Source organism: Neorhizobium phenanthreniclasticum, assembly GCF_040066075.1.
Lineage (GTDB): Bacteria > Pseudomonadota > Alphaproteobacteria > Rhizobiales > Rhizobiaceae > Neorhizobium > Neorhizobium petrolearium.
In genome coordinates, this window is record NZ_JBEAAL010000026.1 from 1 (window position 1) to 56,527 (window position 56,527).

The 56,527-nt window shown below is 62.3% G+C and carries 55 protein-coding genes (1 of these 55 cut by a window edge); 20 read left to right on the forward strand and 35 right to left on the reverse strand.

The genetic code is table 11. The features are described from left to right. On the forward strand, positions 1-1,039 hold a 1,039-nt coding region (locus ABK249_RS25800), incomplete at its 5' end, for an ATP-binding protein (protein ID WP_348864436.1). Positions 1,040-1,118: 79 nt separating this feature from the next. On the opposite strand, the gene ccoS is transcribed toward ABK249_RS25800, so the two are convergent. The 4 genes from ccoS to ccoG are packed head-to-tail and all read right to left on the reverse strand — an operon-like array spanning position 1,119 to position 5,657. Continuing rightward, entirely contained in the window at positions 1,119-1,265 is a 147-nt protein-coding gene (gene ccoS, locus ABK249_RS25805; RefSeq protein WP_037152270.1) for a cbb3-type cytochrome oxidase assembly protein CcoS, read from the reverse strand. Beyond that, on the reverse strand, positions 1,262-3,550 hold the full coding sequence (locus tag ABK249_RS25810) for a cation-translocating P-type ATPase (protein ID WP_348864437.1): 2,289 nt from the start codon (positions 3,548-3,550) through the stop codon (positions 1,262-1,264). The genes ccoS and ABK249_RS25810 overlap by 4 nt, the downstream gene beginning before the upstream one ends. After that, positions 3,550-4,056, reverse strand: a complete 507-nt coding sequence (locus ABK249_RS25815) for a FixH family protein (RefSeq protein WP_052182898.1) — start codon at positions 4,054-4,056, stop codon at positions 3,550-3,552. The genes ABK249_RS25810 and ABK249_RS25815 overlap by 1 nt, the downstream gene beginning before the upstream one ends. After that, entirely contained in the window at positions 4,053-5,657 is a 1,605-nt protein-coding gene (gene ccoG, locus ABK249_RS25820) for a cytochrome c oxidase accessory protein CcoG (RefSeq protein WP_415926486.1), read from the reverse strand. The genes ABK249_RS25815 and ccoG overlap by 4 nt, the downstream gene beginning before the upstream one ends. A gap of 249 nt (positions 5,658-5,906) precedes the next feature. Between ccoG and ABK249_RS25825 the strand changes: the two genes are divergently transcribed. Next, on the forward strand, positions 5,907-7,325 hold the full coding sequence (locus ABK249_RS25825) for an alanine/glycine:cation symporter family protein (RefSeq protein ID WP_037152275.1): 1,419 nt from the start codon (positions 5,907-5,909) through the stop codon (positions 7,323-7,325). 78 nt (positions 7,326-7,403) lie between these two features. On the opposite strand, the gene ccoP is transcribed toward ABK249_RS25825, so the two are convergent. From ccoP to ccoN, 4 genes are read right to left on the reverse strand one after another with little or no spacing between them, the layout of a single operon-like run. After that, a complete protein-coding gene (gene ccoP, locus ABK249_RS25830) occupies positions 7,404-8,267 on the reverse strand; it encodes a cytochrome-c oxidase, cbb3-type subunit III (RefSeq protein WP_348864438.1) in 864 nt (287 codons plus the stop codon). 3 nt (positions 8,268-8,270) lie between these two features. Then, the gene (locus ABK249_RS25835; protein WP_037152280.1) at positions 8,271-8,423 is read right to left on the reverse strand and encodes a CcoQ/FixQ family Cbb3-type cytochrome c oxidase assembly chaperone; all 153 of its coding nucleotides are present in this window, start codon (positions 8,421-8,423) and stop codon (positions 8,271-8,273) included. Positions 8,424-8,433: 10 nt separating this feature from the next. After that, positions 8,434-9,165, reverse strand: coding sequence for a cytochrome-c oxidase, cbb3-type subunit II (gene ccoO / locus ABK249_RS25840; RefSeq protein ID WP_037152283.1), 732 nt, complete (start codon positions 9,163-9,165; stop codon positions 8,434-8,436). 9 nt (positions 9,166-9,174) lie between these two features. Next, a complete protein-coding gene (gene ccoN, locus ABK249_RS25845) occupies positions 9,175-10,794 on the reverse strand; it encodes a cytochrome-c oxidase, cbb3-type subunit I (RefSeq protein ID WP_037152285.1) in 1,620 nt (539 codons plus the stop codon). Positions 10,795-11,138: 344 nt separating this feature from the next. On the opposite strand from ccoN, the gene ABK249_RS25850 reads away from it, so the two are divergent. Next, positions 11,139-12,242: an NADH:flavin oxidoreductase/NADH oxidase gene (locus tag ABK249_RS25850; RefSeq protein ID WP_227704771.1), complete on the forward strand. Its 1,104-nt coding sequence runs from the start codon at positions 11,139-11,141 to the stop codon at positions 12,240-12,242. A 4-nt stretch (positions 12,243-12,246) separates the two neighbouring features. On the opposite strand, the gene ABK249_RS25855 is transcribed toward ABK249_RS25850, so the two are convergent. Genes ABK249_RS25855 through ABK249_RS25880 form a run of 6 tightly spaced genes read right to left on the reverse strand, consistent with a single transcriptional unit; the run spans position 12,247 to position 16,943 of the window. Next, positions 12,247-12,750 carry a hypothetical protein gene (locus ABK249_RS25855; RefSeq protein ID WP_348864439.1) on the reverse strand — a complete coding sequence of 168 codons (504 nt, stop codon included), beginning with the start codon at positions 12,748-12,750 and terminating at the stop codon, positions 12,247-12,249. After that, positions 12,747-13,367: a hypothetical protein gene (locus ABK249_RS25860; protein ID WP_348864440.1), complete on the reverse strand. Its 621-nt coding sequence runs from the start codon at positions 13,365-13,367 to the stop codon at positions 12,747-12,749. Before ABK249_RS25860 ends, ABK249_RS25855 begins: the two co-directional genes overlap by 4 nt. Beyond that, the gene (locus ABK249_RS25865; protein WP_348864441.1) at positions 13,367-13,981 is read right to left on the reverse strand and encodes a hypothetical protein; all 615 of its coding nucleotides are present in this window, start codon (positions 13,979-13,981) and stop codon (positions 13,367-13,369) included. The genes ABK249_RS25860 and ABK249_RS25865 overlap by 1 nt, the downstream gene beginning before the upstream one ends. Next, positions 13,978-14,739: an ABC transporter ATP-binding protein gene (locus tag ABK249_RS25870; RefSeq protein ID WP_037152300.1), complete on the reverse strand. Its 762-nt coding sequence runs from the start codon at positions 14,737-14,739 to the stop codon at positions 13,978-13,980. The genes ABK249_RS25865 and ABK249_RS25870 overlap by 4 nt, the downstream gene beginning before the upstream one ends. Next, on the reverse strand, positions 14,736-15,800 hold the full coding sequence (locus ABK249_RS25875; protein WP_348864442.1) for a FecCD family ABC transporter permease: 1,065 nt from the start codon (positions 15,798-15,800) through the stop codon (positions 14,736-14,738). Before ABK249_RS25875 ends, ABK249_RS25870 begins: the two co-directional genes overlap by 4 nt. A 3-nt stretch (positions 15,801-15,803) precedes the next feature. Beyond that, positions 15,804-16,943 carry an ABC transporter substrate-binding protein gene (locus tag ABK249_RS25880; RefSeq protein ID WP_348864443.1) on the reverse strand — a complete coding sequence of 380 codons (1,140 nt, stop codon included), beginning with the start codon at positions 16,941-16,943 and terminating at the stop codon, positions 15,804-15,806. A gap of 337 nt (positions 16,944-17,280) precedes the next feature. Between ABK249_RS25880 and ABK249_RS25885 the strand changes: the two genes are divergently transcribed. The 6 genes from ABK249_RS25885 (at position 17,281) to cydX (ending at position 24,314) form a co-directional block, all read left to right on the forward strand. Then, the gene (locus ABK249_RS25885) at positions 17,281-17,853 is read left to right on the forward strand and encodes a GbsR/MarR family transcriptional regulator (RefSeq protein ID WP_037152310.1); all 573 of its coding nucleotides are present in this window, start codon (positions 17,281-17,283) and stop codon (positions 17,851-17,853) included. Positions 17,854-17,900: 47 nt separating this feature from the next. Next, entirely contained in the window at positions 17,901-19,643 is a 1,743-nt protein-coding gene (gene cydD, locus ABK249_RS25890) for a thiol reductant ABC exporter subunit CydD (protein WP_415926488.1), read from the forward strand. Then, the gene (gene cydC / locus ABK249_RS25895; protein WP_348864446.1) at positions 19,640-21,331 is read left to right on the forward strand and encodes a thiol reductant ABC exporter subunit CydC; all 1,692 of its coding nucleotides are present in this window, start codon (positions 19,640-19,642) and stop codon (positions 21,329-21,331) included. The genes cydD and cydC overlap by 4 nt, the downstream gene beginning before the upstream one ends. A gap of 81 nt (positions 21,332-21,412) precedes the next feature. Beyond that, entirely contained in the window at positions 21,413-22,990 is a 1,578-nt protein-coding gene (locus ABK249_RS25900; protein WP_348864448.1) for a cytochrome ubiquinol oxidase subunit I, read from the forward strand. Positions 22,991-22,994: 4 nt separating this feature from the next. Next, complete coding sequence (gene cydB, locus ABK249_RS25905; RefSeq protein WP_348864449.1) at positions 22,995-24,152, forward strand: cytochrome d ubiquinol oxidase subunit II; 1,158 nt, start codon at positions 22,995-22,997, stop codon at positions 24,150-24,152. Positions 24,153-24,170: 18 nt separating this feature from the next. Beyond that, positions 24,171-24,314 carry a cytochrome bd-I oxidase subunit CydX gene (gene cydX / locus ABK249_RS25910; protein ID WP_348864450.1) on the forward strand — a complete coding sequence of 48 codons (144 nt, stop codon included), beginning with the start codon at positions 24,171-24,173 and terminating at the stop codon, positions 24,312-24,314. 76 nt (positions 24,315-24,390) lie between these two features. On the opposite strand, the gene ABK249_RS25915 is transcribed toward cydX, so the two are convergent. Beyond that, positions 24,391-24,738 (reverse strand): ArsR/SmtB family transcription factor, encoded by a 348-nt coding sequence (locus tag ABK249_RS25915; protein ID WP_348864452.1) that lies wholly within the window; start codon positions 24,736-24,738, stop codon positions 24,391-24,393. Between the two features lie 139 nt (positions 24,739-24,877). Here ABK249_RS25915 and ABK249_RS25920 point away from each other — a divergent pair, with 139 nt between their 5' ends. From ABK249_RS25920 to ABK249_RS25935, 4 genes are all read left to right on the forward strand, one after another. Beyond that, positions 24,878-26,170 carry an NAD(P)/FAD-dependent oxidoreductase gene (locus ABK249_RS25920; RefSeq protein ID WP_348864453.1) on the forward strand — a complete coding sequence of 431 codons (1,293 nt, stop codon included), beginning with the start codon at positions 24,878-24,880 and terminating at the stop codon, positions 26,168-26,170. 31 nt (positions 26,171-26,201) lie between these two features. Next, positions 26,202-26,405: a YgaP family membrane protein gene (locus ABK249_RS25925; protein WP_037152328.1), complete on the forward strand. Its 204-nt coding sequence runs from the start codon at positions 26,202-26,204 to the stop codon at positions 26,403-26,405. An 81-nt stretch (positions 26,406-26,486) separates the two neighbouring features. Next, complete coding sequence (locus ABK249_RS25930) at positions 26,487-27,500, forward strand: efflux RND transporter periplasmic adaptor subunit (protein ID WP_037152331.1); 1,014 nt, start codon at positions 26,487-26,489, stop codon at positions 27,498-27,500. Beyond that, entirely contained in the window at positions 27,497-30,682 is a 3,186-nt protein-coding gene (locus tag ABK249_RS25935) for an efflux RND transporter permease subunit (protein WP_037152334.1), read from the forward strand. Before ABK249_RS25930 ends, ABK249_RS25935 begins: the two co-directional genes overlap by 4 nt. A 53-nt stretch (positions 30,683-30,735) precedes the next feature. On the opposite strand, the gene ABK249_RS25940 is transcribed toward ABK249_RS25935, so the two are convergent. The 15 genes from ABK249_RS25940 to ABK249_RS26010 form a co-directional block, all read right to left on the reverse strand. Further along, positions 30,736-30,873 carry a short-chain dehydrogenase/reductase gene (locus ABK249_RS25940; RefSeq protein ID WP_227704782.1) on the reverse strand — a complete coding sequence of 46 codons (138 nt, stop codon included), beginning with the start codon at positions 30,871-30,873 and terminating at the stop codon, positions 30,736-30,738. A 34-nt stretch (positions 30,874-30,907) separates the two neighbouring features. Next, positions 30,908-31,759, reverse strand: coding sequence for a phosphonate ABC transporter, permease protein PhnE (gene phnE / locus ABK249_RS25945; RefSeq protein WP_052182900.1), 852 nt, complete (start codon positions 31,757-31,759; stop codon positions 30,908-30,910). Further along, positions 31,756-32,673 carry a phosphonate ABC transporter, permease protein PhnE gene (gene phnE, locus ABK249_RS25950; protein WP_348864454.1) on the reverse strand — a complete coding sequence of 306 codons (918 nt, stop codon included), beginning with the start codon at positions 32,671-32,673 and terminating at the stop codon, positions 31,756-31,758. Before phnE (ABK249_RS25950) ends, phnE (ABK249_RS25945) begins: the two co-directional genes overlap by 4 nt. A gap of 56 nt (positions 32,674-32,729) precedes the next feature. Further along, positions 32,730-33,641, reverse strand: coding sequence for a phosphonate ABC transporter substrate-binding protein (phnD, locus tag ABK249_RS25955; protein WP_052182901.1), 912 nt, complete (start codon positions 33,639-33,641; stop codon positions 32,730-32,732). 51 nt (positions 33,642-33,692) lie between these two features. Next, positions 33,693-34,517 carry a phosphonate ABC transporter ATP-binding protein gene (gene phnC / locus ABK249_RS25960; RefSeq protein WP_227704785.1) on the reverse strand — a complete coding sequence of 275 codons (825 nt, stop codon included), beginning with the start codon at positions 34,515-34,517 and terminating at the stop codon, positions 33,693-33,695. 242 nt (positions 34,518-34,759) lie between these two features. After that, on the reverse strand, positions 34,760-35,929 hold the full coding sequence (locus tag ABK249_RS25965) for an alpha-D-ribose 1-methylphosphonate 5-triphosphate diphosphatase (RefSeq protein WP_348864487.1): 1,170 nt from the start codon (positions 35,927-35,929) through the stop codon (positions 34,760-34,762). Beyond that, positions 35,916-36,665, reverse strand: a complete 750-nt coding sequence (locus ABK249_RS25970; protein ID WP_227704786.1) for a phosphonate C-P lyase system protein PhnL — start codon at positions 36,663-36,665, stop codon at positions 35,916-35,918. The genes ABK249_RS25965 and ABK249_RS25970 overlap by 14 nt, the downstream gene beginning before the upstream one ends. Before the next feature lie 15 nt (positions 36,666-36,680). After that, positions 36,681-37,514 carry an ATP-binding cassette domain-containing protein gene (locus ABK249_RS25975; RefSeq protein ID WP_244446899.1) on the reverse strand — a complete coding sequence of 278 codons (834 nt, stop codon included), beginning with the start codon at positions 37,512-37,514 and terminating at the stop codon, positions 36,681-36,683. Continuing rightward, on the reverse strand, positions 37,511-38,422 hold the full coding sequence (locus ABK249_RS25980; RefSeq protein ID WP_037152346.1) for an alpha-D-ribose 1-methylphosphonate 5-phosphate C-P-lyase PhnJ: 912 nt from the start codon (positions 38,420-38,422) through the stop codon (positions 37,511-37,513). Before ABK249_RS25980 ends, ABK249_RS25975 begins: the two co-directional genes overlap by 4 nt. Next, on the reverse strand, positions 38,419-39,516 hold the full coding sequence (locus ABK249_RS25985; RefSeq protein WP_348864456.1) for a carbon-phosphorus lyase complex subunit PhnI: 1,098 nt from the start codon (positions 39,514-39,516) through the stop codon (positions 38,419-38,421). Before ABK249_RS25985 ends, ABK249_RS25980 begins: the two co-directional genes overlap by 4 nt. Next, positions 39,516-40,061 carry a phosphonate C-P lyase system protein PhnH gene (gene phnH, locus ABK249_RS25990; RefSeq protein WP_348864457.1) on the reverse strand — a complete coding sequence of 182 codons (546 nt, stop codon included), beginning with the start codon at positions 40,059-40,061 and terminating at the stop codon, positions 39,516-39,518. Before phnH ends, ABK249_RS25985 begins: the two co-directional genes overlap by 1 nt. A 2-nt stretch (positions 40,062-40,063) precedes the next feature. Then, positions 40,064-40,522, reverse strand: a complete 459-nt coding sequence (locus ABK249_RS25995; RefSeq protein ID WP_037152355.1) for a phosphonate C-P lyase system protein PhnG — start codon at positions 40,520-40,522, stop codon at positions 40,064-40,066. A gap of 6 nt (positions 40,523-40,528) precedes the next feature. After that, positions 40,529-41,317, reverse strand: a complete 789-nt coding sequence (phnF, locus tag ABK249_RS26000) for a phosphonate metabolism transcriptional regulator PhnF (protein ID WP_081952863.1) — start codon at positions 41,315-41,317, stop codon at positions 40,529-40,531. A 126-nt stretch (positions 41,318-41,443) separates the two neighbouring features. Next, positions 41,444-42,673, reverse strand: a complete 1,230-nt coding sequence (locus tag ABK249_RS26005) for a flavin-dependent oxidoreductase (RefSeq protein WP_348864458.1) — start codon at positions 42,671-42,673, stop codon at positions 41,444-41,446. A gap of 124 nt (positions 42,674-42,797) precedes the next feature. Then, positions 42,798-43,949, reverse strand: a complete 1,152-nt coding sequence (locus ABK249_RS26010; protein WP_348864459.1) for a DJ-1/PfpI family protein — start codon at positions 43,947-43,949, stop codon at positions 42,798-42,800. 99 nt (positions 43,950-44,048) lie between these two features. Here ABK249_RS26010 and ABK249_RS26015 point away from each other — a divergent pair, with 99 nt between their 5' ends. Then, positions 44,049-44,981, forward strand: a complete 933-nt coding sequence (locus ABK249_RS26015; RefSeq protein WP_348864460.1) for a GlxA family transcriptional regulator — start codon at positions 44,049-44,051, stop codon at positions 44,979-44,981. A 14-nt stretch (positions 44,982-44,995) separates the two neighbouring features. Here the strand turns inward: ABK249_RS26015 and ABK249_RS26020 are convergent, their stop codons facing one another. From ABK249_RS26020 to ABK249_RS26040, 5 genes are read right to left on the reverse strand one after another with little or no spacing between them, the layout of a single operon-like run. Beyond that, a complete protein-coding gene (locus ABK249_RS26020; RefSeq protein WP_348864461.1) occupies positions 44,996-45,922 on the reverse strand; it encodes a dihydrodipicolinate synthase family protein in 927 nt (308 codons plus the stop codon). Between the two features lie 37 nt (positions 45,923-45,959). Next, positions 45,960-46,838, reverse strand: a complete 879-nt coding sequence (locus tag ABK249_RS26025) for an SMP-30/gluconolactonase/LRE family protein (protein ID WP_348864462.1) — start codon at positions 46,836-46,838, stop codon at positions 45,960-45,962. Continuing rightward, entirely contained in the window at positions 46,835-47,665 is an 831-nt protein-coding gene (locus ABK249_RS26030; protein ID WP_348864463.1) for an NAD-dependent epimerase/dehydratase family protein, read from the reverse strand. The genes ABK249_RS26025 and ABK249_RS26030 overlap by 4 nt, the downstream gene beginning before the upstream one ends. Before the next feature lie 43 nt (positions 47,666-47,708). Continuing rightward, complete coding sequence (locus tag ABK249_RS26035; protein WP_052182903.1) at positions 47,709-48,428, reverse strand: FadR/GntR family transcriptional regulator; 720 nt, start codon at positions 48,426-48,428, stop codon at positions 47,709-47,711. After that, entirely contained in the window at positions 48,428-49,141 is a 714-nt protein-coding gene (locus tag ABK249_RS26040; RefSeq protein WP_348864464.1) for a ribonuclease activity regulator RraA, read from the reverse strand. The genes ABK249_RS26035 and ABK249_RS26040 overlap by 1 nt, the downstream gene beginning before the upstream one ends. 193 nt (positions 49,142-49,334) lie before the next feature. On the opposite strand from ABK249_RS26040, the gene ABK249_RS26045 reads away from it, so the two are divergent. The 6 genes from ABK249_RS26045 to ABK249_RS26070 form a co-directional block, all read left to right on the forward strand. Next, positions 49,335-51,284 carry an ABC transporter substrate-binding protein gene (locus ABK249_RS26045; protein ID WP_348864465.1) on the forward strand — a complete coding sequence of 650 codons (1,950 nt, stop codon included), beginning with the start codon at positions 49,335-49,337 and terminating at the stop codon, positions 51,282-51,284. Between the two features lie 122 nt (positions 51,285-51,406). Further along, positions 51,407-52,393 carry an ABC transporter permease gene (locus tag ABK249_RS26050; protein WP_227704797.1) on the forward strand — a complete coding sequence of 329 codons (987 nt, stop codon included), beginning with the start codon at positions 51,407-51,409 and terminating at the stop codon, positions 52,391-52,393. Between the two features lie 9 nt (positions 52,394-52,402). Beyond that, positions 52,403-53,524, forward strand: coding sequence for an ABC transporter permease (locus ABK249_RS26055; protein WP_348864466.1), 1,122 nt, complete (start codon positions 52,403-52,405; stop codon positions 53,522-53,524). A gap of 7 nt (positions 53,525-53,531) precedes the next feature. Beyond that, positions 53,532-55,292 carry an ABC transporter ATP-binding protein gene (locus ABK249_RS26060; RefSeq protein ID WP_037152378.1) on the forward strand — a complete coding sequence of 587 codons (1,761 nt, stop codon included), beginning with the start codon at positions 53,532-53,534 and terminating at the stop codon, positions 55,290-55,292. Beyond that, on the forward strand, positions 55,289-56,506 hold the full coding sequence (locus ABK249_RS26065) for a mandelate racemase/muconate lactonizing enzyme family protein (RefSeq protein ID WP_037152380.1): 1,218 nt from the start codon (positions 55,289-55,291) through the stop codon (positions 56,504-56,506). Before ABK249_RS26060 ends, ABK249_RS26065 begins: the two co-directional genes overlap by 4 nt. A gap of 14 nt (positions 56,507-56,520) precedes the next feature. Then, positions 56,521-56,527, forward strand: partial view of a galactarate dehydratase gene (locus ABK249_RS26070; protein ID WP_037152381.1) — the beginning only. The gene runs 1,181 nt beyond the window's last position; 7 of the gene's 1,188 nt are visible here — the first part of the coding sequence; it begins with the start codon at positions 56,521-56,523; its stop codon lies beyond the right edge, outside the window.

The following is a 56,527-nucleotide window of genomic DNA, read 5'->3' on the forward strand; positions in this document are numbered from 1 at the left end:
GATCGAGAACAGGCTCTCGGATGAGAAACTACTGGCCCTGCTTCATGAAGCGCAGGATGCCGCCGGGGACGGCGCCAAGCTGACCGGCCAGCTTCTGGCCTTCGGGCGCCGCCAGCCCCTCAATCCGGAACTGGTGGATGTCGGTGGCCTGGTCTCCGGATTTGCAAATCTCTTGCGGCGGACGCTCGGCGAAACCATCGAACTTCGGACGATCGTGAACGGCACCTCCAATGAGGCGCTCGTCGATGCGTCGCAGCTCCAGAACGCGCTTCTCAACCTTGCCCTCAATGCCCGGGACGCGATGCCGCGCGGCGGCAAGCTGACGATCGACATCTCAAGGGTCAAGCTGGACGTCGATTATGCCCAGATGTATCCGCATGTGCGCACCGGCGATTATGTGCTGATCTCGGTCACGGACACGGGCACGGGAATGACGCCGGAGGTGAAGGAAAAGGCCTTCGAACCGTTCTTCACCACCAAGGGTGTCGGTTCCGGAACCGGTCTTGGCCTTTCCATGGTCTATGGGTTCGCCAAGCAGTCCGGCGGCAATATCCAGCTTTACAGCGAGCCGGGGCAGGGCACCAGCGTCAGGATTTTCCTGCCGGCAACGCAAAGAGCGAACGCAGGCATGGGATTGCAGGATGACGGTTCCCGTAAGGTCGCCGAAATTCCCGGCGGAACGGAGAAGATCCTCGTCGTTGAGGACGATCCCAGGGTGCGGCGCGTGGCGGTCTCGCGCCTGACGGACTTCGGCTATAGCATCATCGAAGCCTCGAACGGCGTGGAGGCGCTCGACCGGCTCGCCCAGAACGACGATATCGCGCTGCTGTTTACCGACATCGTCATGCCGGGTGGCATGACCGGCGACGAACTGGCGGCGGAGGTCCGGACAAGGCGTCCGAATATCAGGGTGCTGTTCACGTCGGGTTATGCCGAGCCGGCGATCGCCGGACGCGAACTTGCCCAATCGGGAAGCTGGCTGAAGAAGCCCTACACGGCACGGGAGCTTGCAGTGCGGCTCCGGGAGCTTCTGGACTAAGCCTAATCACGATCAGATTCGGGGGGCAGGCCCCTTGAACGCCGAGGATAACTCGGGGGGCGCCGGCGAGGTGACAGGCTCATTCCGGCGGGTCCTCTTCAAGGATCCGCCAGGCTGCTCCATCGAGGTCTTCGTATTGACCGCTCTTCAGCGACCAGAGGAAAGCAAAAAGCCCCAGACCTCCGAGAAAGAGCGCAATGGGAATGAGATAGATCAGCATGTTCATGCGAGCCGAGCCTCCCCGGGATGTGCCGGATTGGCTTCGGCTCCGGCAGACGCCATCTTTTGCGCGCTGCCAAGCCGGTTAAGTCGCAATGCATTGGCGACGACGATGATGGACGAAGTCGACATGGCGATTGCAGCGATTAGCGGCGTCGCATATCCGGCAAGCGCGATCGGCACGGCAATCATGTTGTAGCCGATGGCAAGCGCAAAGTTCTGGCGGATCAGCCGGCCTGCGCGCCGCGAGATGTCGATCGCCAGCGGCACCGCATCAAGACTCTCGTGCATGAAAACGAAGTCGGCCGTCTGCCGTCCGATATCGGCGGCCGTAGCCGGTGCGATGGAGACATGCGCGGCAGCCAGGGCCGGCGCGTCGTTGATGCCGTCGCCGACCATGAGCACCTTGTGTCCCTTTTCCGTTAGCGAACGGCAGAATTCCGCCTTGTCCTTCGGAGTAAGCTCCCCCCGCCAGTGATCGACGCCGAGGCGCGATGCCAGGCCGCGGACGGCGCTCGTGCGATCACCCGAGAGAATACCACTCGCCAGACCTTGAGCCGAAAGATCGTCGATAACGGCCCGGGCATCGGGGCGTAGCTCGTCTTCGAAACGGAAGCAGGCGAGTTCTTCTCCATTATGCGACAGCACGACTTCGAGCGTCGAATCCGCCGAAGGGTCGAAACTTGCTGTCGCGCAGGCGAAGCGGCGATTGCCCAATCGGTAGATTCCATTGACCGTGCGGGCTTCCAGACCTTTGCCCGGCAACTCGACAACTTCATTAAAAACCGGCATGGGACCGGAGGCGATATCATAGAGTGCCTTGGAGAGAGGGTGGCGCGAATGCGCCGCAAGGCTGGCGGCCAGTGCCAGATGGTGTGGTGCTGCTTTGCCTGCATCGACCAGCTTCGGCCTGCCGAGGGTGAGTGTACCGGTCTTGTCGAAGAGCACGGAATCGATCTCGGCCAACCGTTCCATGGCGGAACCGTCCTTGACCATGATGCCGTTCTTGAACAGCCGCCCGGCCGCCACGACCTGCACCACGGGTACGGCGAGGCCGAGCGCGCAAGGGCAGGTGATGATGAGTACCGCGATGGCGATCAGCATCGCCTGTTTCCAGTCCCCGCCGATGAAGCCCCAGAAAAGGAAAGCTGCAAGCGCCAGAAGATGAACCGCGGGCGAATAGTATTGCGCGGCGCGATCGGCAATGCGGCGATAGCGGGCCCGGCCGCCTTCGGCTGCTTCCATCAGCGCGATGATCTCGGAGAGGAAAGAATCCCTGGCTGCCGCCGTCGCTTTCAGCACGAGCATGCCGGTGAGGCTGAGTGTACCGGCCTGGACCGTGTCGCCTGCCTTGAGCGGCCGGGGAGCACTTTCGCCATTGACGATCGAAACATCCATGTCGCTTGCGCCGCTTTCGACGATCCCGTCGACTGGAACGCGTTCACCCACGGCAATCGCGATGCGGTCGCCCGGTGTGATCTCCTCGATTGCCCGATATTCCCGTGAACCGTCTGTGCCGATGACCATGGCGCCGCGCGGCGAGAGCCTTGCAAGCCCGCTGATCGCGGCGCGGGCCCGGTCGCGCATGATGTGGTCCAGCGCACGGCCGATCAGCAGGAAGAAGAGCAGCGATACCGTTGCGTCGAACCAGGCGTGTTCTCCATGATGCATCGTTTCCCAGAGAGATACCGCGTAGGAAAGCGTGATGGCGAGCGCGATCGGCACATCCATGTTGGTGCGGCCGCGCCGGAGCGCCTGCCAGGCCGACTGATAGAAGAAGCGACCGCCATAGATCAGTGCGGGTGCTGCGATCATGGCCGAGATCCAGTGAAAGAGATCGCGGGTGGCGGCGTCGGCACCGGACCAGACGGAGACGGAGAGCAGCATGATATTGGCCGCGGCAAAACCAGAGACGGCAACGGCACGAATGAACTCGCGCTGCAGCCTGCCGCCCGTATCCTCAACATTCGAGAAGAGGTGGGCATCGTAGCCTGTCGCATCGATGATGGCCCTGACAAGCGTAACCGGGTCCGTGAGCTCGGCTCCGACCTTTTCTCTCCAGACAACGGACACGCGCTTCGTGGAAAGATTGACGCGTGCACGCTCGACTGCCGGAAGCGCCTTCAGCGCCTTTTCTATTGTCGTTATGCAGGCGCCGCAATGGACCTGCGGCACGCTGAGATCGGTCTGACGCAACCCGGCCCCCACAGCCCGGCTCGACAGCACAAGCTCGTCCGAGGAGGGCAGAGAGCGCCCGAGTGAGCCTTCGGTGCCTGGTGCGCAGCAACTCATTATTGCCCCCGGAGAACGGCAATGCGCTCGGCCTGATGCAGGATGCGCTTGCCGTCCCTGAACGCGCTGGCATCGACGATCCACTGGCCGGGAAGAAGTTCATGCGTGGCGGTGAAAACCCCCTTGGTTCCAGGCGCAAGATCGAGTTCGAAGTCCTGATGCTCCCCGACCGGTCGCTTGAACTGCAGTGTCAGGCTATCTGCTGCGACCGGTCCGTCCTCCAGATGGAAAACCTCATAACGAATGTCGGAGCCGGCGACATTCAGTTTACCGGTAACACCGGTCGCTGAGAGCGCGCGCGCCTCGGCAGCCTTGCCGTTGAACTGCTGGCTGGCGACATAGGTGTTTTGGGCTACCAATCCGCTCCAGCTCGTGATGGCATTATACGCCATGTAGAAATTCACCGAGATGATGGTGCCGAAGAAGAGCACCATGACGCCCGCCATATGCCACCCGGTGAAAATGAAGGATTTTTGCTGGTTCGTGTTCACGCGCGTCGTGCTCATTTCCGTCCTCCCGGGTGTCTGCCTTCAGGAGCGTTGAAGACTGCTCCGTGAACGTCCTTTTCGTGGCTGGACCGATCTTCGGCTATGAAGTGAAAATCCTTGGCCTCGTCGGAGATCGCATCCTTTGGAAGCGTCACGAAGACCTTGAGCGCCAATGCCTTGTCCGGTTCTGCCTGCACGGCAAAGAGGCGGCCGGGCACGTCGGAGACCCCCGTGATCTTCATGGTTGCCTCCGGCAGCCCATCCATCGAGATCAGGATCGTGCGCGGCTCGGGAATCATGTTGAGCAGTCTGACCGTATAGCCGTTACGGATCGAACCATCGGATTCCAGCACGAATTGCGGATTGCGGTCATGAAGGACATTGATCTCCAGTCGATCGCGCGAAAGGAGCGCGTAGATGAGACCAAGCCCGACCGCAGTCCAGACGCCGAAATAAAGCAGGGTTCGCGGGCGGAGGATGATCTTCCAGTCGAAATGACGGACCTTGTCGATAAAGGATCCGTCGGGGTTGCGCACGCGAGTCGGGTCGATGGTCGTCATGCCGCCACCTGTCGCAAGTGCCATGTTCACCTCATATTCGTTGAGGGTCGCATAGGCGATGAGACCACGCGGCTTGCCGATCTTGTCCATGACGCTGTCGCAAGCGTCGATACAGAGCGCACAGGTGATACAGGCAAGCTGCTGCCCGTCGCGGATGTCGATGCCCATGGGACAGACGGCGACGCAGGCGTTGCAATCGACGCAATCACCGACGGGGAGGCCCGCGGCTGCGGCTTTCTTGGCGCCCCGGGTGCGCGGTTCACCGCGCCAGTCGTTGTAGGTCACGACGAGCGAGTTCTCATCGAGCATCGCGGCCTGGATGCGTGGCCAGGGACACATGTAGATGCAGACCTGCTCGCGCATCAGCCCGCCGAGGACGTAGGTCGTGGCCGTCAGGATGGCGACGGTGGAATAGGCGACAGGGGCCGCATTGCCCGTGATGAAATCGAAGGCGAGGGAAGGCGCATCGGCGAAATAGAAAATCCAGGCGCCGCCGGTCGCGACGGCAATGATGATCCAGGTGGAATGCTTCGCGACACGCTTCCCGATCTTGTCGAAGGTCCATGGCGCCGCATCGAGCTTCATGCGTGCGTTCCGGTCCCCCTCGAAGAAGCGTTCGACGGCGAGGAAGAGATCGACCCAGACCGTCTGGGGACAGGTGTAGCCGCACCAGGCTCGCCCGACGGCGGATGTAACAAGGAACAGGCCGAAACCCGCCATGACCAGGAGGCCCGCGACGAAGAAGAATTCCTGCGGCCAGATTTCGATGAAGAAGAAATAGAATCGGCGGGTGGCAAGGTCCACCAGGACCGCCTGGTCGGGCGCGAACGGGCCACGATCCCACCGGATCCAGGGCGTCAGATAATAGATGCCAAGCGTGACGAGCATCACCAGCCATTTGAAGCGACGGAACTGTCCCTCGGCTCGCTTGGGGAAAATCTTCTTGCGTTTCTCATAAAGCGGTTCGCCGGCTTTCTTGGGCGGATGCGCCGACTTGACGTCAATGCGTTCAACCATCTGGCCGGCGGGTTCGGAAGAAGGCGAGGTGTAGAGATTCATGAGAAGGATCCTTTGTCCCTTGCCTTCTCGCACCGACGGCCGCCAGTCTCCTTGACTTATGTCAACGATGCGCCGCCTCGCCGCAGGCACCGGATGCGACAAAACAGCTTCGCCTTGCCATCATTGCTGGAATGACGTTCCGATACATAGCTGCCGATTGAACTGCAGCGAGGTGCTTCCCATTTCAGGCGGCCGCCCTACTCTCATTTTTTGTTCCAGAGAACTGGAAATGCAGTGAGAGGGGAAGAAATGACTGCCGTAATTGGATTTCTCAACACGGTCTTCTGGGGTTATGTCCTTATCTATGGGCTTCTCGCCGTTGGCCTCTATTTCACCATCCGGCTGAAGCTCATCCAGATTCTGCATTTCGGGGAGATGTTCCGGGTTCTGGGAAGGAGCCAGAGCGAAGACAAGGCCGGGATCAGCCCTTTCCAGGCTTTGACCGTCAGCCTCGCCTCGCGTGTCGGCACCGGAAATCTTGCCGGCGTTGCCGTGGCCCTTTACCTTGGGGGGCCTGGCGCCACCTTCTGGATGTGGATGGTCGCCCTTGTAGGGATGGCGACAGCCTATTCCGAAAGCGCCCTTGCCCAGCTCTATAAGGTCAAGAACGAAGAGGGCATGTATCGCGGCGGGCCGGCCTTCTATATCGCGCGCGGACTAGGGGCTCCCTGGGCCGGGGTGATTTTCTCCATCTGCTTGATCCTGTCCTTCGGCCTGGTCTTCAATGCCGTCCAGGCCAATTCCATTGCCGATGCCATGCAGGGCGCATTCGGCTTGCCGAAGATCGGCGTCGGCATCGGTCTGGCCATTCTTTCGGGCATCGTTATCTTCGGCGGTATCAGGCAGATCGCCCGCGTCGCCGAAGTCATCGTTCCATTCATGGCGATCGCTTACCTGCTGATGGCAATCTATGTGCTGATCACCCACGCGAACCTCGTTCCGGGCGTCATCGGCACGATCGTTGGCGGCGCTTTCGGTTGGCAGGAGGCTGCAGGCGGTGTCACCGGCGGCATCATGGCCGCGATGATGAACGGGGTCAAACGGGGCCTCTTCTCCAACGAGGCCGGCATGGGGTCAGCCCCCAATATTGCGGCTGTCGCCACTCCCGATCCGCACCACCCCTCCTCGCAGGGTTTCGTGCAGGCGCTCGGCGTGTTCATCGACACGATCCTCATCTGCACGGCGACTTCGGTGATGATCCTGCTTTCCGGCACGCTCGTTCCCGGTAGCGGCGTCACCGGCACGCAACTCACCCAGGCCGCGATGAACGCGCACATCGGAGCCTTCGGGACCTATTTCATCGCCATCGCCATCTTCTTCTTCGCTTTCACCTCGATCATCGGCAACTATTCCTATGCCGAGAACGCGTTGACTTTCCTCGGGGCCGGCAACAGGATGGGGCTTGCGATCATGCGGTCGGCGGTGTTGGCAATGGTCATTTGGGGCGCCTATGAAAGTGTCACGACGGTCTTCGATGCGGCAGACGCATCGATGGGCCTGATGGCAACGATCAACCTTATCGCCATCCTCTTGCTCTCCGGAACGGTAGTGAAGCTCACCCAGGACTATTTCGATCAACGGAAAGCCGGCACGGTACCGGTTTTCCATGCGGCGGATTACCCGGAACTCAAGGGCAAGATCGACTCTTCGATCTGGACCAGGGATTGACTGAAACAGAAGAGGGCCGCGCCGATGGTTTCGGCGCGGCCTTCTGACAATCTGAATCAATCTTGGCTGAGGCAGGATTTATTCCCCGCCACCCAGCGAATGGATATAGACAGCGAGCTGCTTGACGGCCGTATCTCCGAGGCGGCCGGTCCAGGCCGGCATCACGCCGTGCTTCGGAGAGCGCACCTGATTGGCGATCTCCGCCTCGGTGCTTGCCTTCAGCCAGATGGCGTCTGCAAGGTTGGGAGCACCCAGATCGCGATTGCCTTCCGCGTTCTCGCCGTGGCACGAGGCGCAATTGTCGATGAAAACCTGCTTGCCGGCTTCGGCAAGCGAAGGATCTTGCGGCACGCTGGTGAGGCTGATGACATAAGCGGCGACCTGACGGATTTCCTCAGGCTGCAACATGTCGCCGAACGCCGGCATTTCGGAGATCCGGGTCTCGGGATCGACAGTGTCGCGGATACCATGGGAAATCGTTTGGAAGATGGCATTGACATCGCCACCCCACAACCATTCATCGTCGTTGAGGTTGGGATAGCCCTGGCCGCCGGCAGCACCCGTGCCGTGGCAAGGCGTGCAGTTGACGCGGAAAGCCGCCGCCCCACCCGCCGTCGCAAACTGCGAGAGCTGCGGATCGGCGAGGATATCTTCGAGCGACGAACTTGAGATTTTCTCCAGCACGACGCCCTGTGCGGCCTTCGCCGCGCCGACGTCCGCCGCCAGCTCGGCACGGCTTGAATAGCCGAGTACGCCACTGGTCGCATCAGTCAGCATCGGCCACGCCGGATAAAGCACGGTATAGACAAGGGCCCAGAGGATCGTTCCGTAGAAGGTCCAGAGCCACCAGCGCGGCAGCGGATTGTTGAGTTCGCGAATACCGTCCCATTCGTGGCCGGTGGTCTCGACGCCGCTCAGATCATCGATATGTTTGTCCGCCATGTTTCAATCCTCCTTCAGAGGGATCTGGGCGGCCTCGTTTGCGGAGGCTTTTGCACCAGGGCGAAATGTGAAGACGAGAACGCCGATGAAGAAGAGGGTCATGGCGAGCAGACCCCAGCTATCGGCGAAGTGACGCATGGCCGTGTAGAGTTCCATCTCTCTTCTCCTATCGGTAGCCGGCTGCGTCATCGTAGGTCGAGAAGTCGACCAGGGTGCCGAGCATCTGCAGATAGGCGACGAGTGCGTCCATCTCCGTCAGGTTGGTGGGGTCGCCATCGAAATCCCCGATTTTGGCCTTCGGATAACGGGCAAGCAACGCCGAAGTGTCGGCATTCGGGTCGGCCTGCGCCGCCAGATCCGCCTTGGCGTTGTCGATCATCTCGTCCGTATAGGGAACGCCGACCGTGCGATTGGCCTTGAGTTCCATGGAGACGTCGGTCACCTTGAGCGGAGTCTGCTTGAGGAAGGCATAGCTTGGCATCACCGATTCCGGGACCACGTCGCGCGGTTCGGTCAGGTGCTGCACGTGCCATTCGTTGGAGTAGCGGTCGCCGACGCGGGCAAGGTCCGGGCCGGTGCGCTTCGAGCCCCACTGGAATGGATGATCGTACATCGATTCCGCCGCCAGGCTGTAATGGCCATAACGCTCGACCTCGTCCCGGAAGGGGCGGATCATCTGGCTGTGACAGACGTAACAGCCCTCGCGGATATAGATGTCGCGGCCAGCGAGCTCCAGTGGCGAGTAGGGCCGCATGCCTTCCACCTTTTCGATCGTGTTCTCAAGGTAGAAGAGCGGGGCGATTTCCACGATGCCGCCGACTGATACGACGAGCAGCGAGCCAACGAGCAGCAATGTCGCATTGCGCTCGATGAACTTGTGTTTATCGATAATGGACATGGGTCCTCCTTATTCCGCCGGCTGGAGGGCGGGTGCCGCACCGGTTTCCCGTTCGCGCCGCTCGTAACCGAGGATGGTCATGGTGATGTTGAAGGCCATGATGAGCCCGCCGGCGAGATACATGACACCGCCTACGGCACGCAGCACGTAGTAGGGGAACATGGCCGCCACCGTTTCGGCGAACGAATAGACCAGGAAGCCCTGATCGTCGTATTCGCGCCACATCAGACCCTGCTGCACACCGGCAACCCACATGACGGCGGCGTAGACGACGATGCCGAGCGTGGCGAGCCAGAAATGCCAGTTGACGAGGTCGAGGCTGTAAAGCCGGTTACGGTTCCAGAGCTTCGGTGTAAGGTAATAGACTGCACCGAAGGTGATCATGCCGACCCAGCCAAGCGCGCCGGAATGCACGTGTCCGATCGTCCAGTCCGTATAGTGGCTGAGCGAGTTGACGGCCTTGACCGACATCATCGGGCCTTCGAAGGTCGACATGCCGTAGAAGGCGATGGCGATGACCATCATGCGGATGATCGGGTCGGTGCGGATCTTGTCCCAGGCGCCCGAGAGCGTCATCAGGCCGTTGATCATGCCGCCCCAGGAGGGCATCCACAGCATGATCGAGAACACCATGCCGAGCGTCTGTGCCCAGTCGGGAAGCGCGGTGTAGTGCAGGTGGTGCGGACCGGCCCAGATATACATGAAGATCAGAGCCCAGAAGTGGATGATCGACAGACGGTAGGAATAGACGGGCCGTCCAGCCTGTTTCGGCACGAAATAGTACATCATGCCGAGGAAGCCGGCGGTCAGGAAGAAGCCGACGGCGTTGTGGCCGTACCACCACTGTGTCAGTGCATCCTGGACACCCGAAAAGGCCGAATAGCTTTTGACGCCGAGGAAGGAAACCGGAATAGCCAGGTTGTTCACCACATGCAGCATGGCGATGGTGACGATGAAGGCGAGATAGAACCAGTTTGCCACATAGATATGCGGCTCCTTGCGCATGAGAATCGTGCCGAGGAAAACCACCAGATAAGCGACCCAGACGATAGTCAGCCAAAGGTCGACATACCATTCAGGCTCCGCATATTCGCGGCTCTGGGTGATCCCGAGCAGATAGCCGGTCGCCGCCATGACGATGAAGAGCTGATAACCCCAGAAGACGAACCAGGCCAGGTCGCCGCCGAAGAGCCGGGCGCGCGAGGTGCGTTGCACCACATAAAAAGAGGTTGCGATCAGCGCATTGCCGCCGAAGGCGAAGATGACCGCCGAGGTATGCAGCGGGCGCATGCGGCCGAAATTGAACCAGGGCTCGATATTGAGATCCGGAAAGGCAAGCTGCAGAGCGATGACGACGCCGACCAGGAAGCCGACAACGCCCCAGAAGACTGTAGCAATGGTGCCGTATTTGATGACTTCGTCGAAATATTCGGATTTTATCGCTGCAGCCGGTCTCTGTCCTGCCGGAGCAAACGAAATCCGGCGGAGCATGAGGATCGTGCTGACGAGCAGCACGAAGAACAGGACCCACATGTGGGCGGCAAACAGACTATCATGGGCATAGGCTGCTCCAAGCAGGGCAAGGAACGTGCCTATCGCCAACCAGATGGTTTCTGAGACGTGATTCATGGTCTTTGGCCTCGCAACGCGGGAGCGCGGTGCTGGTTGATGGATTGCTGACCATGATCTGCTGACATACGGCAAACAGCGACGCTTTGATTTGCATCAAGGGCGTGGCCGTCGACGTGCAGCCGGATCGTCCGGCACGCGGCCCGCTTGCATGCCGAAAGACGATCCGACAGCGTCGCAGCACCTTATGTTGTTCAAGAAACGGTGTAAGGGCGGCGGCCGGGCACGCCTCCCCTCAGTGTGACTTGAAGCGGCAGGCATGATTTGCCAAAAAAGCCGGAACCGATCTCCGGCGCAAACCTCCTCCCACCTCGAGTGCCATCGATCGCACAAAGGAATCAGCCATGGCCCAGCCCGTTCTCTTCACGCCCTTCCGCGTCCGCAACCTCGAACTCGAAAATCGCATCGTTATCGCGCCCATGTGCCAGTATTCGGCAGAAGACGGATGCATGACCGACTGGCATCTGATCCATCTCGGTCAGCTTGCATTGTCGGGTGCAGCATTGTTGACGATCGAGGCGACCGGTGTCGTGCCGGAAGGCCGTATTACCTATGCGGATGTCGGGCTTTACAACGATGCGACCGAGGCCGCGATGGCCCGGGTACTCGAAGGCATCCGCAAATGGTCGGACATGCCGATTTCGGTTCAGCTTGCCCATGCCGGCCGCAAGGCTTCGACCGATCGCCCCTGGTCCGGCGGCGGCCAGATCGCCCCGGATCATCCGAATGGCTGGCAGACCGAGTCGGCTTCGGCGATCCCGTTCAACCCGAAATACGTTCCGCCGGTCGCTCTCGACAAACAAGGGCTGAAGCGTGTGCGCGACGCCTTTGCGGCTTCCGCCGTGCGCGCGGCCCGGATCGGTCTTGATGCGATCCAGATCCATGCCGCGCATGGCTACCTGCTCCACCAGTTCCTGTCGCCGCTGTCCAATCAGCGGACCGACGAATACGGCGGTTCCCTCGAAAATCGCGCCCGTTTCCCGCTCGAAGTCTTCGATGCGGTGCGTCAGGCATTCCCATCCGACAAGGCGGTGACGGTGCGTGTTTCCGCAACCGACTGGGTCGAGGGCGGTCTCGACATCGACCAGACCGTCGCTTTTGCCCAGATGCTGGATGAGAGGGGTTGCGATGCGATCCACGTATCGAGCGGCGGCCTGCATCCCGAACAGAAGATCCCGCTTGGCCCAAGCTACCAGGTTCCATTGGCTCGTGCCGTTAAGGCCGCGGTCAAAATGCCGGTCGTGGCGGTCGGGCTCATCACGGAGCCGGTTCAGGCGGAAGCGATCGTCGCGACAGGCGATGCCGACATCGTCGCGCTGGCGCGTGCCGTGCTCTACGATCCGCGCTGGTCCTGGCATGCGGCAGCGGAACTCGGCGCTCAGGTCAAGCCCGCGCCTCAATATCTCCGCTGCCAGCCATCCCAGTTCAGGAACCTGTTCAAAGCCTGATTGATCAGGCCTCTTCGTAAAGGGCGTCGGCCGGAGCCGCGAGCAGCCGGTCGGCCATTTCCTGCTTCAGGTAGGTCAGGCGCTCTTCCTCCTGCGGGCTGCGGTCCGGTTTCTGGCCGAGGCGGATGAATTCTTCCCGCACATGGCCGTCCTTGAGCTGCAGGGTGACCGTCTTGCCGCGATAGGTGAGCTCGAAGACGTAGCGCTGCAGGACATCGCCGCGCTCCGGCTTCTCCAGCGCGTGATCGACCGTATAGCGTCCCTCCGTCAGGCCGCGCGTGATCATTTCGAAAGCGTCGCGCCCGCCGGGACCGCGAAAGGCGGTGCGAGTGACGATCTCGCGTCGCTCCGGCGGGCCGTCGGGGCTGACGAGGGGAAAGCCGCGCTGCATCACCTTGAAGGCGTGCGCCACGCCACCCGGAAAGCCGAAGCCGTGGAAGTGCATGATGTCGGCATAGGTGTAGGAGAGCGGCTTGCCGTTCTCGAGAACATCGATTCTATCGGTCATTTTCGTGGTGCTCCGTCCAGCTCTTCGCGCATCCAGGGCAGGAAACCGTCCAGGAAGCGCGTCGTTGCCGGCATGAAATGCGACCCGTGATGGAAGCACGGATCGAGGCTGGTGATGATCATGCGACCGGGCGTCGTCACCTCGTCCACATAGAAGATCGGCTTTCCGTCGCCATTGATGGCGAGCACCTGCGAGCCGTCGGGCGGGTCGAACCAGCCGTGCAGGTGCCAGGTGAGGTCCCTCTCTCCGAGGCGGCCGAAGAGAGAATGATCTGGCGAGGCGATTCGGACGCCGAGGTCGGCGCCGGGTGTTAGCCACCACCACCAGTTCGTCGGCTGGGGCGTGAAGGTGATGCCGGGCAGGAAGACCTCCAGGGCCGTCTCGCCGGTGGCGACGATCGTGCCACCCTGGTCCAGATAGGCGCGGAGCTGATCGGCATGCGGCGTCAGCCGATCTGCAGGCGTGCGGCAGGGAATGAAGACAACGGCGTGTTCGGCAATGTCCTCGCCGGGCAGGTCTTCCGGCCGCACGAGCCTGTCGAAGTAATGAGCATAACGCGGTGCTTCGAGCGTCTCGATATGATAGTAGGCGCCGGGATGGATCGCGAGGATGCTCATCAGTTCAATTCTCCGGAAAGCCACGCGACGGAGCGATGGGCAAGCAGTTTCTTGATTTCGGGATCGTCGCCGCAGCCCCAGAAGTCGTTTCCCGCATGGGAGAGGAGTTCGCCGCCCTCAGGCCGCGCCCACACCCAGTCGACCGGGATTTTTGCCGGCCCGAGCGCATTGATGACGACTGCACCTTCCGGCGGCGGATTGTGTCCTCGGCCATAGAAGCCGGCGACGCCGCGATTCGTTTCGAGCTTCTTCTGGTCAATCCCGGCGAAGATCGGGTGATCGTGGAGCCGGGTCTGGTCGAAATCAGGCCGTTTCGGTTGGGGCATGGGGATGTAAGTCCCGAGCTCCGGCAGGATCGGCCGCAGGATATGACCGTGATGGATCCACCGGCCGCCGCGATCGAGGAAACCCGCGACCGCCGATGCGAAACGCTGGAAGCCGATCTGGTCGAGATGCGTGGTTGTGATCAGGCCGCGGGCCGTGTCGAAATGTTCCTCGGTGAGTTCCATCTCGCGCACCACTTTCGTGGCTCCCGAGGCGACGGCATCCGCAAAGAGCGGTGCCGTCATGGCAAACGGCTCCTGGTAGTGAGACTGGATCATCAGGATGGTCATGCGGCGCGGATTCCTGCAAAGGCGGGCAGAACTGCCCGGTGGGTTTCTCCGGAGGGGCCGTCAAGCTCGACGACCCGCATCGGCACGCCGTAAAGGCGCTCCAGATGGTCCGGTGTGATCGTCTCGGCAACGGGGCCGAACAGCGGTGGCTGGCCGTCCGGCATCATCAGCAGTGCATCGTCCGCGGCGGTCAGTGCATGATTCGGATCGTGGGTGGTGAAGACGATCGCCTTGTCGCGCGGTGCGCGCAGCGCGTTGAGCAACGTCAGCAGCCGTTCCTGGTTGTGAAGGTCGAGGGCCGCGGCGGGCTCGTCGAGAACCAGTGCTTCCGAGCCGGTCGCCAATGCACGGGCGAGCAGCACGAGCTGCCTTTCACCTCCGGACAGCCGGTCGAAGAAATGATCGGCGAATCGGACAGCACCGGCTTTCTCCAACGCCGAATGAGCGATGGCAAAGTCGTTCGAGCCCGGCTGGCCGAACAGGCCGAGATGGGCGGCACGACCCATGACGGCGATATCGATCGCCCGGTAGCGCTGGTTGCTGGTGCCGGTCTGCGGTACGTAGCCGACGATCTCCGGCGCGATCCGCTGGCCGGTATCCAGCCGCTGGAAGCCGAGCATCGCTTTCAGCGTCGTCGTCTTGCCGCGGCCGTTGGGGCCGAGGATGGCGAGCGTCCGGCCGACCGGCACGGAGAAGCTCAAGCCGTCGATGATAGTTCGAGCGCCGAAACGGACGATGGCGTCCTCAAGGCCGATCATGATCCGGTCCTTTCACGGTAGTGGTTGCGCAGCAGGACCGCGAAGATCGGCGCGCCGACCAGCGCGGTGATCACGCCAAGCGGGATTTCGGCGGCGGTTGCGGTGCGGGCGAGCGTATCGATGATCACCATGAACCCTGCGCCGAGGACGACGGAGGCCGGCAGCAGCGCACGATGATCGTGTCCGACCAGCAGGCGGGCCGCATGCGGGATGACGATGCCGATCCAGCCGATGATGCCGGAGACGGCCACCTGGCTGCCGACGATCACGGCGATCAGCCCGAAGACCAGCCAGCGCTCGCGGGTCGTATTGGCGCCGAGGCTCTGCGCTTCGGCCTCATCCAGCGACAGGATATTGAGGCGGAAGCGGAGCATCCATAGAAGCACGGCTCCGAGGATGAGGCCGGGTGCCGCGATCAGGGTGCGTTCCCAGGTGGCGGTTGCGAACGATCCCATCAGCCAATAGACGATGGCCGGCAGCGAGGTGTTGGGATCGGCGACGAATTGCAGAAGCGACACGACCGCCGAAAACATCGAACTGATGACGAGGCCGGAAAGAATGACGGTGACCGTCTCGGTCCGGCCGTTGATGCGTGAGAGCATGCCGACGAGGATGAGTGCCGCCATGCCGAAAACAAAGACCATGGCGATCAGCGGAAAACCCCAGATGCCGAGCATGATCGCCAGGGCTCCGCCGAAGGCTGCTCCTTGGGAAATGCCGAGAATATCCGGCGAGACGAGCGGATTGCGGAAGACGCCCTGAAGCGCTGCGCCGGCGACGGCAAGCCCGGCACCGGCAAGCGCCGCCAGAACGACGCGCGGCGCCCGGACGAGCAGCACGATGCGCTCGTCGATGCTAGCAAGCTCCCGCGCCGGATTGATGATGCCGAGCCAGATGAGCTCCAGCGCCCGACCCGCCGGAACCGAAAAGCGGCCGACGCAGAGGCTGACCACGAAGGCGACGGCGAAGAGCGCCAGGAGTGCGGAGAAGACGGCCGTCTGCCTCGCGATATGTGAACGACGGGCCACCGGGGCCGCCCCATCCTGCGTCACGACCGCCATCTCTTATTCCGCCTTGAACTGCGTGTAGTTCGCAGCATCGCCTTGCTGCTTGGTCCAGAGGATATCGTCGATATCCGCGTCGGTAAGCTCGTAATTGTAGAGCGTCTTGTATGCGGTCTTCACCTCGCCGCGGACATCGTATTTGAAGACGTCCGGCTGGATCAGATTGGCTGCCCACATCCAGGAGAGCGGCGACTCCTGGTTCGGCGGATCCCAGCGATAGCCACCAAGCGGCATCTTGTAGACGCGCTTGTTCCTTGCAGCCTTGGTGAGCGACAGGATCGGATCGTTGTAGACCCAGTCCACACCAAGTTTGGCCTCGAAGGCATTCAGCAGGATCACGTCGGGATCCCACTCGGCGATCTGTTCCTTGTTGATCGAAACCGTGCCGTTTAGTTCGGCAGATGCGTTTCTGCCGCCGACGAGTTCGATATACCAGGCATTGTAATTACCCTTGGTGCCTGACGCTGTGATGTCGGAGAGGGCTCGGCCGACATAAAGCACGTTGGGGCGTTTGTCCTCAGGGATGGTTTTGGCCTTCGCCTCGATATCCTTCTGGATGTGGTCGCGCCACTCGACCAGTTCGCCGATCCGCTCCGGCTTGCCGAGCGCCGTGGAGGCCAGGGTCATATATTCACGGGTCAGCTCTTCGGTGCCGTAGAGGATCAGCATGGCGGTAAGCCCGGCATTGGTGATCGGCGCGACGATATCGTTGCCGCGACCGCCCCACTGGATGACGAGGTCGGGATTGGTGGCTGTCAGCGCCTCGACATTCGGCACGAAGTTCGGCGCGGTCACGTCGGAGGGAATATCTTTCGCTTCGGGGAAGATCTTGCCGAGAATGCCTTCCGTCACGGCGCTCTTGGCGGTCGGGTTCATGCCGACGAGCTTGCTTGTGGAACCGTCCAGCGCGATGACAGTGGATGCCATCGGGATGACGATCGAGACGATCCGCTCGGCCGCCTTGGCGAGGTAGACTTCGCGGTTTTCCTGATCCTTGAAGACGATCTCCTCTGCCGCGACGCCCTGAGCAAGGGTGCCCGCCAGCAGGCCGGAAAAGGCAGCGGCGAGAAGGCCGCGAGAGGCAATACGGATAAGCCGAACCATCATCTGTCCCCGATTGGTTGCTGTGTCGGGGAGCATTCCTAATCCGCGCGATTAATGTTGTCTACAAATCTCCACTTTAAATTTGATCGCAGATGCAAATCTCCGAAACGGGGGTGATATGGCAGTCCGGTCGCGGAGGATCCTTCTTGCCGGCCGCGTTGTTCGCGCCCCGACATTGCCGGACGACTCGGCGCGGAACCTTGCCGCCCATTCCGGTCTCGCGCCGCCTGTCTTAGCGTTCGTGCCCCGCCTTGTCTGCGGTTTCCCTCAAGCTCTTGTGAGCGTCTGAAGAAGGATTCGTTCTTGCGCAGATGCAGCACGCTGAGTATATGAATTTCAGAAATTTCTGAAATCTCTGTCTGGATTGAATTTTATGAACCTTCCTCCCATCGTCCAATCTTTCGTGCTGCATTTCGGCGAGATGGGAAGCCGCTGGGGCATCAACCGCACGGTCGGCCAGATCTATGCGCTGCTCTATGTATCGCCCGAGCCGCTGTGCGCCGATGAGATTGTCGAGGCGCTCGGCATTTCCCGTTCCAACGTCTCGATGAGCCTGCGCGAGCTCCAGGGCTGGAACCTCGTGCTCCTCAAGCACTTGCCTGGCGACCGACGGGATTTCTTCACCACGCCGGATGATGTCTGGCAGATTCTGCGAACGCTTGCCGAGGAAAGGAAGAAGCGCGAGATCGATCCGACACTTTCGGTCCTGCGCGAAATCCTGATGCAGCAGCCCGCCGGTGACGACGAGCGTTTCGCGCAGGAACGCATGGCGGAAATGCATACGTTGATCGAGCGCCTGACGAACTGGTACGATGATGTCAAACAGCTCGATACGGATCGGTTGGCGATGCTGCTCGGACTCGGATCGAAGGTCACCAAGCTCCTGGAGGCCAAGGACAGGATCGTCTCCATTGGTCGCCGGAAACCGGCAAACGGGGAGCAATGACGATGGCGTCGACCAGCGCGCTCTCCGCTCCACCGCAAGCGGCACGCATGGGGACTGCCGCTTCGCGTTCGGTGGAGAACGTCACCGAAACCGCGCCGACCGAAGTTGATGACGGCAATATTTCCTCGGGACGGTCCGAGCCGATTCGCCTGTCGCGCCTCGGGCCGGTTCTCCAGGTGCTTGCCTCGCTGCTTTGGCTCCCGCAGGCCGGCCTGTTGAGCCTGAGCATTGGAAGCCTTGCCGCAGGAGGAACTGTTGGCACGGTTTCCTGGTATGCGGCCGGTGTCCTCCTGCTTGGTATCGCCAGGTCCGTTCTGGCCGCGCTCGGCAATCGCGTGGCCTTTCGGGAAGCACGCGCAGCCTTGTCCCAATGTCGTGCCCGTGCCGTTGGAGTTCTCGCCTCCCGGTCTCCGCTTGATCCGCAACGGCCAGCCTCCGGCCTCGCCGCCAGCACGCTGGCCGAGCAGGCCGAAGCCATCGTGCCCTATCTCTCGCGCTTCCAGCCGGCGCGGTTGCGGGCGACCGTCGTTCCGGTCGCAATTCTGCTCTGCGTGCTGACCTATTCCTGGGTCGCAGCCCTTGTGCTGCTTGTTGCCGCGCCGCTGATTCCGATCTTCATGGCATTGGTCGGATGGCGGGCCAAGGCTGCGAGCGAGGCGCAGCTTGCCGAAATGGGCGGCATGAACGCCTTTTTGCTCGATCGCCTGCGCGGCCTGGCGACGATCCGCGCCATGGAGGCGGTGGAGGTGACGGCATCGAGACTGAGAACCAATGCCGAAAACCTGCGTCTGCGCACCATGGCCGTGTTGAGGATCGCCTTCCTTTCGTCGGCTGTCCATGAGCTTTTTGCAGCGCTCGGCGTTGCCATGGTCGCGGTTTATGTCGGCTTCCACCTTCTCGGGCAACTTCCCTTCGGCGCGTGGGGAGAAAAGCTGTCGCTTGGCGAGGGCATGTTCATTCTCCTGCTCGCACCGGCCTTCTTCGAGCCGCTGCGTGATCTTTCTGCCGTGTGGCACGATCGTGCGGCAGGAGAAGCGGCGCTCGATGCGCTCCGCCGGCTGTCGGAAAAAGGCCCGGAACTGCCCGGTTCGGAAAGCGGGCAACGGCCAGCCGCTACCGCCAGTTATGCGGCACTGTCCGTCCGCGTCGAAAATCTCCGCTTTCGCTATTCTCCGCAGGGTAGCCCCGTATTCGATAGCTTCAGCCTGAAGGTTGCGTCGGGAGAGCACATCGCCTTGCTTGCGCCGAGCGGCAACGGCAAGTCGACATTGCTTGCGCTGATCGCCGGCCTCGCGCTTCCTGAGGGCGGGCGCATCCTGATCGGAGGAGAGGCACTCTCGTCGGATAATGCAGCGCGGCTGCGTCGGAAGATCGCCTGGATCGGCCAGAATCCGCATGTCTTTGCCGGCACTCTTGCCGGCAACGTGACACTCGGGCGGCCGGATATGGATCGCCAGGCGGTCCGGGCGGCCCTAAATCTCGCCGGCCTCGGAGAGGTTGCCGCGAGGAGGGGGCCGGCTCCGGTCGGGGAAAATGGTGTCGGCCTTTCAGGCGGAGAAGCCTTGCGACTGGCGCTGGCGCGCGTCATAGCGACCCCGCAAGCCGGGCTTGTCCTCGCCGACGAGCCGACTGCCCATCTCGATACCGTCACCGCCGGGAGCATAACCGATGCTTTGATCGCATTTGCCCGAGGTCGCACGTTGATCGTCGCCACCCATGACCCCGTATTGGCCGCACGCATGGACCGCGTCGTTGATCTGACGACGATGAACCCGGAGGAGGGAGCATGAGACGCCTTGTTCGCCGGCTTCATCCGATCGCCGCCCTGTTCCTGTCCGGCAATCGAGCCATGCTTCTTGCCGGTACGCTTCTTTCGGTCGTGACTGTGCTGTCCGGCATTGCGCTCCTTGGCCTTTCCGGCTGGTTCATCACCGCCACCGGAATAGCCGGACTGTCTGTGGCGACGGCACTCGCCTTCGATGTTTTCGCGCCGGCGGCGGGCATCCGCTTTCTCGCACTGGCGCGCACGGCCGCCCGTTATGGCGAGCGGCTGATGACGCATGACGCGACGCTGCGGATCCTTTCGGGCCTGCGCGAACGGTTGTTTCGGGGCTGGGCGGTGTCCGGCGCCGCGGGCGAACTCGCCAAGCGACCGGCGCGCCTCCTTTTCCGCCTGACGCTCGATATCGACGCGCTCGATTCGCTTTATCTGCGTGTGCTGGTGCCGATTGCCGGCGCCCTTTTGGTTGCCTTGGCGAGCGGCATCGCCCTGGGGCTGATGCATCCGCTCCTGGGGCTTGCCGTCGCCACGCTTCTCATCATCGCCGGGATCGGCATACCGGTCGCGGCGGCCATGGCCGCGAGGCGGCCTGTCCAGCGTCGCGCCCGCGCCCTGGAGGTCTTCCGCTCGCAGGTGATCGACCTCGTTGCCGGCCAACGCGAGTGGATCATGGCCGGTCGGCTCCGGGCACGCCAGGAAAGCCTTGCGGCCGTCGACCGTTACCTCTCCGGGAGCGATGATGCTCTGAACCGCATCGAAACGTGGGCCGAAGCGGGTTTCGGTATCGCGAGCGCGCTGCTGCTGGCCGCGACCCTTGTCGCAATGGCTTTCCTCGTGGAGGCCGGCTCGATCGGTGCTCCGGTCGCCGCACTCGGTCTGATGCTGGCGCTCGCGGCGCTCGAACCTTTCGGCGCCCTGCGGCGAGGCGCGGTCGAACTCGGCCGCACGCTGCTTGCCGCGTATCGGATCTCGCCCCGGCTGGAAGACCGAGGGTTGGCGCCAGTCGACATTGCGCCACCGCCCGGCGTCGCCGTTCGCCTGCAGGACGTCGCGGTCCGGCATCCCGGCACTTCGGCGCCGGCATTGCGTAGCGTGACGTTTTCGATCCGCGATGGTGAGCGGATAGCTTTGATCGGGCCGAGCGGTGCGGGCAAGTCGACCCTCCTTGCGCTCATCGCCGGCGAGATTGGCGTCGAAGCCGGGCGTGTTGAATGTCTCAAAGCGACGCTCCTGACACAGCGTACCGAATTGTTCCAGGACAGCCTGCGCGACAATCTCCGCCTTGCCGATCCTGAGGCAACCGACATCTGTCTGTGGGATGCATTGGATGCCGCCGGTCTGCGACGTGATGTCGAGGCCTTGCCGGCGAGACTTGAGACCCGGCTCGGGGAGGGCGGTCACGGCCTTTCAGGGGGACAGGCGCGCAGGCTTGCCCTTGCACGACTTTTCCTCCGCGATACGCCGCTCTGGCTGCTCGACGAGCCTACTGAAGGGTTGGACGGCGCAACGGCGCGCGACGTGCTTGATCGTCTCGACGCGAGATCGGCGGGCCGAACGATGGTCATCGCGACGCATATCCGGCGGGAAGCCGCGGTCGCCGATCGTCTGGCCATCATGGATCGCGGAATCATAATCGCCGTCATGCGGCGGGGCGAGCCGGATTTCACCGACGCCCTCGACGCGTTGCGACCCGACTAACCAGACTTTGACGATAATCAAGTGCGGCCTGCCGGGTTTTTGCCATAGTGGCGGCAGACCGGAGCAAACGGAGAAACTGAAATGGACCTTGGCATCGTAGAACTATCGCGTTTGCAATTCGCGATTACCGCGCTCTACCATTTCCTCTTCGTGCCGCTGACGCTCGGTCTCTCCGTGCTGCTGGCGATCATGGAAACGGTCTATGTGATGACCGGCCGGACGATCTGGCGGCAGATGACGAAATTCTGGGGCACGCTGTTCGGCATCAACTTCGTTCTCGGCGTCGCCACCGGCATCGTGATGGAATTCCAGTTCGGCATGAACTGGAGCTATTACAGCCACTATGTGGGCGATATCTTCGGCGCCCCGCTTGCGATCGAGGGGCTGATGGCCTTCTTCCTCGAAGCGACCTTTGTCGGCCTCTTCTTCTTCGGATGGGACAAGCTCTCGAAAGTCGGTCATCTCATCGCGACCTGGGCGGTCGCGCTCGGCTCCAACTTCTCTGCGCTGTGGATTCTGATCGCCAACGGCTGGATGCAGAATCCGGTCGGCTCGGCCTTCAATCCGCAGACCATGCGCATGGAAGTTACGGACTTCTTCGCCGTTCTTTTCAATCCGGTCGCCCAGGCGAAATTCGTGCATACGGTCTCCGCCGGCTACGTCACCGCTTCGATCTTCGTGCTCGGCGTTTCCGCCTGGTATCTGCTGAACGGCAGGTACGCCGAACTGGCGAAACGTTCCATGACCGTGGCGGCCTCCTTCGGCCTAGCCTCGTCGCTCTCGGTCGTCGTGCTGGGTGACGAAAGCGGTTATCTCTCCACCGAGCATCAGAAGATGAAGCTCGCCGCCATCGAGGCGATGTGGAAGACCGAGCCGGCGCCGGCCGCCTTCACGCTGATCGGTATCCCGGATCAGCAAGCCCGCGAGACCCATTATGCGATCCACATCCCCTGGGTCATGGGGCTGATCGGCACGCGTTCGCTGACGACCGAGATTCCCGGTATCGAAGACCTGGTCGAGCATGCGAAGATCCGCATTCGCAATGGCATCATCGCTTTCGACGCTCTCCAGCAGATCCGCGCGGGGGGAGAGAGCGGTACTGTCGCCCCGGAAGTGCGCAAAGCGTTCGAGGACCGTGGCTCCGATCTTGGTTATGCGCTGCTCCTGAAGCGGTATGTCGACGATCCGCGCCAGGCGACGGATGCGCAGATCGACAGCGCGGCCTGGGATACGGTACCGGGCGTTCTGCCGCTCTTCTGGTCGTTCCGCATCATGGTCGGATTGGGCTTCTTCTTCATCGCCCTGACGGCCCTGTTCTTCTATCTTTCGGCGCGGCGCATGCTCGATCGCTATCCCTTCCTGCTGCGTGTGGCCGCCTTCGCGATACCATTGCCCTGGATTGCCGCCGAACTAGGCTGGGTTGTCGCCGAGTTCGGCCGCCAGCCCTGGATCATAGAGGGTGTGCTGCCGACAGCCGCTGCGGTTTCCAACCTCGGCGCTTCGACTGTGCTCCTGACGATCATCGGCTTCGTACTGATCTATACGGTCCTGTTCATCATCGAGATGGCGTTGATGGTTCGGGCGATCCGCAAGGGGCCGGAACCGGACGATGAACCGGAAGCCGAACTCGTATCGCCCTCCCTCGTAGCCGCGGAGTAAGACAATGATCCTGCATGACTTGATCGACTATGAGACCCTGCGCATCATCTGGTGGCTGCTGCTCGGCGTGCTGCTGATCGCCTTTGCCGTGATGGACGGCTTCGATCTCGGGACCGCCTCCCTCCTGCCTTTCGTCGCCAGGACGGATGTCGAGCGGCGCGTCGTCATCAACGCCGTCGGGCCGGTATGGGAAGGCAACCAGGTCTGGCTGATCCTCGGCGGGGGCGCGATCTTCGCCGCATGGCCGCCGCTTTATGCGGTTTCCTTCTCGGGTTTCTACCTTGCCATGTTCGCGATCCTGTTCGCGCTCATCCTGCGTCCGGTCGGTTTCAAATACCGCTCAAAGCGTGAGAGCGCGGCATGGCGGTCCGCCTGGGACTGGGCGCTCTTCGTCGGCGGTTTCGTGCCCGCGCTTGTCATGGGCGTTGCCGTCGGCAACGTGCTCCAGGGCGTTCCATTCCATTTCGACGGCGACCTTCGTATCTATTATGAGGGCACGACGCTGTTCGAACTGCTCAATCCGTTCGGCCTGCTCTGCGGGCTCCTTTCCGTGGCCATGCTCCTCATGCATGGCGCGGCCTGGCTGATCCTGAAAACCGAGGGGCCCGTCGCCGTGCGCGCACGCGGCTATGGCAGCATCGCTGCGATCGCGACGATCGCCCTGTTCGCGATCGGAGGATTGTGGCTGTGGCTCGGTATCGACGGTTATCGGATTACCAGCGAGATCGTCACCACCGGCCCGTCGAACCCGCTCGGCAAGACCGCCGAACAGGCTCCCGGTGTCTGGTTTGAAAACTATACGGCTCACGGCTGGATGATGATCGCGCCCGCCCTGGGTTTTCTCGGCGCGGCGGGTGGCCTCGTCTTCATGCGCGGCCGGCGGGAAATCCTGACGATACTTTCCACGGCCGTCTCGATCCTCGGCATCATCTCGACGGTCGGATTGTCGATGTTTCCCTTCATCCTGCCTTCGTCGGTCGATCCCCGGTCGAGCCTGACGGTCTGGGATGCCTCATCGAGCCATCTCACGCTTTTCATCATGCTCGTCGTGACGGTGATCTTCGTGCCGATCATCGTCGCCTACACGGCTTGGGTCTACCGGGTTTTGTGGGGCAAGGTCGATGAAAAGGAAATCCGCGACGGCACCGGCCACGCTTATTGAACGGAAAGGAAAACTGGAATGTGGTATTTCGCTTGGCTTCTTGGCTTACCGCTTGCCGCCGCCTTCGCCGTCCTCAACGCCATGTGGTACGAGCTGATGGATGATGCGGCGCAGAGGCGGTCCCAATCCGCTTCGGTTGCGACAGATGGTCGCTCGCGATAGCGAACCTGCAGAGGCGCCATCCTGCGATGGCGCCTCTCTCTTTACGATTTCACCGAAGCGGTCTTTCTCGCGTCAGTCACTTCTTCGGGCCTAAACCCCCACAGAATGCCGAATAGAGCGCGCCGACGACGACCGATACTTCAGGACGTGCGATGCGATAATAAACTGTTGTTCCCTCGCGGCGCGCCTCGACAAGCCCGTCTGCCCTCAGCCGCATGAGTTGCTGCGACATGGGCACCTGCTCGATCAAAAGCTCCTGGCGCAATTCGGCGACGGATTTTTCTGCCTCCGCCAGAGCGCACAGCACCAGCAGGCGCTGTGGATGAGACAGGCTGCGCATCAGCTCGGCTGCCGACTCGGCGGCTGGGATCATATTCTCTACATTCATATTCTTGAATTTATAATCTTTGAATGTTACATGCAAGGCATTCGAACCGCGCCAGGTAGGCGGGGAGGCCTGTTCCGGTGCCGGATTCCACCACCAGTCCGGCGAAATTGAGCAGGATCAAGGCGGATTGGCGCGACACAGGAAGAATAAGGCAAACGGCTCTGGAGGAAATGCCATGTCTCACATCGTCATTCTTGGTGCAGGTCTCGGCGGAATCATAATGGCCTACGAAATGAAGGCCAAGCTCCGGCGCGATGATCGCGTCACTGTCGTCAACCTGGGCTCGACCTATTCCTTCGTGCCCTCGAACCCCTGGGTCGCCGTCGGCTGGAGGCAGCCGGAGGATATCGCCGTCGACCTTGTTCCCGTGTTGAAGCAGCGGGACATCGCATTGCGCCCGGAAGGGGCCGAACGCGTTGAGCCGGCCTTGAACCGGATCCGGCTCAACGGCGGCGATATCGTCGATTACGATTATCTGGTCATCGCAACGGGGCCGGATCTCGCCTTCGACGAGGTTCCCGGACTTGGCCCGGATGGGTATACTCAATCCATCTGCCATACTGATCATGCCGTGGCGGCCAAGGCGGCTTTCGACAAGCTCGTCAAGGCGCCGGGCCCGATCGTGATCGGCGCCGCACAGGGCGCCTCCTGCTACGGTCCGGCCTATGAATTCGCTTTCATCCTGGACACCGCCCTCCGCAACGCGCGCGTCCGTGACCGGGTGCCGATGACCTTCGTGACACCGGAACCCTATATCGGCCATCTTGGCCTGGACGGCGTCGGCGACACCAAGGGCCTTATCGAAAGCGCTCTCAGAGAGCGTCATATCAAATGGATCGCCAATGCCAGGACCACCAGGGTCGAGCAGGACAAGCTGTTCGTCGAGGAAGTGAATGACGATGGTTCCGTCAAGACGGCGCACGAACTGCCGTTTTCCTTCTCGATGCTGCTGCCGGCCTTCCGTGGCGTGCCGGCGGTCGCCGGCATAGAGGGGCTGACCAATCCGCGCGGCTTCATCGTCATCGACAAGCATCAGCGTAATCCGGTCTATCCGAATGTCTTCGCGGTCGGGGTGTGCGTCGCCATCCCGCCTGTCGGCAAGACGCCCCTGGCGGTCGGCGTGCCGAAGACGGGGTTCATGATCGAATCCATGGTGACCGCGACGGCGGAAAACATCGCCGCCCTCGTCAAGGGCGGAGAACCGAAGGCCGTTGCGAGCTGGAATGCTGTCTGCCTTGCCGATTTCGGTGATGACGGCATCGCCTTTGTCGCCCAGCCGCAGATACCGCCGCGCAACGTCAACTGGTCGTCGCAAGGGCGCTGGGTTCACGCCGCCAAGGTCGGCTTCGAGAAATATTTCCTTCACAAGGTCCGGCAGGGCAAGAGCGACACTTTCTATGAAAACCTCGTGCTCGACCTGCTCGGAATCAAGAAGCTGAAGGAAATCCACATGGAGACGGCCGAGTGAGCGCCGTTCGGGAAAGCAGAAGGAGAAAACAATGACAATCGATCGTGCTGTCATGATGTTTGCCGGCTTCATGGTCCTCGTGTCCCTGGCGCTCGGCTTCTACGTGTCGCCGTGGTGGTATCTGCTGACAGTCTTCGTCGGGCTGAACCTGATCCAGGCTTCGGTCACCGGCTTTTGCCCGGCGGCCATCGTCTTCAAGAAGCTCGGAATCAAGGCCGGCACCGCGTTCCACTGAACAGCGGCAGCGGGTGATCCGACCATATCCCTCCAACATGGGGAGCAGCAGGCAATGCCGCTCCCCGAAAGAATAGCATCCATGTTTCGATCTATTATTCACCTTGCCGGTGCCGCCCTCATCGCGACGACGGTTCTCGCAGTCCAGGGGTCCTGGGCTGCGGAGTTCATCGTCAAGCCTGTCACGATTCACGAGATGAAGGCCGTTTTCGGTCAGGTCGAAAGCCATATCGTGGTTCCGGCCCGCACCCGCATCGGCGGCTCCGTCCGCGAGATACACGTTAGCGAGGGTGACGAGGTCAATGAGGGACAGATCATCGCGCTGATTGTCGACGACAAGCTCGCGCTTCAACTCAACGCAGCGGACGCCAAGATCAAGGCGCTGAACTCGCAGCTCGATAACGCCCGCATCGACCTTGAACGGTCGCAGCAGCTTAGGGAAACTGGCACCGGCAGCCAGGCTCGCCTGGATCTGGCAAGAACGCAGTTTGAGGTAACCTCCAACGAGGTGACCGTCGCCAAGGCAGAGAAGGCCGTAATCGAGCAGAATGTGCGGGAAGGCGAGGTTGTCGCGCCGGCGACCGGTCGGGTACTCACCGTGCCGGTAACCCTCGGTTCCGTCGTCCTGGCCGGGGAAGATATCGCTCGCGTCGCCCCGGGCCCGTATTATCTGAGACTGTCCCTGCCGGAACGCCATGCGACGGAAATCGTGCAGGGCGCGCCGGTCATGGTCGGGGAACGGGGCCTCACGCAGTCTCCTGGCCAGGCCGCCACCGCCCATGCGGGGCGGATTGTCAAGATCTATCCGGAAATCAGCGACGGACGTGTGATCGCCGATGTCGAGGTCGAAGGCATTGGTGACTACTTCGTCAAGGAGCGCACGCTGGTATCGATCCCGGTCGGCAAGCGCACGGCTCTCGCCGTGCCGCCGGAGGCAATCCGCACCGTGCATGGCGTCGACTATGTGAAGGTCGCCACAGCCGATGGCGAAATGGATGTCGCCGTGATCCTGGGAGAAACCTTCGAAGAGGACGGCATGAAGCGCACCGAGGTCCTCTCGGGCCTGCGCGACGGCGATCGGATCCTGCTGCCATGAAAGTTGGTATCGCTGGCGGTCTTACCCGCGCCTTCATCACCTCCCCGCTGACACCGCTTTTCCTGCTGGCTGCACTGGCGCTCGGCCTGGTCGCGCTGCTGACGCTGCCGCGCGAAGAGGAGCCGCAGATCTCCGTGCCGATGGTCGACATCCACGTCGATGCGAACGGGCTCAAGGCGGAGGATGCAGTCAAGCTCGTCACCGAGCCGCTCGAGACCATCGTCAAGAGCATCGATGGGGTCGAGCATGTTTATTCCCAGACCGAGGACGATGGCACCTTGGTCACCGCGCGTTTCGAGGTCGGCACCAATGCGGATGCGGCCATTCTCCGTGTGCACGAAAAGATCCGCGCGAATATGGACCGTATCCCGGTCGGTATTCCGGAGCCGCTGATCGTCGGCCGCGGGATTGATGATGTTGCGATCGTCGTCGTCACCCTGCGGCCGAACGAGGAGGCCGCCTCGCGCTGGACGGCGAACGATCTGACGCGGCTGGCGCGGGAACTGCAGGTCGAGGTTTCGAAACTGCCCGATATCGGCCTGACCTACATCGTCGGCGAGCAGCCGGAGCAGTTCCGCGTCGAGCCAGACCCCGAAAAGCTCTCGCTCTACGGCATCACGCTGCAACAGCTTGCCGCCAAGATCGAGGGGGCCAATCGTTCGTTCCGCATCGGCACGATCCGTGATGATGGCGGTCAGCGTGCCGTCGTTGCCGGCCAGACCCTTCAGGCGCTGCCCGAGATCGGCAACCTGCTGCTCACCGCGCGTGACGGGCGCCCTGTCTATGTACGTGATGTCGCCAGCGTCGTGCTCGCGACGTCGCCCGCGGAGAACCGCGTCACGGATATCCGCAAGGCCCAGGACGGGCTCAACCGGGCACCGGCGGTTTCGCTCGCCATCGCCAAGCGACCTGGCACCAACGCCGTGGTGATCGCGGAGGAAATCCAGCAGCGCCTTGAGCAGGTACGCGGCCAGATATTCCCGGCCGATGTGGAGATGACGGTCACGCGCAATTACGGTGAGACCGCCAATGAGAAGGCCAACGAGCTTCTGTTCCATCTCGGCCTGGCGACGGTCTCCATCGTCGTGCTCGTCGCCGTTGCCATCGGCTGGCGCGAAGCCGTGGTCGTCGCGGTCGTCATCCCGACGACGATCCTGCTCACGCTGTTTTCGGCATGGATCATGGGCTATACGCTGAACCGCGTCAGCCTGTTCGCGCTCATCTTCTCGATCGGCATCCTGGTCGATGACGCGATCGTCGTCATCGAGAACATTGCGCGCCACTGGGCGATGCATGACGGACGTTCGCGAACGCAGGCCGCCATCGATGCGGTTGCCGAGGTCGGCAATCCCACCATCGTTGCGACGCTGACGGTGGTCGCGGCTCTTCTGCCCATGCTTTTCGTGTCGGGCATGATGGGCCCCTACATGAGCCCGATCCCTGCCAACGCCTCGGCGGCCATGCTGTTTTCCTTTTTCGTGGCCGTGATCCTCACCCCGTGGCTGATGCTGAAGATCAGCAGGGAACATGCGGGCGCGGGGCATGATACGGCAGGTGCAGAAGGTGGCATGCTTGGCCGGCTCTACGTCGCAGCCGCCCGGCCGATCCTGAAGACCAAGGCACGTTCCTGGGCATTTCTCCTGATCGTCGGCTTCGCCACGCTGGCTTCGCTCGGGCTCCTCTATACGAAGCACGTGACGGTGAAGCTGCTGCCGTTCGACAACAAGTCCGATCTCCAGGTCGTCCTCGACCTGCCGAAGGGATCGTCTGTGGAGGATACGGACCGCACCCTGCAGGCCGTCGTCGAAAGGCTCGCCCCGGTTCCGGAGATAGTCTCGTTCCAGGCCTATGCGGGAACGGCCGCGCCCTTCGATTTCAACGGGCTGGTACGGCACTACTATCTGCGGGCCAACCCCGAACAGGGTCAGGTGGCCGTGAACCTCTCGCCCAAGGGCGAGCGGGAGCGCGCAAGCCACGCCATTGCTCTTGATCTGCGCGAGCGTCTCAAGGGGCTGGACCTGCCGGAGGGCACCGTGCTGAAGATCGTGGAGCCGCCGCCCGGTCCGCCGGTGATCGGCACCCTGCTTGCCGAAGTTTACGGTCCGGACCCGGAAACCCGTCGCGCGGTGGCCGGCAAGGTGCGTGAAGCCTTCGCAAGCGTCCCCTTCATCGTCGATGTCGACGATAGCTATCACAACCAGTCGGAACGGACGCGCATCGCCATCGACCAGGACAATCTCGAATATTACCGGGTCGAGCAGTCCGACGTCTATGATACGTTGAACTATCTCTATGCCGGCACGACGGTCGGTTATTCCCATCGCGGCGGCCGCCAACCGATACCGATCCGGATCGCCTTGCCAAAAGAGGCCGCCACGGTCGGCGAGCGTGCATTGGCGACGCCGGTGCCTGCCGATACGCTGCCGGGCGGGCGCGGTGTGGTCGAACTCGGCGACGTGGTCGATGTCCAGCGCGAACCGGCATCCTATCCGGTCTTCCGGCACAATGGCCGCGCGGCGGAAATGGTGATGGCCGAGCTTGCGGGTGCCTACGAAGCGCCGATCTACGGCATGCTCGCCGTGCAGGACGCCATCGACAAGGCCGACTGGGGCAATCTGCCGAAGCCCGTCACCTCTCTTCACGGACAGCCTGACGACGAGACCCGGCCGACGCTCCTGTGGGACGGCGAATGGGAGGTGACCTGGGTGACCTTCCGCGACATGGGGGCAGCCTTCATGGTAGCGATCCTCGGCATTTACATCCTGGTCGTCGCCCAGTTCGGTTCGTTCAAGCTGCCGCTGGTCATCCTGACGCCGATTCCGCTTACTTTCATCGGTATCATGCTGGGGCACTGGCTGTTCGGCGCTCCGTTTACGGCAACCTCGATGATCGGCTTCATTGCGCTGGCCGGCATCATCGTGCGCAATTCCATCCTGCTCGCCGACTTCATCCGCCATGCCGGCGGACCTGACCGGCCGCTGGTCGACGTGCTGCTGGAGGCGGGTGCCATCCGTTTCAAGCCGATCCTGCTCACCGCGCTTGCGGCGATGATCGGCGCCGCGGTCATTCTCGCCGATCCGATTTTCCAGGGGTTGGCGATCTCGCTGCTCTTCGGGCTTGCCTCGTCGACGCTGCTCACGGTGCTGGTCATTCCGGCGGTCTACCGCGTTCTGCGGAGCTGACCGTGTGATTGATGGCGGGGACGCAAGGGCCCCGCCATCGCAAGGTTTCCTTGTCAGGCCGGAAGCTGTGGCTTCAGAAGGTCGGAGAGGCCGACCCTGCGCGGCATTTCGGCCCGGACGCGGTCGAGCACGGCGAAGCCCACGTCGGTACCATCCCGGGTCGGTCCGGACGAAGATCGTAGGTCTGGCATTGTGCATCAGGACATCGATGCGGCCGTCAACATCTTAGATCAGCTTCCTGCGGATCCATGCCGATGCGGAATCGATCATGTAGACGGTGGCGATGATCAGGAAGATGATCGACCAGGCCTCCGACCATCGGAAGGCGTGCATGCGATCGGCCAGCAGAAAACCGATGCCGCCTGCGCCGACAATGCCGAGGATTGTGCCGGAGCGGGCGTTGGATTCGAAATTGTAGAGAATGATCGACAGGATCACCGGCAGTGCCTGCGGCATGATCGCGTAGCGTATGGCTTGCATGTTGCTGCCGCCGGACGCCTTCACGCCGTCGACGGGCTTGCGCGACGTATTCTCGATCGCCTCGGAGAACAGTTTGGCGAAAGTGCCGACCTCCGAGACGGCTATGGCGAGGATGCCGGCGAGCGGACCGAGCCCGAAGGCGCGGATGAAGATCAGGGCGAGGATGATCTGTTCCACGGCACGCAGCGTATCGAATCCGCGGCGGGACAACAGTCGAAGCCAGGTGAGCGGCATGATGTTCTTCGCCCCGAGAAAGGCGAGCGGCAGGGCGACGACAGCTCCGAGCAATGTCCCGAGGAAGGCCATCACGACGGTTTCGCCGAGGCCTTCGAGGATTTCGCTCCATTCCTGCCATGTGGTCCACAGATGCGGCGGGAACATGAAGGCAAGGATATTGCCGAGCCGCGACAGGCCCTCGATGAGCCTTCCCGGCGTGGCGCCGAAAGCCACGGCGCTATAGGCAAGCGGCGCGATCAGCACAATCGTGATGATCGCCGGTGCGAGACGCCGCAACAGGGGGCGGCGGAACGCATCCGGCAGGCGGCCCCTGGCGGCATTCACCAGATCGGCATCATGGAAGTCGGAAGCGCGCGTCATGTCCAGTGCTCCGAGAGGCCGATAATTCTATGGCGCAGTTTCTCGCTCAGGAAATCGATGATGGTGACGCTGACGAGGATGATGACGAAGAGCGCCGAGAGGTCCGTATATTCCTGCAGGGACATTGCGGTGCGGATTTCCTGGCCAAGCCCGCCCGCTCCGACATAGCCGATGATGGAGGAGGACCGGACATTGATCTCGAACCTCAGCAACGTATAGCTGATCACGTTCGGAATGACCTGGGGCACGGCGCCGTAGCGCATCTGCTGGAACCAGTTGCCACCGGATGCCTTGATGCCGTCGAGTGGCCGCATATCGATATTCTCGTTGGCTTCCGAATAGAGCTTGCCGAGCGAGCCGGTTGCGTGAACGCCGATCGCAAGCATCCCGGCAAGCGGGCCGACACCGAAGCAGAAGACGAAGATGAGCGCCCAGACGAGTTCGGGAACGGTGCGGATGATCTCGAGATAGCGGCGCACGAGAATCGAGAGCCACCGGCCAGGGCTCAGATTGCGCGCCGCGAGAAAGCTGAGCAGGAAACCTCCTGCGACGCCGAGAACGGTTGCCGCATAGGCGATGAGGATCGTTTCCCCAAGCAGGCGCAACCATGTCTCCCAGCGCCAGAACCATTCGGTGAGGTCGGGTCCGAGGCTTGTCAATCTCAGCGTCGGGATGGTCTTTTCGAGATATTCGCCAAGTCGCGGCAGGCCGGCCCACAGCTTCGGCATCGAAACGCGCTCGCCGGAAGGCAGCGTGACGTCGGTAAAGCCGAAGAAACCGCCGACATAGGCCGAAAACAGCACGGCGCCGGCAAAGAGGAGCGTGGAGGCGACCTGCAGGCGCCGCGCCTTCTTCCGGGTCTTCGCATATTCGGTCTCGAAACCGTGGATCGCTTGGGAAAGATCGCTCATCATCGATGTCCCGCAAATCGGCGACACCGGCCATTCCGGTGCCGCGCCTTTCTCCCGTATCAGCCCTGGCGGCGCTGTTTCTTCAGCCAGTCGCGCATCTCGATGATCCATTCGTAGCGCTTATGGTCGACCTCGATATAGCCGTTCACGGTCGGGTCGCCGGACGTGATTTCCTTGTAGACGGCGGGGTCGTTCTTCGGCAGGTCTTTGACGGCGGTCCTGACCGCTGCGATCAGGCCGGCCGGCAGGTTCTTGCGGGCGGTGAGGGGACCGTTGGTGATTTCCGGCGATTGCCAGATACGACAGATCTGCCCCGCAGCGATCATGCCCTTGGTTTCCATGCGCTGCGGAATGCCGTTCTTCTCGGTATTGATATAGGTGGCAGCAGCATCGAACTGCTTGTTGAAGACGCCCATCACGCCGGTTTCATGCGAGCCGGAGAAGGGAACGGCCGAAAAGAAGGTCTTTGGATCGTAGCCCTGCTTTACCAGGTTGAAATAGGGAACCGCATAACCGGACGTGGAATCCGGATCCGCAAAGGCCAGAACCTTGCCCTTCAGGTCGTCGATGCTTTTGTAACCGGAATCGCAGCGGACGGTGACGACCGAAAAGTAGCCGCTTGATCCATCCTTGTCGACGCCCGCGAGCAGCGGCTCGACGCCGCCATTCGTCTCGGTATAGGCGGCGGCATAGGCCGACGAGCCGAGCGAGGCGAATTCGATCTGGTCGGCGGCCAGTGCCTGGATCACACCGTCATAATTGCCGGCGGTGAAGATTTCGACGTCAACGCCGAGCTGTTTTTCGAGATAGGCTTCGAAGCCCTTCCAGCGGGCGACGCGGTCCTTCTCGTTTTCGCCCGAGAGGACGCCGTAGCGGATCGTCTTGTAGGTCTGTTTCCATTCCTGTGCATGGGCGGAGCCGGCAAGGGCAAGCGCGGCCGTTACGGCCATCGTCAAGAGGACGTTCTTCATTATGTTTCTCCAGGGATTGATTATACCCGGCGCTGTTGCCGGAGCTTGGCGTCACGCCATTGTCGTCTGCCTGGCTTGAGAGCCTGCGGGAGGAGCAATGGCTGTTGATGTCACGGATTCATCGATTTCGAAGTCTGCATCGTCGCCGACGCCATAGATCGAGTTCAATCGATCGCGCGTCAGCTCGTTGGGCAGGCCTTCGAAGACGATGCGGCCGGCGCGCATGGCGATGATCCTGTCGCAATAGGCCCGCGCCGTATCGAGCGTGTGGAGATTGACAAGAACCGTGATCCCGTCCTCCCGGTTGATCTTCCGCAGGGCTTCCATGACGCGGGTCGCATTCGCCGGATCGAGCGACGCAATCGGCTCGTCGGCAAGCATGATTTCGGGACGTTGAACCAGGGCTTTGGCGATGGCGACCCGTTGCTGTTGCCCGCCGGACAGCGTCCCCGCCTTCTGCAGGGCCTGCGGCAAAAGTCCGAGACGATCGAGCGCCTGGACGGCCATGGCCCTCTCCGCTTCGCTGAAGTGCCGCGTTATCGTTGGCAGAAAACCTTGATGCGCGACGCGGCCGATCAGGACATTGGTGAGGACATCCATCCTCTCCACGAGATTGAACTGCTGGAAGATCATGGCGCAGGACGCACGCCACAAACGCAGGTCGCGCCCCTTCAGTTTGGTGATATCGCGCCCATTGAAAAGGATTTTTCCGTTCGAAGGCTCGATCAGCCGGTTGACCAGCCGCAGCAGTGTCGATTTGCCCGCACCGCTTCTTCCGATGATGCCGACCATCTGGCCGGCATCGATGGTCACCGTCACATCATCGACAGCATCCACCTGTCCAAAGGATTTCTTCAGAGAGTATAGTTCCAGCATCTATCCCATCCAAAAAAACAACATGGATTTTGGTCTCCCATCGAAGGGATGGCAGTGCCTGCCTACTGGAAGTATTTCATAGTTGTCGTGCATGACAGAATTATTATATTTCGTGAATTTTCAAAAAAATATTTCAGAATTTTTGAAAAACATTCGAAACTTTCAAATGATTGCTTTATTTTTTGGAATAAATGACCACCTGTCGTGCAGGCCGGGCCTTTGGACCTGGCCTGCAGTGTTCTTCACGCAGCCACTTTGGGACGATTGCCAACGACCCCGTCCGACCAGACCTGTTGCCCCGCTCGGATGGTGGCCCGCAACCTCGGCATTCTGCCTCTTTCCGCAATGACGAGATCGGCGCGCAATCCTTCTTCGATACGGCCGCGATCTGACAGTCCGAGGGCCGCCGCCGGATTCGCGCTGGCGAGCGCCGCGGCAGCCGGCAATCCGCCGTTGCCGATCTCCGCAAGCGCCAGCACGGCGGGCAGGATCGCGGAGGGGTGATAATCGCTGGCGAGAATATCGAGCACGCCGGCCGCAAAGGCTTCACGCGCCGAGAGGTTTCCGGAATAGGAAAGGCCGCGCAGTGCGTTTGGTGCGCCCATGGCGGTCGCAAGGCCGAGGCGACGGGCTTCGGCGGCCACTTCGAGCGTGATCGGAAATTCGCTGATCGCCACCCCGAGGCCGTGCATCAGCGATACTTTTTCGAGCGTGTCGTCGTCGTGCGAGGCAATCGAGACGCCCTTGTTCCTGGCCAGCTCCGCCAGTCCCGTGACGACATGCGTTGCATCGCCATGGGCCTCGCGCTGGGCCATTCGTTCCTTCACCATCTCGACGGCGGCCGCGTAGTCGATCTTCCTCGCCTTCGCCATGTTGCGGGTGTGGATTTCGAGATCGCGATACTGGCCTTGTCCCGGCGTGTGATCCATCAGCGAGATCAGGCCGAGCGCGCCGGCCGCCATCAGCTTTTCGGCGACTTCCACCGCGGATGGGAAAGTGATCTCGAAACGGGCATGGACCCGATGGTCGACGAGGAGTTCGTCACGCATTTTCCCCAACGTCTCGATCATCACGGTCGTATGCTCGACGGAGCGGACATGGCCATAGGTAGCCGGCGTGAAGGCGAGTGCCGCATAGGCGGTGGTGACACCGTTGGCCGCGAGTTTCTTGTCGAGATCGTAGATGCCGAGTTCGAGCGGCATGCGCACGTTGGCGCGCGGTTCGATTTCCTTCTCGATCATGTCTCCATGCATGTCGACGAAGCCGGGCAGGAGGAGCCGGCCATCGCCGCTGATATCCGCATCCAGTACGGGCGTGTCGCGGATCTCGGCGATCAGCCCGTCTTCGATCCTGACGGCCCCGCGTTCTATTACCCGATCGCGCAGGACGATCTCGAAATCACTCAACCACATCCTCTTCTGCCTCATCTGCAATCCTGATTGTTTCCAATTGAATTTCCCGGTCGATCAGACCGGCTACGTCTTCGGGATGATGGAAGACCCCGATCATTGCAACACCGGAGGCCTTGAGCTCGGCCAAGCGCCCGACCAGCGCCCGGCGCGCCGAGCGGTCGAGCGAGGCCGTCGGCTCGTCGAGCAGCAGAAGGCGCTGCGGCAGGATGAGCGCCCGCGCGAGATTGACCTTCTGCTGCTCGCCTCCCGAAAATGTCGAGGGATAGGCTGGCCAGAGCTGCGGCTTGACACCGAAGGCGGCAAGCCAGCGGCGGGCTTCCGATAGGGCCTCGGCGCGCGGCGTGCCGGCAAGCCTGAGGGGCTCGGCGACGATCTCGTCCGCGGCCACGCGCGGACGTGCGTTGAGGAACTGCGTGACAAAACCGATCTCCCGGCGGCGCAGCAGGGCGATGTCGACATCGGCGGCGGCCGCGAGGTCGATGACGCCTTCCCGCGTGTGGTAATAGGCATGCCCCGCGCGCGGCAGGTAAGACCGGTAGAGGGTCCGCAGAAGGGTGGATTTGCCCGCGCCGTTTTCGCCCTTCAACAGGATGAACTCGCCCTCGTTCAGCTCGAAGCCGATATTTTCGAAGGCAAACAGGGTGCGCTTCAGATGATGCATTTCGAACTGTTTCGAAAGGCCTTCGACGCGCAGCACCGGCGCAGGTGACGGCATCGCGGATGTGTGAATGTTCACGTTCGCCTCTTCACGTCAGAGTTTCGCATGCACGAGCTGCTGGGTGTATTCATGCTGCGGGTCCTGGAATATCTGGTCCGCAAGCCCCTGCTCCACCACCTCGCCCCTGCGCATCACCATAACCCGGTCTGCCATCGTGCGTATGACGCCGAGATCATGCGAGACGAGTACCATGGTGATGTTGCGGTCGCGCTGCAACGTCTTCAGCGTATCGAGGACGAGGGCCTGGACGCTGACGTCGAGACCTGTCGTCGGCTCATCGAGCAGAAGCAATGCCGGTTCGAGCGCGATCGCCTTGGCGAGCTGGACGCGCTGCTGCATTCCGCCCGACAGTTCGGAAGGCCGCGCGTCCATGCGCGTCAGTGGAAATTCGGAGGCGTCGAGCGCTTCCCTGGCGCGCTGGCGTAAGGCAGCGAAGTTGCGTTCGCCGGCGATCAGCAATCGCTCGGCGACATTGCCGCTGCTGCTGTGCCTCATCAGCAGGCCAAGATGCGGGTTCTGGTAGACGATGCCGATATGGTGCGCTCTCAGCATCCTCCGCTGGAAGCGGTCGAGCGTGAAGAGGTTGTCGTCTATACGCCCGGGAAGCGCCAGATGGTAGGTGCCGGCATCAGGCGTATCCTCGAGGTTCATCATCCTCAGCAGTGTGGACTTGCCGGAGCCGGATTCTCCGACGATGCCGAGCACTTCCCCCGGATAGACCATGACATCGACGCTTCGAAGCGCCTGCACGTTGCCGTAAGTACGGCTGATGCCGTGCATTGTCAGGATGGGCGCTGCCGTCATCAGTCGCGGAGGCTGGTGCCGGATGGCCGGCGTGCGGCCATCGAAGAATGCGTCGGCCATCATTCCATCCTTCCGTTCTTGTACCAGGTTTCGCTGAGCGTCACCGGCTCGCCCTCCGCCTTGCGGATGTTCTTGATGCCGAAATGACTGTCGGAGAGCTCATAGAGCGACGAGCCGTCGTCCTGCGGCAGCTCGTTCATGAAGAAGCCTTCGACCCCGCTGCGGTAGCAGGTCTTGTCCTGATGGTCCTCGACGCGATAGGGCACGTCGTCGAAAACGAGAGGTTCGACGCTGGTATGAGGCGGCACGGCGAAGATGCGCTTTTCCCGCCCCGCCGAAAGGATCGTCAGGTGGTCTGCCTGATTGAGCTTGGGTACGTCCCAGCGCGGGATCGGCGACGGCGTCATGACATGGCGGCCGTTGACCATGCTGGGATAGCTCGATCCCTGCATGATCCGCCCCGATCTGACGAGCTGCTCATAAAGGATCAGCCAGAGCTGGCCGTAATCCGCATCGCCATGCATTTCGCGGGCGATCGACATGTCAGGCTGGACCGGGCGCAGCGGCTCCGGATTGGGAACCTGCAGCACGAGAATCTGATCCTCGCGGAGCTTTTCCTCCGGAATGCGGTGGCGGGACTGGATGATCGTCGCCTCGGTCGTATCACTGGTCTCGGTGGCGCCGCCGACCTTGGCAAGGAACTTGCGGATGCTGCTGGCATTGACCGAATCGTCCGCCCCCTGGTCGATCACTTTCACCACCGAGTCCGGTTTGAGAAGCGTGAGCGTGACCTGCAGCCCGCCGGTGCCCCAGCCGCGGGCAATCGGAACGTCGCGGCTCGCGTAAGGGACCTGGTAACCGGGAATGGCAATAGCCTTGAGGGTGCGTCGGCGAATTTCGCGCTTGGCCGATTCATCGAGAAAACCATAGTTGAAGGCCGACCATGGCTTGGTCAGTTCATTGAGTTTCACAGCAAAACCTCGTCTTCTTCTGGCTGCATTTCCGTCTCGGGTTTTGCCTTTGCGATGGCGGCTTCCTGCTGGTCCGTTTTGACCCGGCGCAAGGCGTCGAGGCTCGACTGGAACGTCACGTAATGCGGCAGCTTGAAGTGGATGCAGAAGCCGGAACCTTCGACCGGCTCCGTATGATAGAGCACGAATTCCTCGTTCGATGCCGGATGCGGGTTCGGCTGGTTCGAAGCAAGATCGAGCGTCGCGGCGGCGATCACCTTCACCTCGTTCCAGCCGAAGGTAGCCGCAAAACCGAGTTCCAGTTCCCTCGCCTTGGAGATCACTTCCGTCTGGCTGATGCGAACCCGACCGGCGCTGAAGATCGTTCCGCGTGGATGGCGCATTCGCACCGGTGCTTCGGCAAGTCGCAGTTCGTTGACAGTCGGGTGGACCGAGCCGTAGCCCCGCATCGTCGAATAACCGAGCGCCAGAGTCCCGCCCGTGTCGGCGCGCGCCAGGCTCTGCAGCTTGTGCGCGCGGCTTGCCGGAAAGAGCAGCGGCTCGCGTGTGACGTCCGGAATGTCCTCCGTCGGCACGGTTTGAGCCGGATGGTCGGGGATAAGCCCCTGCGCCTTCTGCCAGACAGCGAGCGAGGGCTGGGTCGCCGGTGCGGGTTCCTTCGCGGGCTCGACCGCCGGCGGTTCGTAATTCTGGCCGTTCAGCACGCCGACCTGCAGCAGGCGGTGGGAATAATCGAGCGTCGGGCCGAGAATCTGTCCGCCGGGAATATCCTTGAAGGCGGCGGAAATGCGCCGGACCGTGAAGAGATCCGGCTGCGTCACCGGTTCTGCAACGGCAAGCCGCGGCTGGGTCGTCCGGTAGGCCCGCAACAGAAGCACCGCCTCGTAGAGGTCGCCTCCGGCCTGCGCCAGCGCAAGCGCGGCAAGGTCGGGTTCGTAAAGCGAGGCTTCTCCCATCAGCCTGTCGATCAGGTAGGGAAGGCCCTCGCGCATGGCATCCACCCGCTCGCGGGTGATGATGCCGAGATCTTCTCGGTAGAACCTCTCGGATTGTTCGATGGCGCGTTCGCCGCCTCTTGTTGCCACATAGGCCATCACAGCACCTCGATCTTGGTTGAGCGGGGGATGCCGATCAGCCGGTCGCCATCCAGGACGTAGAGATCCCATCCGAGCGGATAGTGGATGGAATTGGCGCGCATCCGCCAGAAGGACGGATGGATGCCGTCGATCCGGATGGTGAGCGATCCGCGTATGCCGGGACCAATTAGGCGCAATGCCTGTCCGGCGCCGAAACGGGCTGACGCAAAAAGCGTGGCTGCCTCGTCCGGATAGGCGAGCGTGCCGATGCGCAACCCCGAGAGCATGGCCACATCCTCGGCAGTTGCGAGCGGCGCGAAGACATAGTCGGCGTTCTCGATGGCGGCGGGTTTTCCGCCCGTCAGCATGAGCAGTTCGGAAAGCGCGGCGTCATCCGCGACGTGGAACGTACATTCGCGATCGATGAGGGTTTCGGCTATGGCTCGAAAGCCGGTTGTGGGAAGGCGGCGCTCCAGCCCGGGACGGGCGAGCGCCCACATCAGCTCTTCGAAAGCCGCATTGGTGCGGATGTCCCCGGCGGTCGGAAGGATGGACAAGGTCATGGTCAGAAGGTCTCCATCTGCACGCGTGTCGCCTCGACCTTCCTCAGCCGCTTGCGATCGCCCTCTTCCTGATGGGTCTTCTCGGAGTCGAGAAATTCGAGAACCAGCTCGCCGGAATGCTCCGCCGCGATTGCCGCATCGATGACGGCGATCGCCATGGCATGCTCCAGATCGCGGCCGACGACCGCGCCATAGCCCTCGACGTTTCGCCCGGGCACGCGGATATGGGCTTCGGCGAGCAAGACTTCACCAAGATGGAACGCCGTGTCGCGGACCGTGTCGACCATCGGCAGCATGGCAAGGCCGGTGCGGTTGACGAGCACGTCCACATCCCCGAGCCCATCCAGAAGTGCTTCCGCGCAGGCCTTTATCCGGGCGGGCCGGCTGGCTGCCATGATGCTGAGTGTTTCGCCGTGGCTGTATGGGCCGATGAACGGTTCTGCGTCTTTGAGATCGGTCATGCTTCCCTACTCTTTCTGTGCACCGGCCGCCGCATCCACGTTGCCGGGCTCTTCGTCGTAATCGATCGCGAACTGGATACGCTCTCCCGCCCAGACGGTTTCCGAATAACCGATCGGGCAGCCTTGCATGTCGACATCGACCTTTTGGACCACGAGCACCGGCTGTTCCTGCGACTGTGCCAGAAGGCGAGCCTCCTCGGTGATCGGGAGGCGCGTGAAGATCGTGGTGCGATGGCGCAAGTAATCCGGAATGCCGAAGTCCCGGTAGATTTCGGTCACCGATACGCCCTGATGCCGGCGAATGTGCATGTTGGGAAACCGGCTGACCGGGTGATAGGCGCGACTGACGGTGATCGGGACGTCGTCGGCAAATCCCCGCCGGACGATCATATAGACCGGGTCGCTTTCCGGTATCCGAAGCGCCGCGGCCACGATGGGCGGCGCCGGGATTTCCAGTTCCTCGACCGGCTGGCCCGAGGGAACGCGCCCCTGTTCCTTGAGGTTCTTGCTGAACCTCGTCCGTCGCGCGATGTTATAGCGGATGACGGACTGCTCCTCCACGAAAGTGCCGCGCCCCTGTTCGACACGGACTTTTCCTGCGCTGGCGAGCTCGGCAATCGCGCGCCGGACGGTATGTCGCCCGACGCTGAACCGATGCATGATCTCGATCTCGGTCGGCAACCGGGCTCCGGGGACAAGCGTTCCGGAGGCGATGTCCCTGCTGATCTGTTCTTCGACTGTCTGCCATTGCCCCCATTTGGAGCGGATGGCTGGCGCTTCAGACATCTCTATCATTCGGATGAATCCTGAATTCATTCGGATGATTATGCCTATAACAGCTTCAGGTGACAATTATGTGTAGGACGGCAGGTGCTCGATATTTTATTCGCAGCGCAAACTCGATGCTTCGGGCCGAGGCCGTCATGGCCGCGCGAATCCGGCTAATGAGGCGTAGCCCCGGACCACGCTCTTGCGCTCTTCGTAGGAGGCGATTGCATCGATGTCGTCGAACCCGTCGGGCGCGCGGGCTTCGATCATGTCGATGACGCCTTCCGGTCCGCCCCGTCGGTTGGCGAGCACGATATCGGATGTGGCAGGCTGGCGCTCGGCATCATAGGCCAGAAGCGCAGCCTCGATTTCACCGGCCTTCTGCAGATGCGTGGAAATGCTTTTTGCATCGAGAATGGCTTGGCTCGCGCCGTTGGAACCCACCGGATACATGGGGTGGGCCGCATCGCCGAGCAGCGTAACCCGCCCGAACGACCAGCGAGGCAGCGGGTCGCGGTCGCAGTTGGGATATTCGTAAAAGCTGCCCGTCGCCTCGATGATCGCCGCCGGGTCGACGAAATCGAGATGGAACCGGTCGCGCACGAAGGGCAGCACTTCGTCCATGATGCCGGATCGGCTCCAGTCTTCCCGTCGCAAAGGTTGCGTGCCCGTCTCGGCGGTCTTCGCCATCACGGCCCAGTTCGTCAGGCGTCTCTCTGGCTCTTTCGGATCCGCCTCGATCGGGTAATAGACGAATTTCGCGAAATTGCCGCCGGCGATCGCCATCGTGCGCCCGTCCCGCCATTTCGGCCACTGGGTAGCACCGCGCCACAGCATGATGCCGCTCCAGGTCGGCGAACCCTCGGCGGGATAGAGCGCGGCTCGCACGGCGGAATGGATCCCGTCGGCGCCGATCAGAAGATCGCCCCGGACCTCGCCACGGGAGCCGTCGCGCCCGGTCAAAAGTGCCGTGACGCCTTCGGCGGTCTGCTCGAAGCCATCTATCCGGCATCCGGTCCTGATGGCGCCTAGGCCAAGCCGGTTGACCACGGCCCGGTATATCAGCCCCAGCAGCTTGCCGCGATGGATGCTGAACTGCGGCACGTCGTAACCGGCATCGAGGCCTCGCAATTCCTGCCACACGACCTGCCCGAACCGGTTTGCATAGATGAGTTCGCGCGTGCGGATACCTGCCTCGTCGAGGTCCGCCATCAGCCCCAGATCGACCAGTTGACCGACGGCATGCGGAAGCATGTTGATGCCGACGCCGAGCTCGCGCACCTCCTCGGCGCGTTCGAAGATTTCGACCTCAATTCCCGCCCGATGCAGGAAAAGGGCTGTGGTCAATCCGCCAATTCCGGCCCCTGCTATCAATACCTTCATCGCTGGTTATCCTCCCTTGGCTTGCCAGACGATCGGCCCACTCCTCCCGCAAAGGGAACGTAGGAAATCGGCCCTTTCGTGGCTCCGCTCCTCACGCGCGGCGCACCCTTCGGGACGGCCGATCTTATTGCGGCATGTCCCGCCGCGGGTATTCGAGCTGCATGGCGACGAACTCGGCGATGCGCGCCTGATAGCGATCGGTAATGGCACGAAGGGTTTCGTCCAGGACCTTCGCCGGCTGCCGATCGTCGATTGTTGGAACCAGCAGATCCCTTGGCCAGTGTGCTGTAACTTCTTCGGGAACAAGGCGGATGCCGTTGCGGCTCTGCTGCGGCTCGGAAGTCGCGGTGAACGTCACTGCCCGGGACCGGTAGGTCCGCGACCAGGCATCGGCCGCGAGGGCGAGCGACACTTCGTCCATGCCGGGCGTAAGTTCGATGCCGAGTTTTTCCCGGTTCCAGAAAGCAAGCGTATTGCCGATTGCCGCCAGCGCGAACGGGCGGGTAAGCCTAAAGGCGCTGCTGTCATGGCGCGCATCCCACCCCGCAAGGCCTAGATCCCGGGCGGTGCTCTCCGCTTTGTTCCTGCCGCCGATGGCCTCGATCAATGTCAGCATCATCGGCATGGAAGCGGTGATCCCCGTTGTCGTCGCAATGCCCTGATCCACGACCAGCCGCCGATCCGCGATGTAGCGGACTGCAGGGTGTTCCTTGCGCAGTTCGTCGAGATAATACCAATGGGTCGTCGCCCGCTTGCCGTCGAGCAGACCTGCTGCGGCAACGACTTTCGCGCCGGCACAAACGCTGATGATGATTGCTTTCTTGGCCGCCTGGCTCCTGATCCACTGTAACGCAGTGGGATCATCGTCGCGGTACATGGCCGGAACGATGACATAGTCCGCACCCTCCGGATACCGCGCGTCGAAATCGGCTATGGTTGCCTGCGCTTCGACCTTGAGCGCCGGATAGAGTGTCACCGGCCCCGCAGCCGTCGCAAGGGCGATCACTTCCGCGACGTCGGCGCGCCGGAGGATGCCATAGGGCATGAGATAGTCGGTCGTTTCGGTTCCGTCGTTGATGCCGATGATCGCCACCACGGGGCGCATGCGTTTCGGGGGCTTCAACGCTGCAATCGTTGCGTCAGTTTCTTCCTGTGGAATCGGTCGTATGGCCGCCGCGGCCGTCGCCGCAGGCAGCGAGAAAATCCAGGTGCCGCCGATCGCCAGCAAAAGTGCGATCACGCCCAGGACGCTCCACGACAAAAGCCGCCAGTTCATGATCGCTCGCCTCGGCTCGTTCCTTCGTGTTCCGGCTTGAAAGCGAGATTACAGCCGCTACGTTCTGTCTGGAATGACATAAATCGGGCATTTCCTGCCATGCGCCGAGCGATCGCCACCGTCATCTTTCCGGGTTTCCAGCTACTGGATGTGGCTGGCCCGACGACGGCTTTAGAGATCGCCGAGCGGTTTCGGCCGGAAAGCTACGAGCTGATGCTGATGGCGCCCGGTGGAGGTGAGATCGAGAGTTCTTCCGCGCTGAAGCTCACGGCCGGGCAGCTCCAGGGAGGGCCTTTCGATACAATCATCGTCTCGGGTGGTGATGTCATCCGTTCCATGCCGGCGTTTCAGGAAATACTGGCCTGGCTGAAGCGTGTCACGTCGCGACGGACGGCGAGCGTCTGTTCGGGCGCCTATATCCTCGCCGAAGCCGGCTTGCTCGATGGGCGTCGCGCCACCACCCATTGGGGCAATTCGGAGGATTTCGCCCGCCGCTATCCAAAGACCCGGCTGGATGCGGAGCGCATCTTCATCAGGGATGGCGATGTCTGGACGTCTGCGGGCATTTCAGCCGGTATTGATCTGGCGCTTGCGCTGATCGAGGACGACCTCGGCCCGGAGATCGCCCGTCGGACGGCGCAGCAGCTTGTGGTGCATCAGCGACGGCCGGGCGGACAGTCGCAGTTTTCGGCGCTGACGGAACTGGGCGGGCGGACTGGCCGGTTCATGGACCTGATCGAATGGATGCGCAGGAGCCTCGCCGAGCCGCTGACTGTGGAACGTCTTGCCGACCGCGCGGCCATGAGCCCGCGCAATTTCGCTCGAGCCTTCTCGGCTGAAACCGGCATGACCCCGGCAAAGGTCGTGGAGCGTCTGCGTCTCGAGACCGCGCGAAGGGCGGTCGAGACAAGCCATTCCCCGCTTGAGCACATCGCCGAGGCCACCGGTTTCGGCGACTCCGGTCGTATGCGCCGTGCCTTCATTCGCAACTTCGGCCAACCGCCTCAGGCTCTGAGACGGCTGGCGAGGTAGAACCATACCGCGGATTAGACTGCGGTATCGAGTTTTCTGCCTTCCGTTGCCCAGCTCTTGAGAAGGCCCGCAAGCTTTACCCGGTCTTCCGGATCGAGCCTCGGCAGGCCGGGAAGGCGTACGTCCCCGACGGCGAGCCCCATGATGCCGACAGCCTCCTTGACGACCGTGACATTGGCGCCGTTGCGGTATTTCGTGCGCATGCGCTCAAAGGGCTCGATGAGCGCGATGATCCGGCGGGCCTCGGCGAAGTCGCCGCTTTCGAGTGCGGCATGGATGGCGAGTGAAAACTGCGGTGCGACATTGACGAGGCCGGACGTAAAGCCTCTCGCGCCGGCGGCGGTGAAGGCCGGTGCCCAGCTTTCCGCCAGGCCACAGACGAAGAGCGCATTGCCGGGATCGGAGGCCGCAATGGAACGCGACAGCAGGAGGATGTCCGTCGTCGCGAACTTGATGCCGGCGATGTTCGGATGGCTCGCCAGCCGCATCATGTCGTCGAGGCCGAAGCCTTCGGCTCGCACATAGGCGACGAGCGGCAGGGGCGATTCCTCCGCAAGCCCGCGAAAATAATTGACCTGTGCGGCCGGCGCCGCGAAGGGATCGACGGGCTGATGCGACATCACGGCCGAGGCGCCCATGGCTTTCGCGGCCTTCGCCATTTCGATCGCTTCGCGCAGCGAGCGGCCGACAGCCGCCGTCACGGGTGCTTTGCCGTCGACGCCGGCGACAGCCGCCTCGATGACGGTGCTGATTTCGGAGGGTGTCAGCGTATAGAATTCGCCGGTATTGCCTGCCGCCACGATATTATGGATTCCGGCGGTCGCAACGCGTGCATAGACGGCTCGTGTCGTATGGGCGTTCACCTCGCCATCGGTGCCGTAGGCAGTGATCGGCACCCCGGATATGCCGGTCAATGCTTTTCGAAAGTCCCGGATATTCATGATCTTTCCCTCTCCTGGTTTACGGAGACAATTGGTTTCAAATCGCAAAACGGTGGACCGGCGTACCTTGAATGCCGGCTTCGAAGGCAAACACTGTTCCCTGCTCGAAAGTGCCGTTGTTATCGTTCGAAAGGGTGGTCACATAGATCGTGCCGAGGTCCGGGCCGCCGAAACAGGGCATGGTCGGCGATTTTGCCGGCACCTTGTAGATCTCGATGACCTCGCCATCCGGCGATAGCCGGTTGACGCCGCCCGATAGAACGCCGGCGATCCAGTAGAAACCGTCCGCATCCATGGCCGCGCCGTCCGGGCGGCCTTCCTCGGGCGTGAAATCGCGGAGCCGGCGCGGCGGACCGGTCACTCCCTTTTCCGGGTCGAAATCGAAGACCTGGGCGAAGAGGCCGCTGCTGTCGGAATGGTACATCGTCCGGCCGTCCGGGCTCCAGGCGAGGCCGTTGGAGGTCAGAAGCCCGTCGGTAATGATGGCGAACGTGCCGTCCGGCATGACCCGGTAGAGGCGCGCGTTGCCGGTCTGCGGAATAGCTTCGTCGCGCGTGCCGACCCAGAAACAGCCGTCCGGCCCGACCTTGCCGTCATTGAGCCGGCTATCCGGGCGGCCGCCATCGGGATTGCAGAGCAGTTTCATGGTTCCGGTCTTCGGATTCATGATGTGAACGCCGGTTTCCAGCGCAACCGCGATATCGCCGCTTTCGCAGAGCGCCAGGCAGCCGATCTTGACCGGCATGTCGAAACGGTCGACCCGGCCATCGGCCCTGAGGCAGATGGCCGCCGGCGCGAGAATGTCGACAAGCCAGAGATCGCCGGTCCGGTCGTCCCATGTGGGCGATTCGCCCACCTTCAGGGGAAAATCGATAACGCGGCGGACGTCGGGGGTAATGATCTTCGTCTTGCTCATGATGGCGCTCCCGAAGGCACGACCAGTCCGTCCCGGTCACGCAGCCGGATATTTCCGTCATGGTCGGGTTCGCAGAAACCACCACCCTGGAAGAAGGAGGCCACGGCGCTCTCGGTTGCCTGCTCGATGCGCAGGTGATCGCGGGCATTGTCCTGCGGTCGGTAACCGAGGCGTTCTGCGAGTTCGTCCCGCCACCAACGGGCATCGGTGCGGGACATGCCATAGACCACGGCGGCGGCGATATCGGGATGGGTAAGCCCGATTTTAACCAGCTGCCAGAGGTCGCGGGCGCTGATCCAGATCGCCGCCGACCGTTCGCTGTTGGGATAGACGGCGGCGTTGCCGATGCGGATCGAAAGCGTGCGGATGCCCGCCGTGTCGTAATAAAGCCCCGCGACAAGTTCGCCCCAGCATTTCGATAGCCCGTAGCGGCTGTCCGGGCGCGGGATGTCGAGGGGCGAAATCGTCTGCGAACGGGGATAGAAGCCGGTCGCGTGATTGCTGGAGGCGAACACCACGCGGCCGACGCCGTTTTCCCGCGCCGCCTCGTAGAGATTGTGGGTCCCGAGAACGTTGACGCGCAGGACGTCACCGATTTCCCCCTCGCGCGGAATGCCGCCGAGGTGGATGATGCCATCCATGCCTTCGAGCGCCCTGCGCATGGCGTCGGCATCGGAAAGGTCGGCCTCGAAGAAGCTCTCGTTGGAAGCCAGGCTTTCCGGCGCTTTCAGGTCGATGAGCCTCAGATGCTCCACATCGGGGCAAAGAAACTCCCTGAGCTGCGAAGCGATATGGCCCGCACCGCCCGTCATCGCGATCCGTCTCAAAATACTCCTCCTCCCGGGCGCCTCCCCGCGCCGTGTCCGGAACTTAACTTCCCACGCCCTGGAACATGCGGGCGCGTGCATTCAGGATATGAGTCTTCATCGCGTCATGCGCTTCCTGTTCCCGGCGTGCCAGAATGGCCTCGACGATCGCCGTATGCTCGTCCTGGACGGTGCGGACATGCAGCGGGGTCCTCTTCAGGCTGAGGCTGCGCGTCACCGACATGCCGATTGCGAAATGCGGCCTGAACCATTCCCTGACGATCACATGGAACTGGTTGCCGGTCGCCATCGCGATCGCGTCATGCAGCGCCTGGTCTTCCTCCGCCCCCAGTTCGCCGACCTCAAGACATCGTTCGAGCGCCTCGAGTGCCGCGGTGATCCGGATCTTGTCGTTGACCTGCCAGTTGCGGGCCGCAAGCTCGGCAGCCTCCGCTTCGAGCCCGGCGCGGAATTCGAAGAACCGCTGCACGTCGGCAAGCGAGCCGACCGGCACCTGCTTCAAGACCGAGGAATCCGGCCGTTGCCGCACGTAGGAGCCCGAGCCCTTGCGCGAAACGATCAGCTGGTCGGCCCTCAACCGCTCCAGCGCCTCGCGCACGACCGGCCGCGAAGCCCCCAGCATGACGGCGAGGTTGGGTTCTGATGGAAGCCGTTCGTTGACGGGAAAGCGGCCGTCGGCAATCATGCTCACGATCTTCTCGTAGATGATGTCGCTGAAGCGAGGTTCGGTCTTCGCCGCCGCTATCACGCCAGGCTGGTCCATCAGCGTCCCTTTTCACGTCTCCATTCGCGGAACTCGGCCTCGGCTTCCGGTCCGGGCGGATAAAGCCCGAAAATCCCCCGTCCCGCCTTCACGCGTTCCTCGACGAAATCCTCGAAAGCCGTCTGCTCGACCGCTTCGTCGGCCACTTCTTTAGCCATGGCGGCGGGAATGACAACCACGCCTTCGTCGTCGCCGACGATGATATCGCCGGGATAGACGGGCACATCGCCGCAGCCGATCGGCTGGTTGATGTCGAGCGCGTGGTGGCGGATGAGATTGGTCGGCGCCGAAGGGGCCGCATGATAGGCCGCGAACGGCAGTTTGGCGATGTCCGGCGTGTCGCGGAAGCCGCCGTCGGTGACGACACCCGCCGCCTCGCGCATGTAGAGCCTTGTCATCAGGATGGCGCCGGCCGAAGCCGCGGTCGAGTCCTTGCGGCTGTCCATCACCAGCACATGGCCGGGCGGGCATTCCTCGATGGCGCGGCGCTGCGGGTGTGTGCGGTCGGTGAAGACGCCCACGTGATCGATGTCTTCCCGCGCCGGGATGTAGCGGAGTGTGAATGCCGGCCCGACGAGCCGGGGAGCATCCGGGTTGATCTTGTGGATCCCGTGAATGAACACGTTCCGAAGCCCGCGCTTCAGAAGGATCGTGGTCAGTGTGGCGGTCGAAACCGTCTTGAGCTTTTCCCGTGTTTCCTCAGCGAATGTCATCCGTCTTCCTCCCATGCAGTCATGAGGCTGCTTCCGCCTAGAACTATTTAACCTGTAAAAATCTGTCAATACTTGTAATCATCTGAAAAGCGGCTTATGGTCCTCGAGCCGATCGGATGGAGGGTCCGAGGCGATGGCGGCTGGGAGGCCGCTGGAGCCATCCGGTGGTTCTGGAGGACATGGGAGGACTTCAATGCGCGACGATGAGTTCATTTCTGCCGGCGTAACCCGCCGGACGTTTCTGGCAGGGGTGGGTGGAGCTGTCGCCCTCTCCGTTGCCGGTGGCAGTGCCAGGGCCGCCGGCGGAAAGGAGGCGCCGCAGCTGGCTGCCCTCGTGAAGGAGGGAAAGCTTCCGCCCCTGGCGGATCGGCTGCCGCAAAACCCGATGGTCGTGACGCCCTCCGAGAAAGTCGGTGCTTATGGCGGCACGTTGAGGCGCGGCCTGCGCGGCTCGTCCGACCATAACGGCATCCTCCGCATGGTCGGCAATCAGAGCCTCGTGCGCTGGAACCTGGAGTTCACGGCGGTTCTTCCGAACCTTGCGGAGAAGTGGGAGGTCAATGACGATGCCTCGCAATTCACGTTCCATCTTCTGAAGGGCGCGAAGTGGTCCGACGGGCATCCATTCACGGCCGATGACGTCGTCTTCGCCATCGAGGACGTCGTCAAGAACAAGGAACTTTACAGCGCGACACCGGCGCAGATCGTGGTTGGCGGCAAGCCGGTCACCGTCGAGAAGATCGACGATTACACCGTAAAATTCACCTTCGCCGCGCCGAATGCGCTTTATCTCGAAAATCTGGCGACGCCGCTCGGGCAGCATCCGACGCTCTTCGCGAAGCATTACTGCAGCAAATTCCTGCCGAAATATAACGCCAATCTGGATGCCGATGTGAAAGCGGCGGGCGTGACGAGCTGGACCGAGCTTTTCCGGGCGAAATGCGGAGATATCGAAATCCCGTCCCGCTGGGCCAACCCCGAAAAACCCGTTCTCGATCCCTGGGTGATCAAGGAGCCCTACTCCGGCGGGGCAACCCGTGTGTTGATGACCCGCAATCCGTACTTCTGGCAGGTCGATACGGAAGGCAACCAGCTCCCCTATATCGACGAGCTGAACTTCGGCATCTCGCAGGACGTCGAATCGCTGATGCTGAACGTCATCTCCGGCAAGGTCGATATCCAGGAGCGCCACATCAACAGCCTGGCGAACAAGCCAACCCTGTCGCAGAACATGGAGAAGGGTGACTACCGGCTGTTGTCGCTGGTTCCCTCGGCGGCTCAGCAGTGCTCGCTCTACCTGAACATGACCCACAAGGACCCGGCGTTGCGCAAGATATTTGCGGACAAGTCCTTCCGCCAGGCGCTGTCGATCGGCATCAACCGCCAGGAGATCATCGACATCATCTATTTCGGCCAGAGCGAAGGTTACCAGACCGGCCCGCGTCCGGGCCATCCCTGGTATCACGAGAAACTGGCACGGCAATTCACGGAATATGACCCGGATAAGGCCAATTCCATGTTGGATGCCGCCGGCCTCGACAAGAAGAGCGGCAACGGCATCCGTTTGCGCCCGGACGGACAGCCGATCTTCTTCGCAGTCGACGTCATCCCGACGCTCTATCCGGACCTCGTCGACGTGCTGGAACTGGTAAAGGCGCATTGGGCAGGAATCGGCATCGACATGAAGGTCAACACGATCGAACGCGCGCTCTACTACACCCGCGGCGACGACAACGCCCATGACGCGCAGGTCTGGCCCGGTCCCGGCGGGCTCGACCCGATGCTCGACCCGCGCGACTTCTTCGCCTTCCACCCGCAGGGTTCCCGCTATGCCATCCCGTGGACGCTCTGGTACACGTCCAACGGCGAGAAGGGCGAGGAGCCGCCGGAAAGCCAGAAGAAGCGGATGAAGCTCTATGATGAGGCCCGCTCCACCGCCGATCTCGACAAGCGCGGGGCGATCATGAAGCAGATCTTCGATCTCGCCGCAGAGGATTTCGAGGTTATGGGAGTCTGCCTGGCGGTCGGCGGTTTCGGCGTGATCCGCAACAACCTCCGCAACGTGCCGGAGAAGCAGCCGGATAGCTGGTCCTGGCCGAATCCTGGTCCGGCACTGCCGCAGCAGTTCACCTTTACGAGCTGATTTGTCTTGGCCGTGCCGCCGCCCTGGGCGGCGGCACTTCTCCAAATCCTATTGCCCAGGCACCGCGGCGAAAGCTTCTGCTTTGCGTCGGTGTACCGTGCAATCCGAATTGCGAGCGTTCCATGCTGAAATTCGTCGTCAAACGCCTTTTCTGGATGATCCCATCGCTGTTTGCGGTGAGTTTCCTGGCCTTCGTGCTGATCCAGCTTCCGCCCGGTGACTTCGTCACCACCTATATCGCGACGCTTGCCTCCTCGAACGAAGTCATTGACCAGAATACCGCTGCGTCCCTGCGCGAGCGCTTCGGGCTCGATCAGCCGATGCTGGTGCAGTATCTCAAATGGATATGGGGCATCGTCACCCGCGGCGATTTCGGCATCTCGTTCGAATGGCAGCAACCCGTTTCGGGCCTCATATGGGAACGCATGGCGCTGACGCTGGTGCTGGCGCTTGCAAGCCTGATCGCCACCTGGGCACTCGCGCTGCCGATCGGCGTCTACTCCGCCGTGAAGAAATACTCGATCGGCGACTACGCCTTCACGGCCTTCACCTTCTTCGGGCTCTCGATCCCGTCCTTCCTGCTCGCTCTAGTGCTGATGTATGTCGCCGCCGTCGAGTTCGGCGCCGATGTCGGCGGCTTGTTCTCGTCGGAATACGAGACCGCGCCCTGGAGCATCGCCAAGATGTTCGATCTCCTGACGCATCTGTGGCTGCCGGTAGCGATCCTGGCGGTGTCGTCCACGGCGAGCCTGATCCGCGTCATGCGCGCCAACATGCTGGACGAACTGCCGAAGCCTTATGTGACGACGGCGCGGGCCAAGGGCCTTTCCGAATTCCGGCTGCTCGTCAAATATCCGCTGCGCATCGCGCTCAACCCGTTCATCTCGACGATCGCCTGGCTGCTGCCGAACCTGATTTCCGGTTCGGTCGTGGTGGCGATCGTGCTCAACCTGCCGACCGCAGCGCCCCTGCTGCTCCAGTCGCTGATGGCGCAGGACATGTATCTCGCCGGCGCCTTCGTGCTCCTGATCTGCGCGCTCACGCTGATCGGCTCGCTGATCAGCGATATCCTGCTGGCGCTGGTCGATCCGCGCATCCGGCTCGAATAGGAGGGCGACATGGCCGACATTGCCATCACCAATATCCGTCCGGACCGCGCCGCTGTCGCTTCGCAATGGCAGCTCATCTGGTGGGCTTTCAAGCGACACAGGCTTGCCATGGTCGCGCTCTTCGTCACGGTCGCGATGTATATCGTCGCCGTCGTACCCGGCTTCTTCGCGATCAACGATCCGATCCAGCAGAATGCGCGCGCGACGTTCCACCCGCCGCAGGCCATCCACTTCTTCGACACGACGAACGGCTTCAAATTCGGGCCGCACTACTATCCGCTGAAGCTGACCCGCGACCCGGAGACGCTCGCGGCCATCTACAAGGAAGACACGACCCGGCGGATTCCGATCACCTTATTCGGGCGCGGCTACACCTATTCCGTCTTGGGCCTGTTCGAAACCGATATCCACCTGATCGCAACGACCGACAAGGCGCATCCGCTCTTCCTGTTCGGCGCCGACCGCCTGGGTCGTGACGTCTACAGCCGCACGGTGCAGGGTGCGCAGATATCGCTGTCGATCGGTCTTGTCGGCGTCTTCCTGTCGCTGCTGCTCGGCATCGTGCTCGGCGGCATATCGGGGTACTACGGCGGCCGCATCGATTTCGTCATGCAGCGCGTGATCGATTTCGTCCTGTCGCTGCCGACGATCCCGATTTGGCTGGCGCTCGCCGCGGCACTGCCGCAGGGCTGGCCGGCAACGCTGCAATACATGATGATCACCATCATCCTGTCCTTTACCGGCTGGGCGCAGCTTGCCCGCGTCGTGCGCGGCCGGTTCCTGTCGCTTCGGACGGAGGAGTTCGTGGCGGCAGCCCGCCTGGACGGCGTGCCCGAGGGCCGCATCATTTTCCGGCACATGCTGCCGAGTTTCGCGAGCCACATCATCGCGTCGATGACGCTCGCGGTGCCGGCGATGATCCTCGCCGAGACGTCTCTTTCCTTCCTCGGCCTCGGCCTGCAGCCGCCGACCATCTCCTGGGGCGTGCTCCTGCGCGAGGCGCAGAACATCCGCTCCATCGCGACCGCTCCCTGGCTCTTCATGCCGGGAGCCGCCGTCGTCGTCGCCGTCATGGCGCTCAATCTCTTCGGCGACGGCCTGCGCGATGCGGCCGATCCCTATAACAAGTGAGGCGCCGATGACCGATATTCTCACCATCGCACCCCGCCCTGCAATGACGACCAATAAGCCGCTGCTCGAAGTGAAGAACCTGGTGACGGAGTTCCCGCTCCGCACCGGCATCTTCCGGGCGGTCGATAATCTCTCCTTCTCGATCGAGCCGGGCAAGACGCTCTGCGTCGTCGGCGAGAGTGGATCGGGCAAATCGGTCACGGCCCGCTCGATCCTGCAGATCATCGATACACCGGGCCGCATTGCCTCCGGCTCGATCACTCTCAACCGTCAGGACGGAAGTTCGCTCGACCTCGCGAAACTCGATCCGCGCGGCAAGCTTATTCGCTCGGTGCGCGGCGCCGACATCGCCATGATCTTCCAGGAGCCTATGTCGTCGCTCTCCCCGGTGCATACCGTCGGCGACCAGATCACCGAAGTGCTCCGCCTGCACCTGAAGATGAGCAAGGCGGAGGCCAGGGCGGAGGCGATTTCGCTGCTGCGCCAGGTGGAAATCCCGGATCCCGAAAAGGCGCTCGACCGCTACGCCTTCCAGTATTCCGGCGGTATGCGCCAGCGTGCGATGATCGCCATGGCGCTCGCCTGCAAGCCGCAGCTTCTGATCGCCGACGAACCGACGACCGCCCTCGACGTGACGACCCAGGCCGAGATCCTCGACCTGATCTCGCGGCTCCAGAAGGCCCACGGCATGGCGGTGCTGTTCATTACCCACGACATGGGAGTGGTCGCCCAGATCGCCGACGACGTTCTCGTCATGCATCACGGGGTGATGAAGGAATACGGCCCGGTCGACGAGATTTTCCATGCGCCGAAGGACCCCTATACGCGCATGCTGATCGGCTCGGTCCTGAAGCTGGAGCAGAAGGCAGAAATCCGGCTTGCGCGGCCGCCGCTCGACACCACCGCCGATCCCATCCTCGATATCCGCAATCTCACCATGGAGTTCGGCGAGTTGAAAGCGCTGAACGATGTGTCGATCGCCCTTCTGCCGGGGGAAACGCTCGGCATCGTCGGCGAGAGCGGCTCGGGCAAGACGACGATGGGTCGCTCGATCATGCGGCTCTATGATCCGACCGCCGGCGAGATGCATTACCGCCGCGCCGACGGCAAGGTCGTAGATCTCGCCAGGCTGGAAGGGGCGGAGCTGAAGGCGGCGCGTAGGGAACTCCGCATGGTCTTCCAGGACCCGTTCGGCTCGCTCAATCCGCGCATGACCGTCGCCCAGGTCATCGGCGAACCGTTGCTCGTCAATGGCATCGCCAGGGGCAGGCAGCTCGACGAGCGCGTTTGCCATCTCATGGAGCAGGTTGGCCTCGATCCGGCAACCCGCGAGCGTTATCCGCACGCCTTCTCTGGCGGCCAGCGCCAGCGCATCGGCATTGCGCGCGCAATCACGCTCGATCCGCGGGTCATCGTGGCGGACGAGGCGACGTCGGCCCTCGACGTCTCCGTCCGCTTCCAGGTGCTCGACCTTTTGATGCGGCTGCAGGACCAGCTTGGCCTGGCCTATATCTTCATCAGCCACGATATCGGCGTCATCCGCTACATGTGCGACCGGGTCGGCGTCATGTATCGCGGCAGGCTCGTCGAGGTGGGCGAGGCGGACAAGGTCTGCAACGCCCCCGACCATCCCTATACGCAGGCACTGATCTCGGCCATTCCCCGGCCGGACCCGCGCGACCGCGACCACTCCCGGCGGTTCCGCTACACCGAACCCAGCCCCTATACCGAACCCAGTAACGTCAAGAATGGAAGTTCCGCACGATGAAGATCACGGGAATTCGCACCTTTCTCATGCATGCCGGCCAGCCGCACCGCTCCAAATGGGCATCCGACGGTCATGCGGGCCATGTCACCCAGCACAAGCTCGAAGGCACGCGCAACTGGCTTTTCCTGAAGATCGAGACCGACGAGGGCATCACCGGCATCGGCGAATGCTCCGGCTGGCCGCGGGTCATCGAGACGGCCATCAAGGATCTCGCGCCGCTGCTAATCGGCGAGGACCCGGCGCATATCGAAAAGCTCTGGCAGAAGATGGCGATCGCCATGATGGGCCACGGCATGCTCGGCACGGTCGGCGGCGGCGCCATGACCGGCATCGACATGGCGCTCTGGGATATCAAGGGCAAGGCGCTCGGCGTGCCGGTCTGGAACCTGCTCGGCGGCAAGGTCCGCGACCGCATCCCGATCTATTCGCATGCCAACACGGTGGAGCAGGCGCTCGCCGTCAAGGAGCGCGGCATCAAGGCGCTGAAATGCGGTGGCGTCTCCGATCCGGTCCGCAAGGTCGACATGCTGCGCGAGGCGGTCGGCGACGAGATGGACATCGCCATCGACCTGCACGGCCCGCCGTGGATGACGCCGGCCGATGCCTGCCGCCTGGTGCGCAAGCTCGAACCCTACGAACTGCTCTGGGTCGAGGACCCGATCGCGCCCGACAATATCGAAGGCTACCGCCGCATCCGCGACGCCGCACATATCCCGCTGGCATCGGGTGAACGCACCGCGACCATCTTCGGCGAGCGGCAGCTCATCGAGGAGGAACTGGTCGACGTCATCCAGCCGGATACGGGCCGCGCCGGCGGCATCACCCAAATGAAGAAGATCGCCGCCATGGCGGAAGCCCATCACATCCAGATGGCGCCGCATTCCGGCTCGCTCGGACCGGTCGCGGAATATGCCGCGCTGCACGTGCTCGCCTCGATCCCGAACGCGCTCATCCTGGAACGCATCGACGACGACTGGGAAGGCCGCCAGCATGTGATCGTGCCGCATCCGGTACAGGAAGGCGGATCGATCGCCGTGCCCGATGCGCCGGGTCTCGGCTGCGATATCGACGAGGAATTCGTCGCCCGCTTCCCGAGCGAGGGCAATGTCTCGGTGCCGGTGCAGGAAAGCGGAAACTCCTACAACCCCGGCACCTATGGCGAACGCCTCTATATCCAGACACGCCTTTCGCGCCGGCATTATTTCAACACGTGAGGGATATCTGAAGGATGAAGA

Coding starts and splice junctions, on each gene's coding strand:
- ccoS (WP_037152270.1), bottom strand. CDS start 1,265: ATGAACATGCTGATCTATCTCATTCCCATTGCGCTCTTTCTCGGAGGT.
- ABK249_RS25810 (WP_348864437.1), bottom strand. CDS start 3,550: ATGAGTTGCTGCGCACCAGGCACCGAAGGCTCACTCGGGCGCTCTCTG.
- ABK249_RS25815 (WP_052182898.1), bottom strand. CDS start 4,056: ATGAGCACGACGCGCGTGAACACGAACCAGCAAAAATCCTTCATTTTC.
- ccoG (WP_415926486.1), bottom strand. CDS start 5,657: ATGAATCTCTACACCTCGCCTTCTTCCGAACCCGCCGGCCAGATGGTT.
- ABK249_RS25825 (WP_037152275.1), top strand. CDS start 5,907: ATGACTGCCGTAATTGGATTTCTCAACACGGTCTTCTGGGGTTATGTC.
- ccoP (WP_348864438.1), bottom strand. CDS start 8,267: ATGGCGGACAAACATATCGATGATCTGAGCGGCGTCGAGACCACCGGC.
- ABK249_RS25835 (WP_037152280.1), bottom strand. CDS start 8,423: ATGGAACTCTACACGGCCATGCGTCACTTCGCCGATAGCTGGGGTCTG.
- ccoO (WP_037152283.1), bottom strand. CDS start 9,165: ATGTCCATTATCGATAAACACAAGTTCATCGAGCGCAATGCGACATTG.
- ccoN (WP_037152285.1), bottom strand. CDS start 10,794: ATGAATCACGTCTCAGAAACCATCTGGTTGGCGATAGGCACGTTCCTT.
- ABK249_RS25850 (WP_227704771.1), top strand. CDS start 11,139: ATGGCCCAGCCCGTTCTCTTCACGCCCTTCCGCGTCCGCAACCTCGAA.
- ABK249_RS25855 (WP_348864439.1), bottom strand. CDS start 12,750: ATGACCGATAGAATCGATGTTCTCGAGAACGGCAAGCCGCTCTCCTAC.
- ABK249_RS25860 (WP_348864440.1), bottom strand. CDS start 13,367: ATGAGCATCCTCGCGATCCATCCCGGCGCCTACTATCATATCGAGACG.
- ABK249_RS25865 (WP_348864441.1), bottom strand. CDS start 13,981: ATGACCATCCTGATGATCCAGTCTCACTACCAGGAGCCGTTTGCCATG.
- ABK249_RS25870 (WP_037152300.1), bottom strand. CDS start 14,739: ATGATCGGCCTTGAGGACGCCATCGTCCGTTTCGGCGCTCGAACTATC.
- ABK249_RS25875 (WP_348864442.1), bottom strand. CDS start 15,800: ATGGCGGTCGTGACGCAGGATGGGGCGGCCCCGGTGGCCCGTCGTTCA.
- ABK249_RS25880 (WP_348864443.1), bottom strand. CDS start 16,943: ATGCTCCCCGACACAGCAACCAATCGGGGACAGATGATGGTTCGGCTT.
- ABK249_RS25885 (WP_037152310.1), top strand. CDS start 17,281: ATGAACCTTCCTCCCATCGTCCAATCTTTCGTGCTGCATTTCGGCGAG.
- cydD (WP_415926488.1), top strand. CDS start 17,901: ATGGGGACTGCCGCTTCGCGTTCGGTGGAGAACGTCACCGAAACCGCG.
- cydC (WP_348864446.1), top strand. CDS start 19,640: ATGAGACGCCTTGTTCGCCGGCTTCATCCGATCGCCGCCCTGTTCCTG.
- ABK249_RS25900 (WP_348864448.1), top strand. CDS start 21,413: ATGGACCTTGGCATCGTAGAACTATCGCGTTTGCAATTCGCGATTACC.
- cydB (WP_348864449.1), top strand. CDS start 22,995: ATGATCCTGCATGACTTGATCGACTATGAGACCCTGCGCATCATCTGG.
- cydX (WP_348864450.1), top strand. CDS start 24,171: ATGTGGTATTTCGCTTGGCTTCTTGGCTTACCGCTTGCCGCCGCCTTC.
- ABK249_RS25920 (WP_348864453.1), top strand. CDS start 24,878: ATGTCTCACATCGTCATTCTTGGTGCAGGTCTCGGCGGAATCATAATG.
- ABK249_RS25925 (WP_037152328.1), top strand. CDS start 26,202: ATGACAATCGATCGTGCTGTCATGATGTTTGCCGGCTTCATGGTCCTC.
- ABK249_RS25930 (WP_037152331.1), top strand. CDS start 26,487: ATGTTTCGATCTATTATTCACCTTGCCGGTGCCGCCCTCATCGCGACG.
- ABK249_RS25935 (WP_037152334.1), top strand. CDS start 27,497: ATGAAAGTTGGTATCGCTGGCGGTCTTACCCGCGCCTTCATCACCTCC.
- ABK249_RS25940 (WP_227704782.1), bottom strand. CDS start 30,873: ATGCCAGACCTACGATCTTCGTCCGGACCGACCCGGGATGGTACCGAC.
- phnE (WP_052182900.1), bottom strand. CDS start 31,759: ATGACGCGCGCTTCCGACTTCCATGATGCCGATCTGGTGAATGCCGCC.
- phnE (WP_348864454.1), bottom strand. CDS start 32,673: ATGATGAGCGATCTTTCCCAAGCGATCCACGGTTTCGAGACCGAATAT.
- phnD (WP_052182901.1), bottom strand. CDS start 33,641: ATGAAGAACGTCCTCTTGACGATGGCCGTAACGGCCGCGCTTGCCCTT.
- phnC (WP_227704785.1), bottom strand. CDS start 34,517: ATGCTGGAACTATACTCTCTGAAGAAATCCTTTGGACAGGTGGATGCT.
- ABK249_RS25965 (WP_348864487.1), bottom strand. CDS start 35,929: ATGTGGTTGAGTGATTTCGAGATCGTCCTGCGCGATCGGGTAATAGAA.
- ABK249_RS25975 (WP_244446899.1), bottom strand. CDS start 37,514: ATGATGGCCGACGCATTCTTCGATGGCCGCACGCCGGCCATCCGGCAC.
- ABK249_RS25985 (WP_348864456.1), bottom strand. CDS start 39,516: ATGGCCTATGTGGCAACAAGAGGCGGCGAACGCGCCATCGAACAATCC.
- phnH (WP_348864457.1), bottom strand. CDS start 40,061: ATGACCTTGTCCATCCTTCCGACCGCCGGGGACATCCGCACCAATGCG.
- ABK249_RS25995 (WP_037152355.1), bottom strand. CDS start 40,522: ATGACCGATCTCAAAGACGCAGAACCGTTCATCGGCCCATACAGCCAC.
- phnF (WP_081952863.1), bottom strand. CDS start 41,317: ATGATAGAGATGTCTGAAGCGCCAGCCATCCGCTCCAAATGGGGGCAA.
- ABK249_RS26005 (WP_348864458.1), bottom strand. CDS start 42,673: ATGAAGGTATTGATAGCAGGGGCCGGAATTGGCGGATTGACCACAGCC.
- ABK249_RS26010 (WP_348864459.1), bottom strand. CDS start 43,949: ATGAACTGGCGGCTTTTGTCGTGGAGCGTCCTGGGCGTGATCGCACTT.
- ABK249_RS26015 (WP_348864460.1), top strand. CDS start 44,049: ATGCGCCGAGCGATCGCCACCGTCATCTTTCCGGGTTTCCAGCTACTG.
- ABK249_RS26020 (WP_348864461.1), bottom strand. CDS start 45,922: ATGAATATCCGGGACTTTCGAAAAGCATTGACCGGCATATCCGGGGTG.
- ABK249_RS26025 (WP_348864462.1), bottom strand. CDS start 46,838: ATGAGCAAGACGAAGATCATTACCCCCGACGTCCGCCGCGTTATCGAT.
- ABK249_RS26035 (WP_052182903.1), bottom strand. CDS start 48,428: ATGGACCAGCCTGGCGTGATAGCGGCGGCGAAGACCGAACCTCGCTTC.
- ABK249_RS26040 (WP_348864464.1), bottom strand. CDS start 49,141: ATGACATTCGCTGAGGAAACACGGGAAAAGCTCAAGACGGTTTCGACC.
- ABK249_RS26045 (WP_348864465.1), top strand. CDS start 49,335: ATGCGCGACGATGAGTTCATTTCTGCCGGCGTAACCCGCCGGACGTTT.
- ABK249_RS26050 (WP_227704797.1), top strand. CDS start 51,407: ATGCTGAAATTCGTCGTCAAACGCCTTTTCTGGATGATCCCATCGCTG.
- ABK249_RS26055 (WP_348864466.1), top strand. CDS start 52,403: ATGGCCGACATTGCCATCACCAATATCCGTCCGGACCGCGCCGCTGTC.
- ABK249_RS26060 (WP_037152378.1), top strand. CDS start 53,532: ATGACCGATATTCTCACCATCGCACCCCGCCCTGCAATGACGACCAAT.
- ABK249_RS26065 (WP_037152380.1), top strand. CDS start 55,289: ATGAAGATCACGGGAATTCGCACCTTTCTCATGCATGCCGGCCAGCCG.